Raw genomic sequence first — 57,671 nt, forward strand, 5'->3', positions numbered from 1 at the left:
TATCGGCATCTGAGGATTGGTGGTTCTTTTCTCACAATGCCAGGAGCAGTCAGTTTCTTTCTATGGCTGCTCTTTTTTAGTTCCTCACTGCTGCGCTTAGTCTAAACTCCAGTTACAAGAAATGGGAGTTGGAACACCCCTACGGTTCCAACTCCCGTCAAAGACACTATGAACTTCCAGCCATCTCTTGACTCTCTAGCCCCGGAGTGCGATTCGTCACACTCTGCTATTTCCAATCAGGAAGCTCACACAATTTTTTAACTAGCCCAAATAATTCAAGCTATTGGGTCAAGTGTTGAACTAAGCTGTTTGCCCTGCCTTACGGCGGCGGGAAGCTGCTAGTCCAGCCGCGACTACACCCAATCCAGCCAGAGTTGCTGGTTCTGGTACAGACTTAGCCGTAACAACAAAATCATTTGCATCTCGGTCAACAGGCGAGGAATCATTAATCAGGATTGCCGTCTCGCCATTCTGGAGCGGTAAAGACTTAAAGTTAGCACCGGTAGGTGGTGCATACTTGGTTGGATAAAGAACAGAATCAACATCCGCAACGAATCTAAAGCCACCAGGGGTAGCACCTCCGACAGGATCATCTGAAAAAACGGTTGTGTTAATTCCTAAGGAACTTAAACCCAGATAGTAAGAGGTGTTAGCCAGAAAAGTGTATGTGGTGACGCAAGGCGCAGGATTAACTGTGACTCCACAAGTTCCGCGAGAGTCTACGTTGTTGTATTGATTAGTTTTACCGCCCGAAATTGGGTCACGTGGTAAATCTTCTACGAACAGATTTTGCAGCCGTTGTCTGTTGCTGTTATACACAGCAAGGGTAGATTGGTAAGCACCATGAGAAGCATGAAACTTGAATTCAACTCTGGTGTCTTTGCTGAATGAGATCGGATTACTGTTGTTGAATAAGCTTGCTGCTTGAGCAGGAACGGTTAAACATGCGGCAGTAACGGCGGTAGCTGCGGCAAAAAGATATCCACGAAGCTTCATTGCTATTTTCCTTGATGGGGAGAGATTGGATGATTTTGACTTGTGAGTGTTGAGTAATCCTTCATGGGGCGGATAGGCATTACTCAGACTGTCTCAAAATAGACCGAAGCTTCTCCGTGTTTTGATCGTATCAACAATCGCTTTTATAACTCGGAAGTTAAATCCCTATTATTTAAGGTAGATGCGATGAGATAGATACAGAGTCATCAGATGGGCTGCTATTTAGTACTTCTCGTAAACTTTGGAGGCTAAGTGAATGTACTGGTCTATGTTCTTATCTACTCACACTCTCCGAGAGATTGTCATCGGCGTGGTGCCTTTGTTTACCTATTCTTCAAGTTTGTTGCTTTCAATACAAAACCTTGATGAACTGTGGTTCAGAGCAGGCTTTGTTGCTAGTGATCTGCCGGTACGAAAAGGGATAGGGAAGTTGTGGAGATTAGGTGGGCGATCGCTCTGCTACCTGAACCGTCCTTTCACCTAAATCTCCCTTCACCTGAATCTCTTTTGAGGCAACGAATGGTAGCGCAACTAGCCACGCTACCATTCATTGAGTTATTCAAGGAGCAATGAATTCAGCAACTTAAGCCGTTTTGCGACGACGAGACGCAACAAAGCCAGCCGCTACTGCGCCTAGACCAGCAAGAGTTGCGGGTTCGGGAACAGACTCGCTAGTTTCACTTTCAGCTTGGGCTGTAACGATGAAGTCGTTGAAGTCGCAATCAGCCTTAGGATTGCTGCCCTGAGCTGCACAAGTTGCGCTATTGGCAGTTCCACCAATGTCCTCAAAGGCGATGGTGGCACCGCCACTGAACAGGTCACCGGTAAAAATAGCCTGCTTGGAGTTGTTGCTGTTGAGTGAGTTGGTGGAGAAAACCCGGTTAGCAGATACGCCATTCGTGCCGGAGTTTCTGGTCAAAACGAAGCTATAAGTCTTACCTGCCTCAAACTTGAAGGAGGTGTCGCAGTTTTGTACAGTGTTACCGCAGCTTCCAGCCCAATCATTCGCACTGCTGTCATAGCCAGGGTTTGCTTCGCTAAACAGGGTGGTGAAACTGCCGGGTGCGCCTACTTGCTGGATACCCAGGTCTGACCGAAATCTACCGTGAGATTCCTGGAATGAAAAGTTTACAGTGGTATCTTTGTCAAAGGTGATACCGGTGTTGCCAAAAGTGGCAGCTTGAGCGGGAACTGTTAGTCCTGCTACGGCTGTAGCGGCTGTAGCGGCTGCAAAAAGATATCCACGAAGCTTCATTGCTGTCTTCCTTAAATTCAGTAAATTCAGTAGAAATTCGATAGTTCGTCAAATAGCTGACAGGTAGGTCACATTTCCCTGGTAAGGCCACGTGTGGTGAGTGATGAATGAACCAGACTCCAGTCTTGTTTCTGCATTTAGGGGACGGCACTGGCTTTGAAAGTCAAAAGACAATTTCGCCGTTGGTAGATGTAGTGAGGTAAATGCAGAACCTATTTCAGTAGGGAGACCGAGCTTATAGAAGCTAAATCTGGTTTTTAGGTAAACTTACGCGACCCACGTTTTCATGTACTCACATTTACCGAAAGTTTGTCATCGGCAGAGCAGTACAGTTCACCGTCTCTTCAAGTTTGTTGTTTTGAATACAAACCCTTGGTGAAATAAAGCGTGGCCGATGTGAAAAGAGTGGTGAAAAGCGCTAGTAACTTTAGGGGTACAGCTGTAGTTATAAAGGTTAGGACAAAAGAGAGAGGCGGGGCTTTAGCCCCGCCTCTCTCTTTTGTCCTAACTTAAGTGATCGGCATTATGCTGCCTTGCCTAATAGGTCTAAAGGTGTGTTTTTGCTTCTTGAGCGACAGGCTGCATTTCGTCCTGGGAGAGACTTTGCAAGGCTGCTTTTGCGTCTGGATGATCAAAGTGACTCAGGGCTTGCACGAGCCTGTAGCGAATTTGCCAATCGGGATGAGAGACGAAGGGAATCAGCAGAGGCAGCGCACGGCTGTCTCCCAATTCGCCCAAGGAACCGATCGCCGCTGTTTTAACGAGTTCGTTATCTGCGTTCAGCGCAGCTTCTAAAAGTTCAAAGGAGCGGCTGTCTCCTAACTCTCCCAAAGCTGCAATGATGCTGAATTTGACTAGCCATTCAGAGGTGCTGTGATAAAGCTGCTGCAAGTCTTCAAACGCATCAGTGAGCTTTAGCGCTCCTAAAGAGTCAGCGGCAGCAGCTTGGACATCTGGCTCGCTGTCGTTGAGCAATCGATCGCGCAAAAGGGGCAGAGCGGTTTCTAAATCCTGTTTACCCAAGCTAGAAATTTGGCTGATAGCGGCATAGCGCACCCGGGCGCTCTTGTCTTGGGCAGCGACCTGGATGAGATCAAAGGCGATCGCTGGGTCAAGCTGTCGCATCTGATTAACTGCGCTCAACCGCTCTCCAAAATCTTCGGAATCCAAGAGTTGTTTAACCGACTCAGGGGTAATGCTCATTAAATTCTCCACTAATCCTGATTTGCTGCCATAAAGCGCACGATGTCGCCACGAGTCAAAACTCCAACGACCTTACCAGCGGGGTCAACTACGGGCAGCCGACGCACATCACGGTCGTGCATCAACTGGGCTGCCTCACGCAAAGGTTGGTCAGGCTTGGTCGTGATCGCTTCCTTGGTCATGACTTCGCCAACGGTTTGCCCCAGTGCTTTGTGCAGTTCTTGCTCGTAGCGGGCCGGGTTTTCTAGATAAATCACGCTGTCTAAAACCATGATGTAGGGAGGGGGAGTGGCTCCCGTTTCTTGCCACATCAGGTCAGTTTCTGAGATTACCCCAACCAACTTGCCCTGTTCATCGATAACTGGCAGTCCACTGACTCGTTTTTCAGCAATTAGGTGGATGGCTTCTTTCAGTGGTGTTTCGGGCTTGACCACGATGGGGTCGTGGCTCATGACATCAGCAACAGTTGTGGGCATATTTCGCCGGAACTACTCAACGGAACCTTTACTTTCATTGTAGGGAATCGCGGGGATCGTCCGGTTATGGTTCACAGGTCGTTACATCACTGCAATAGGCTTTGAGAATGTCTATACAGTTGGCGATCGCTCCCAGGTCTGCAATTTCGTACCCGTGGGTGTTTTGGGTGGGAAAGCCAAGGCAAGCAGCACGGGCAACGTGACCATTTTTCATGGCGATCGAGCCATCGCTACCAAAGCCGCTGATAGTAGCAAACTGAAGCGGAATGCCAATCTGCACAGATGCCTCTCGAATCTGAGCATTCAGGGTTTCATCGTAAAGTCCATAAGCATCTTGAGAGAGCAAAACGGGAATGTCTCCGTCTTGAATCGGATACTCAGTGGAAAGCGGACAAATTTCCAGCGCAATCAAGGCATCTAACCGCTGATTGCGGGAAAAATAGAGCGCTCCTACGGCTCCTACTTCTTCTTTGGAGGAGGCAACTAAATAGATGTCGATCGCGGGTTCTTTTAGAACTTCGGCTAGCCCTAGCAGAATGGCGATCGAGGCTTTGTTATCGAGCGTGTAGCTAGCGATGTAATGTTTGAGCCTGAAGGGGCGCTTGCGGTGTTTGCCAATGACGACGCGAGTGCCAGGACGAACGCCCGCTGCCTCTAGTTCTGCGGCTGTGCATTTGGTTTCGACCCAGGCATCTTCCCAGCGCAACACTTTGTCTTCTTGCAGCGCTTTTTGGGGCGATTCGTGGGAAACGTGACGCGAGCCGAAGCTAAGAATGCCGCTGAGCGTCTGGCGATCGCCCAACAAATCGACAACGCCTTCCCCATAAACCCAGGGAAAGGAGCCGCCCAATTTCCGCACTTCTACCCGACCGTGTTTGCCAATGAATTTGACGATGCCGCCGATTTCATCTTTGTGGGCGGTGATTGCGAGAGATTTGGTCGAATCGCGACCAGGGATTTTGGCGATCGCATTTCCAGCCTCGTCTAACCAGGCTTCGACTCCCAGTGCTTTGAACTGGTCGAGCAAAAAACCGTCAATTTCTGCCTCTGCGCCGCTGGGAGAATGATGGAGAACGAGCGTTTCGATCAGGTCAAACAGGCGATCGGGGTCAGATAGAGGCATGATTTGAAGGAGGAATGGAATGGGGCGATCGCCCTACTTTACGTCGTAGCCGTAGTGTAATCCCCAGAATAGTAATTGTGAGCAGCCCTGCAACCGAAGTCGGTTCAGGAACACTGGCTGACGTGGCTTGACTAGCAGGTTGAGGTGTTTGTGCTTCAGAGCGAGCTTCTGCAACGGCAAGGCCAAATTGAGGCTGCACTTCACGAGCAGGTTCAGCTAGTAGATCCAGCGCGAGTTGGGCAATCTGTCGATGTCCAGCGGTTGTGGGGTGAATGTCATCCCAAAATAGATAGCGATTCTGCAAACTCGGAGTTGAGCGGCAAGATGGCACTGAGAGACAAGAGCGAGTAACATTCCTGAACTCATACGCGGTGGGATTAGCTTGTGCTTGGTCAAACAAAGTATCTACATCAAGCGTCAGCAAATTCACTTGCGGATTGAGGGTGCGATCTAACCGCCGTAGCTGTCTCGCCAAATTAACATTATGCTGACTGCTCAAGCGGTTTAACCTGCCAGACTCCGCTGTTTGGCGGGTAGAAGGCAATCGTCCCAAGTCAGGCAGGTTGCCCACCATGATTGTTCGCGCTCCTGCTTGGGCAAGAGTTGTGATTGCTGTGGATAAGTTAGCCGGGGGAATGGCAGGGTTTGTGACGTTGCCGCCAAGATAGTCATTTGCGCTTGACCAGACGAGATACAGCGCATTGGGATCGGCAACAGGGTTGTCTTCAACAAAACTTCTCACCTGCTTCTGTAATCCAGGAAATTCCAGTAGCGGGAGGGAGACTGCGTCATCCTCTCCGGTCGTGGTGCCACCGTAAGCATAGTTGTTATCGCGATCGGCTTCGAGTCTCAGTCCTTGAGTGACGTACTCATTCCAAACTAGCCCGTTAGAAAATCGCCCTTTGAAGTAGGGCGGACGGGGATAGAGTCGGAGTGTTCGTCTATATACATTACCTGTGTCTGAGAGGCTATCACCAAACACATAGGCCTGGCTGAAGGTTGCTGCCTTTGCTGCGATCGGAAACAGAAATGGCAGAAGCGCCACTCCCGCTGCTAGACAATGTTTTTGTAGCCTGTGCATAAGAATCAGCGGGTAAATTACCTGGACTGTGAGCCAGATGGCTGGTTGGGCTGCTGGTTAGACTGCTGGCTGGCGGGCTGTTGCTGGGGTGGTCGTTCGGTCTGCTGCTCGGTTCGCTGCTCAGTTTGAAGTGCATCTTTTGCGGATAGCCCTTCACCTTGAATGCCGAAATACCAGAGGACGGCAGTGGCTTCGGCACGAGTCACGGTTTTCTTCGGCTGAAACAGGGTGGTATAGCCAAAGGCACGACGAATATTAGACAGTTCGCCATTTTGGAAGTCTGCCAAAACTGCCCGTAGCGCCTTGGGGTCAATTCGAGCGGTGTCCTGGAAACCCCAGGTTTGCTGCACTGCCTCTAGTGACGCATTCGGTAAAGTTTGGCGAGTATCGATTGGCATTTTCCAGAGAATCAAGTTTTCGCGAGTCAGAGGTGCATCTGGGCGAAAGGTGACCGTGGTCGAATCGCCGGAAAGAGGGCTGGGAATCAAGCCTGCTTCTGCCAATCCTTGAATTGCGGCAAAGTCGGGATCGTTGCGCGGCACGTCCTGAAAGGCAGGCTGGGAACTGCCGTTGCCTAAACGGATGCGACTGGCAGGGCGATCGCCATAAATCAAATTATTCGCTGCTACTAGCCAGCGCGCATATTCCCGTCGAGTGATTTCCTGGTTGGGCTTAAATTCATTGCTTGCCTGATCACCAAAAACGCCTAATTCCGCTAGATCTGTAACGTATTGGCGCAATTCTTCGGGAGCCTGGTCAAGGTCGCTAAAGCGCTGAGAAGTAGGACGGGCAGTAGCATTGCTGTTTGCATCGGTGCCAAAATCGGCTGGCGGTAAGGGTCCAATAAAGTCAGGATCACCGGGTTGTGGCACAGCCGCCGTTTCGTCAGCATCGTCTGAAGCTGAATTATCTGAAGTTGAATTGTCTGAGGCTGAATTCCTTGGTGAGTTGGTTGGCTCCGACGACGCAGCCGTATCACTGGTGAAAGCGTATTGCAGCGTAAATTCAGTGGGGGTCGCAGCGGTTAAAGTTGCCGCATTAGAGACTGGTGCAACCGTTACCCGTAGTCTGTCTCGTGCTGCGGCGATCGCTTCCTCTACTGACTGATCCAAATTCCAATTGTCTGAGGCAAAGGCTTCCTGGTAAAACCGGCGCACTTGCTCAATCGGGTCAGAAGTCTGCCAGCGCGTTTGCACTTCCGCGTTAGGATTGTCGCCATTCGGCTGAATTACCTCGACTAGCTCCGCTCCCGGATAGCGCGGAATTTCGGCAGGAAAGTTGGCGGGCAGTTCAGCGACTCCGTCCGGAGTCGCCTCTGGGGTAGGCGTACCGCCAAACAAAACCGGATTTTCCTCTAGCTGGGGGTCAGCCGCCAGGGAGCGCTGGAGCGTTTCCCCCAGTGGGCTGTTAGCGCAGGAAGCCAGCGGCAGCAAAGCAACCGCAAAACCTAGAAGAAACAAACGTTTGGGAAGTCGTTTTAGGGGCAACATTTTGGAGGTAGCAGCGTACCATCATGAATCACATCGTAATCCTACGCTAGCGTAGAACGATCGAAAGATTGATCGTCTGCTATTCTGCTGGTGTTTGGCCGCCCATCCATCAATCTTTGAAGAAATCTCTATGGCTGCAAAACCCATCATCATTGATTGCGATCCGGGAGTAGATGATGCGATCGCCCTGCTGCTTGCTTTCGCCTCTCCTGAGCTAAATCTGTTGGGAATCACAACGGTTGCCGGAAATGTGCCGCTTTCCCTGACTGCAAAAAATGCTCGCAAAATCTGTGAACTAGCTGGACGAACGCAGATCCCAGTGTATGCAGGCTGTTCTCGTCCGATGATGCGATCGCTCACCACCGCAGAAGAAGTTCATGGCAAAACAGGACTGGAAGGCGTAGATCTGCCGGAACCGCAGATGCCACTTCAATCCCAACATGGAGTTGACTTTTTAATTGACACGTTAATGAGTTCATCGGGTGAAATTACCGTTGCTACCCTTGGACCGTTGACCAATTTGGCGATCGCCCTGATCAAAGAACCCCGCATCGCTGCCAAGATTCCAGAGGTCGTGCTGATGGGCGGCGCAATTTCTCAGGGCAATGTCACTGCTTCGGCTGAGTTTAACCTTTATGTCGATCCCCACGCAGCGCATGTAATGTTTAGCAGCGGCATCAAGCTAACCATGTTTAGCCTGGATGTGACTCACCAAGTACTCACCACACCAGAACGGTTAGAAAAGATTCGAGCGATCGCTACTCCGGTTGGCACTGCCGCTGCAGACCTATTAGGACACTACAGTAGCCGTGATGCTGAGCGATTTGAGATGACGGGCGGTCCACTTCACGATCCTTGTGTAATTGCGTATCTGTTGCAGCCTGATCTGTTTAATTATTGCGACTGTTATGTAGAAATTGAGACGGCGAGTGAACTCACGCTTGGGCGAACGGTAGTAGATTTGTGGAATAGTAGCGGGCGATCGCCAAACACTAAAGTCTCTCAAACTGCCGATTCTGAAAGATTTTATCAACTGCTAATTGAGCGTTTAGCAGAACTATAAATCTACATTCACCGCTCCGTAAATTTGCTCCTATAGTTTTCAAAATCACGTTAAAAACATCACAAGCTACTTTTAATGACTTGAAACTTAAAGAAATTTTTTGATTTTAGAAGTATTTACTCGGCTTAATTCTGTATCGTGAGATACTAAATTTGTGTTAATGCTACTGCACGATACATCAGTACTCAGCACTAAATTTCGAATTCAAGCATTGTATAGATCTTAGAAATATTGCGGATGAAATTCAATGTTTCACCTAAAAATATTTCTATCGAACGATGCCAAATTCAGCAATAGCAACCGAGCAAATAATCATGATGAAAAGACTCAAGTTTTTGTTTACTGTTCTACTAACTGCAGTTTTGACAATTGCAATTGTCACGGGCTGTAACTCTCAGGGTGAAGCACCCAGTGATCCTGCTGCTTCAGGTGAGTCAGGCGGTAGCGGCGGTGAAACGCTAGTCATGGCAACCTCAGCAGACTATCCTCCTTACGAATTCATTGATACGTCCAGCGGACAGCAAGATATTCAGGGCTTTGATGTAGATATTGCCAACTACATCACGAGTGAATTGGGCTATGAACTGGAAGTCACTAATATTGATTTCAACGGACTGATTCCAGCATTGCAGGCTGATCGGGCTGACTTCGTTATGGCAGGCATGACCCCTACTGAAGAACGCAAGCAAAACGTCGATTTCTCCCAAATCTATTACGAAGCTAAAAATACGATTGTGGCTCCCGAAGGCAGCAATCTAACTGAGCCGACAAGTCTGTCTGGTTTACAGGTTGGCGTTCAGCTTGGCACCATTCAAGAAGAAGCTGCAAAAGAAATTGAAGGGGCAAATGTAGTTCCTTTGAACCGGATTAATGAAATCATTCAAGAACTCAAAGCGGGACGAATTGACGCGGCAATTGTTGAAGATACAGTTGCCAAAGGCTATGTCGAAAACAACCCTGATTTAGAATTCAACACTATTCCAAATGCCGAAGAAGCGGGTTCAGCTATTGCGTTTCCTAAAGGTTCAGAGTTAGTCAGTGAGTTTGACCGGGTGATTGCTGAGATGAAGGAAAACGGAGAGCTAGAAAAGCTGGTTGAGAAGTGGTTTGGTCAACCGATTCCAGAGCAACCAGAAGCTGGCACCGAGGCACCCGCAGAAGGAACTGAGTCTCCAGAAGCAACCGAATCCCCAGAAGCCGCTCCTGCAGAGCCAGAGGCTTCTCCTCCTAGCTGATCTACTGTTTTTTATATCAGGAGAAGGGGCGATCGCAGAAATTTGGCTCTCTACAGATCCGAAGGAATCTTCCGATACCAACTCAACCTTCTCCTGCCCTGTATTCTACTGAGTAGATCAATTTAGGAATCTCGACACAGTGTAGAGAACAGGGTAGAGACGAGCTATTCAAGCAATGGCTCTTGCTGTATTGATGGCGATCGCCATTCAGCTTAAAACAAGAGGTTTATAGGAGATTAAGAATTCAGTTGGGAAGTTCCCATAAGGGGGCAAACGATCGTTCGCCTCCGTAGATTGGTCAAACAATAGCTAAATTCTTTGCTTAACCTACAAAACCCTTTTTATGGATACTTTCATTCCTTTCCAAAGGTTGCGTTGTAACATTTCCCAAAGGCAAGTATTCGGGCATGGATTTAGATTTCACACAGATTTTGCCCTCAATTCCTTACATTTTGCAAGGAATCAGGGTGACGCTCATGTTTACCCTATTGTCAGCCCTATTTGGGTTTACTCTAGGCACACTTTTATCCCTGTTCAAAATTTCAAACATTAAACCGCTTCATTGGTTTGCAGTAGCTTACACGTCTATTTTTAGAGGTACTCCATTAATCTTGCAGCTATCGCTGGTTTATTTTGCAACCCCTCAAATCACAGGGTACGCAATTAAGCCACTTGAAGCAGGTGTCATTACCTTTGCGCTTAACTCCGCTGCCTATAGTTCAGAAACAATCAGGGGCGGCATCATGGCGGTGGATAAGGGGCAGCGAGAAGCTTCTCTATCTTTAGGAGTTCCCTATCGCCAAATGATGTGGGATATCATTTTGCCACAAGCCTTCAAAAACATTTTGCCTGCCCTGGTCAATGAGAGCATTGCCCTCTTAAAAGACTCTGCTCTGGTTTCTACCATTGGCGCGCTGGACTTGATGCGACGCGGTGTAGTCGTGGCAGCCGAAAAGTTTATTTACTTTGAACCATTGCTCTTCGTTGGACTGATCTACTACGTCATGGTGATGGCTTTGACCTGGGCAGCACAGAAACTAGAAGTGAGGATGAGGCGCAGTGATTAGAGTTGAATTTCTTTGTAAATCTTTTGGTGAATTGAATGTCTTAAAAGACATTTCAACTGAAGTTAAAAAAGGCGAAGTTGTTGCTATTATTGGCCCTTCTGGATCAGGTAAATCAACCCTGCTGCGCTGCATGAACCTGCTAGAGGTGCCGACTCGCGGCAGGGTTTATGTAGATGGCAAGGATATTACGCTGCCAAAAACCGACATCCTCAAAGTGCGGCAAAACGTAGGCATGGTATTCCAACACTTTCATCTATTTCCTCACAAGACGGTGTTGCAAAATATTACCTATGCGCCCATGACTGTGAAAAAGATGTCAAAGGAAAACGCTCATAAGGTTGCGATGGATCTGCTGTCAAAGGTAGGACTGTCGGAAAAGGCGAATGTCTATCCGTCGAAGCTGTCTGGCGGTCAAAAGCAGCGGGTCGCGATCGCCCGTGCCTTAGCAATGGAGCCAGAAGTAATGCTGTTTGATGAGCCAACTTCTGCACTTGACCCAGAGATGGTAAAAGAGGTGCTTGAAGTCATCAAATCTCTGGCTAATACGGGCATTACAATGGCGATTGTCACCCATGAAATGGGCTTTGCTCGTGAGGTTGCTAACCGGATTTTATTCCTGGATGAAGGGCGACTGGTGGAAGACTCTCCACCGAGTGAGTTTTTCACCAATCCTAAGAGCGATCGCGCCTGTCAATTCTTAGAAAAGATGCTGTAGCCAGACTCACTTCAACAGCCAGACTCAAGCCAGACTCACTTCAACAGTTTGTGAATGGCAGCGTAGCTTTGTCGCGCTGCCATTTACGCTTTAAATAGTGACTCATGAAACAGTGACTCATCAAGCAGTACTCATGCAGGAGGTCGCATGATGGTTGTTGTATTTGGCAGCGTCAATATGGACCTGGTAACCCGTGTGCCTCGGCTACCCGTTCCAGGAGAAACGCTAACGGGCTACCAGTTTGATACTATTCCCGGAGGCAAAGGCGCAAACCAGGCGGTTGCAGTTGCCCGACTGGGGGTGCCTACCCAGATGGTGGGACGAGTGGGAGGCGATCGCTTTGGGCAAGACCTGATCGCCAGCTTGGAAACGGCGGGTGTGGGGTGCGATCGCCTGCTGCGTGACCAATCCACCACTTCTGGCGTTGCGGTGATTGCAGTCGATGATGCAGGAGAAAACCACATCATCATCATTCCAGGCGCAAATGGACGGGTTGATCAAGCTGATGTAGAACGGTTGCAGCCCATTTTGTCAGCCGCAAAAGTCTTGCTACTTCAGTTAGAAATTCCCCTAGATGCGGTAACTGCTGCTGCCAAAGCCGCCAAAGCCGCAGGTGTGACGGTGATTTTAGATCCGGCTCCTGCACAGGACAATTTGCCCACAGAACTTTATCCTTTGGTGGACGTGATCACGCCTAACCAGGTAGAAGCCAGTCAGCTGGTTGGTTTTGCAGTAGAGGATACGGAAAACGCCACCAAAGCAGCCTCAGTTTTGCGACAGCGGGGAGTGCAGACAGCCATCATCAAACTCGGCAAACAGGGCGCACTCTGCCAAACCGCAGCGGAAACTTTCTCAATTCCGGCTTTTCCAGTGGAAGTGGTGGACACAGTTGCTGCCGGAGATGCCTTTAACGGTGGCTTAGCTGCTGCTCTCGCGCAAGATTTCTCCATCCAAAAGGCTGTAACTTGGGGAGCCGCAGTCGCTGCCCTTTCTGTCACCAAAGCTGGGGCGCAAACTTCGCTCCCTAATTTGCAGGAGCTTGAGAACTTTTTGGCTTCGATGAATCTCTAAGTCAGCTTAAAAAGCATTCTGCAGAAAAAGTTGATTGAGCGGAACTTCTTGATCGGGAAATGCCAGTGGAGCCAGCTTTGTGTTTGCAGAGAGCGTTATTTTTTGCTGATAACCTGCTTGAGTGGGTTCCCGAAAGATATACACTTACCGAGCATTCACGTCCAAAATCCAATAGTCTAAGATTCCGGTTTTGGCGTAATACGAGTACTTTTTGCTGACGGTCACTGAGCAGAGTAGTTTTTACTGAGAATGAGTAGCTAGCTCAAGTAAAAGCTTTTGGGCAAGCTGAATTAGCTTTCTTCTCTTTCTAATACAACCATGGTGTCATTTGACCAGGTAGGGGTGTAAGTATACCCTTGAATATCAGTTTGCTTAATTTCGACCGCTTCATCCTTCGGCTGGACGAAAACAACTGCACAAGGAACAAACTGACTGTAGGGAAGCAGATTAGATTTTTCAGCAGAAATATTTTGAACCTTGACATGCTCTAGGCGAGTCGATCGAGTATTTGTGCTGTTAAAGAGAACCCAAAAAGGATATTCCCAGTAGCGATTTCCCACAGAATCATTGGTTCCTAGCCAAAGCCCAACGCTCTGGCATTGTTGAGCTTTGACAAAATTTACTGCTTCCTCATAGGGAACTTGTAGCTGTTCTCTATTGATAAAGTATTGTTCAATCCTATCCATGTTGAAGATGTTTTGTTCTGCGGCAATAGGACGATACTTATTCTCTAGTGCCCAAGGGGTAGAAGCTATTAGCATAATGACGATTAAAACTGAAACCAAGTAGCGATTTAGTGCTTGAGATAAGACAACTCCTACAAAGGCAGAAAAAAGCACAAATATGGAAAGATGATGGCGACTCTGATAAGGCTGCAATTTTAGTAACAAGCAAATCAAAGCGAACCCGTCTGTAGTTGCTAATAAATACAGTGTTAATGATTTTTGCGATCGCAAACGTCTATAGATTAAAAACAGAGCAATAGATACAAGAATGAAAACCAAATGAAGCGGGTTGCCAGCCGTGTTTTCGTCAAATGAGATTCCGGGAACTTGATACCAACCCGGAGGATGGGTAGTACGTGGGTCATTAATATCTATTCCTAGAATTGAGTGCAAGATACGAATCGCTTTTTCTACTAACCCATTCAGAGGGACAATCAACTTTTCAAGGTTGAGAAATCTAACGATATCAGCATGAAGAGAAGCATTTCTAACTAAGTTAGAAATAAAAGCAGGTAAGATGATCACTTCAATCTTATATTCCTTAGCAAAATCAGCAGGTGCTCCTAAAAAAGAACCAAACAAATCTAGATTTCGCAGATAATGGTTGAAGTTTAGAGTAAGAAAAAGAGTGCTGATTACTAGCAAGGGTTTCCAAATTTTCCATCCTGTTTGTCGTGCTTTGATTAAGAAAAGAAAAGCGATAAATGGAAAAGCTAAGAGATAGGCTGAGCCTTTTGTCAAAATTGCCAAACCAAGACTTGCTCCAATCGCAATGCTATTTGGAAAATTAAGTTTTTGTTGGACAGATTGAATCACGAAGTAAGCCAGACAAACAATCCAGAAGCAAACGACATAATCATTTTGGGTACTTGAAGCCTGTAAAATTCCCATTGGAATCGTGACTGCAAATACTGAGGCGATAACCTGCCCTTGAAGATTTGCTCTCAACTGTTTGGCAATTAGCGATACCCCGATCGCACTACCAACCATGCAAAACCACTGCACCAAATTGGCAAAGCGATCGCTCCTACTCAATATTTGCAGATGTAAGATGGCAAACTCAGCAAAAGGTGGGTGAAAGAGTTGCGGCAGGTTATAAGTGGGGTAATGAGCAACGTTGTGGTTTTGTTCCCAGTGGGCAACACGACTCATGTGATAAGTCATAGAGTCCCAGGTGTTTGGAGGGGCTACTATTGCGATTAGACCTATTGTTGTGATGATGAAAATAGTTCCCGTCAGCCAAACCCAACAGATTGCAGGCATCTTAGAATTCCGAATTAAATCAGAAGTTGAAGCTAAGCCACTGCTCACCTGATGCTGTTTTAACTCTAAAACATATAGCCCTATTAAAGCGATATTAATCGCACTCCAAGATAATGCTAAACCGCTGAAGGATAAAAGGCTGAACCAACTCAGACTTTCAGTAATTGCGGTTAAAGTATATCCCCATGCGATCGCTCCTAACAGAATTGACCTACGCCAATCAAGCACCTTTCTATTAAAAAGCAGAACTAGTAAAACCAAGCTCAAGATTGGAAGTAAGATAAAAGTGTGCATGACTATGAGGGATGGTTTCACCATCCGTTCTAAGGTTTTAATGACTTGTCCTATCTACTTGTCCGATCTAATGGATTGAAACTGAGTCCAAAAGACTATTTAGGCTCGTCTACATCTACGTGTTCTGAAGAATTCTCTGTTCTGTGTAGTGACTGACGAGTATCCTGACGAGAACGGCGGTACCATGTCGCGCCAGCCACTAACATCCCAATTAAAGTTAACGAAGTCACGAGGGGTAGAATGTCGCCCCCTCTCAAAGCCTTTAAGCCGGAACTTCCCAACATAACAAAGGGCAAAACTCCGGGAACGGTTCCTAGCGCTGTACCCAACAAGTAGTCCTTGAACTTGACAGAGGTTAACCCTGCGGCAAAGTTAACTAAACCATAAGGAATGATAGGCAGCAGCCGGATCGAGAACATGTAAAATAACCCGCTATGCTGAATCTCACTGTCAATGGCTTGCCATTTGCCGGACATGCGATTCTCTATAAACTCACGACCAATGGTGCGGGTAAAGCCAAAGGCGACAATTGCGGCGACGATTGCTCCAACGCTCGTCCAGAACGTCCCAACCCAAGGTCCAAAAATCGCTCCACCTGTCAGATTGAGCGCTGTCGAAGGCAAGATCAATAAAGTTGCGACGACATACACCAACACATAAATAACAGGTGCCCAGATCCCTGCTTGCTGTAGCCATGTCTGAATCTGTTCTGGGTCAACCCCACCCAGCAAATGCATTGCTAAAGCGGTTGCTACCAGACAAATTAACGTAAGTAAAACAAGACTGCCTTTAACGTTTGACATGACATCACATTTAACTTCACTAGAGTGTTTGCCGCTTGATTCTTGTTTTGATGGAGATCGAACTACTTTGTGGGAGGCGCATCAATGCCATAGGAGTTGCGAACCAAATAGAGCGGCCGTCCTTTTACTTCCTCATACACCCGTCCGAGATATTCGCCAATGATGCCTAAAGTTAAAAGTTGTACTCCACCGATAAACAGAATTGCGACCATGAGTGATGCGTATCCGGGAACATCAATGCCTGATATTAAAGTGCGAATAATCAGAAACATCGCATAAAGGAATGTTGTGATCGCTAGTGAGAAACCCACATAGCTCCAAACCTTTAGAGGTAGCACACTAAAAGAGGTAATACCATCTACTGCAAGATTCCAAAGCCGCCAGTAATTCCATTTAGTTCTACCTTTATAACGTTCGGCTCGATCGTAGAGAATAAAAGTTTGCCGAAATCCAACCCAGGCAAAAAGACCTTTCATAAACCGGGTTCTTTCTGTCATTTGCTTGAGCACTTCCACAACCCGTCGGTCGAGTAAACGAAAATCTCCTGTGTTCCGAGGAATTTCGACTGTACTCATGCGTCCTATCACTCGATAAAAGACGTTAGCGGTAAAGCGTTTGAGCCAGCTTTCTCCCTGCCGCGATTTACGTGTGGCATAAACAACGTCATATCCTTGTTGCCATTGGGCAATCATATCGGCGATTAGCTCTGGCGGGTCTTGAAGGTCTGCATCAATGGGAATGACTGCTGCACCAATTGCATAGTCGATCGCCGCTGTCAAAGCAATTTCTTTGCCAAAATTTCGAGAGAGACTCACGACTTTTATACTCGGATTTCGGTGGTGATGAGCGACGAGCTGTCTGAGCGTATTGTCTTTGCTGCCATCATCCACACACACGATCTCATAAGCTAGTCCAAGACCCTCCAGGACAGATTCTAGTCTTTCAAAGAAATAGTTGATATTGGGTTCTTCATTATGCAAAGGGACGACTACAGAAATTTGAACCGTATCAGGCGTTGAATCTGAGGACGAAACAGTCTGTGGGAGCGAAGTTAGTAAAGGAAGCAAATCAGGGGGGGACTTGATTTCACTAGCTGCGTTATACATTTTCACATTAGGGTGAAAGAACAGTAAGAAAACTCTGTTATTGAAACTTCTACATTCGCTGAGTCAAAAACCTCTGTTGCCTTATTTTGAGGTAAACAGAATATCGTAGCAATTAATACAATTCCACTGATTGGTAGGATGCTGTGCGCCCAGATTTAGATTCTTCTGGACAGAAGCCTTAGTATACGGGATTTCTACATAGAACCAACGTCTTAGCGTATGCACGTAACGCTATAAACGCTTTAAGATTCTCGTTACTCTATGCGTAGATACTATGAGTGCTAGAAGTATAATTCAATGTTCCAACTTTAAGTTCTTCCAATCTTTATAGTTTCTTGAAGTCAGTAAACTTTGAATAAAATAGTTCCCGTACGAAATTTGCGGACACTAAATGCATAGATCCGAATTAAAAATGTTAAGTAATTGAAATTTTGAGGGCGTAGTATTTTAATCACTAGATTTAAGAGTTTGAGTTACTTTTGCAATGCAGTGAGTGTTTGATCAATCCAGTTGCAGTTGAAAATGATTGTGTAGATGCGATTGTGAACTTCGAGCCTGTTAGCGTGTTTGACAACGAGTCCTGATAGCAAGAGCTCTATCTGGTCCGGGTTGTCAGCCGTCGTGACTTCTTCTTGCTGCCAAACTTTCCGATAGAGCGTTAGCAGTTCAATGGCGCGGAGAGGGTCTTTGAGCAAGCGATCGCGAATCGTCCTTAAATGTTCTGGTTCGTCATTAAATTCCCAGTTTTCAATGATGTGAGTTTGCACCAATTCCTCAATCCAAGCAGTTTCCTGATTAGTCGGAATTTCAGACTGAGCATTGCGAATCAAACGACAGATTTTTTGGGTTAGGAAAGGCTGTCCATTAGTCCAGCTAATTACTTCTCGTAATACGGCCTGTGGGTTTTTTACTTTTTCTGCTAAACCTTGCAGCAAAGGTTGTGCTTCGTGAAGCTGAAAGTCTTTGAGCGGAATGGCTTGCCCAATATTAAATGGAGTACGAATTTTGTCGTGAGTCAGCTGTGAAGGGGTGGCAACGCCAAATAAGGCAAAGGTGAGACGCGCATAATCAGCATGATCAGCGCGTTTGTTGTAGCAGGCACGAAGCAGTACAAAAAAGTCGTCAATCTCAAAGTCGAGATTGATTACGCTGTCAATTTCATCGATGAAAATAACAATTTTTTCGGGAAGGTGAGTCAGTAAGACATCGTGAAGGAAGTCTCCTAAACGCTGTACGGGTGATAGAAAGCTGCGATCGCGCCACCAAGTTCGAATATCAACCCGATCCAGCAAATTAAAGTTGCTGGCAAGAGAATAGATAAATCCTGCATACCACTGCTCATCTGAAAGCCGTCGATTGCCAATTTCAGAAATGTCGATCGCTGCACAGACAAAGCCCTCAGCTTGAAGTCGTCGCATAATCTGTACCCGTAAGCTCGATTTACCCATTTGGCGAGCATTGAATACATAGCAGAACTCACCCCGTTTGAGTCCGGCATAGAGGTAGCGATCGGCTTGTCGAACCACGTAAGTCGGGGCATCCAACGGCAGGCTCCCGCCTACCTGATAATCATAGGTAACTGCGTCTTCTGCACTTCTAAGCAGCGCATTTTCGATCATCAATTCTGCCTGCGTTGCCTTGAGGATTTGCAGCGTTTCGGATAACTCTTGCGTGCGCTCAACGACCTTTTCTTCCAAAATTTCCTTTTGTCGCTTTTGGTCAGTGATATCTTCGATAATGCCTTCGTAATAGAGCAGATGACCATCTTCATTTCGCACTGCCCGTGCATTTTCTTCTACCCAAATGATGCTGCCATCTTTGCGATAGCTTTGATACACCATGTTTTTTACTTCGCCGGTGTCTGACATATATTGGCGAAACGCCTCTCGCCCCACCGGATCGACATACATTTGCTGTTCAATGTTAGTCACGCTAGCGATCATTTCATGTGGAGAAGCGTAGCCATACATCCTTGCCATTGCTGGGTTCACGCGAATAAAGATACCGTGTGGCGTAGATTGGTAAATCCCTTCTAGGGCATTCTCAAAAATGCCTCGATAGTTTTCTTCTGCAATTTGGAGTGCTGCCTCTGCACGTTTTTGCTCCGTAATGTTGCGAATGATCATCAGCACCTCATCCTTACCCGTGACGACCATTCGCACTTCCTCATATTGCAAATGCCCGTCAATCGAAAGCTGCTGTTCGTAGACCTGCATTGCCCCAGTTTGCAGCGTTCTTTGGATGTAGTGCATCCGTCGCTGAGCTTCTACAGGCGGCAAGGATTCATAAACTGTGGTTCCTATCTGAAAATGGTCGCTGCTATGGATAGCCAGCCGATTTCTGCCTTGAATATCTCGATAGGTGCCATCGCGACTGACTCGAATCAGCAAATCTGGCATGGCTGCAATCAAAGCTCGATTGTTTGCCTCACTTTGCTGAAGCGCCTGTTCGGATTGCTTGCGCTGCGTCATGTCTCGGACAATGACTAACACTTCGTCTGGGTTGAGCGGAATCAGTCGCGCCTCTTCGTAGTGATGGTTTCCCTCCAGTTCCAGGTCATATTCATAAACTTGTAGTTCACTGGTGCTGAGTGCTTGTTGGACGTAGTGCATTCGCTCTTGAGCACTGTGGTGGGGCATCAGGTCGTAGATGTTTACACCAACGTGAAAACTGTCTTCCTTCAGCATTCGGGTCGTTCTGCCGGGGATAGCTCCCAAGTAGGTGCCATCACTGCGAATTCGCATGAGTAAGTCAGGAATAGCGCTAACAATTGCCTGGTTGGTGAGTTGCGCCTGACGCAATTCTTCCTGGGCCCGCTGGCGCTCGGTGATGTCAATGCCGACGACGACGATCGCCGCTCCCTGCTGGTATTTTTGAGCCGCAAACAGGTAATAACGCTCCTCACCATTCACCTGAACCGGAATTTCTTCAGAGGCAGAGTTGGTGGAATTGTTGAGGAAGTTTTGGACAAAGGTAATGTATTTGGGGCTATTGCCAACGGTCCCAATCGGGTTGCCCACAATTGCTTCGGGCGTGAGGTGGAGGCTTTGAGCCAGGTAAGAATTGATGCCTAAATAAATGCCGTCCGAAGCAATCCAGGAAATCGCTCCGGGAACCGCATCCAGCACCGCCTCTAACTGTTCGTTTGCATTGGCTAACTCATCTTTGGTTTTCTGTAGGTCTGCGTTGCGCGTTTCCAGGGCAATAAAGGAGTCCTGAAGTTGACTTGCCATCTGGTTAAAGGATTGGGCTAACTCACCTAACTCATCTGTACGATTGGTTTCAACGGGTTTGTTCCACTCACCTTTGGCAATATCTTTGGCGGCAGCGTTGAGGCGCAAGATAGGTTTGGTTACCCAACGGGCTGTGACAATGCCAACACCAATCGCGGTGATGAGGGAAAGGACATAGAGAATAAACGTGGCGCGAGTGTTTTCGCGAATTTCACCCGTGAAGTCAGCTTCGGGGACGACTACCACAATCAGCCAATCGATGCCGCGCCCATCTTGAAAGGGCAAGACCTGCACCAACTGTTGCTGTCCGTCGAGTTTGTAGTTAAGCTGTTCTGCCTGCTGAATGGCGCTGAAGTTTTGGAAATGTTCTTGTAAATAAGTGGCAGTGCCGCGAATTAACAGATCGGTACTTTCTGAGGCAAGGCGATATTTTACGTCGTCTCCCTGTTCTTCGATCAGTTTTTCCTCGGTAGAGGTGGCAACGAGAGTGCCTGAACGCTCCATTATAAAAGTTTCTCCCGATCGCCCCACTTTCAAGGTTTTCAGGAAAGCACTCATTTCAGCCGGTAGGATAAAGTCAGTCGCACAGACCCCAATCAGTTGGTTATTGCGATCGTAAACTGGAGAACTGGCAGTGATAGTGGGAAGTTGGGTATCAAAGTCTAAGTAGATTTCGCTCCAGGAGGCATCCCCACGGGCTTTGGCAGCTCCATACCAGGGACGAACGCGGGCATCAAATTGGTTGCTTCCGACCCCCTGTAAAGTAGTGCGATCGCCCACGCTATTCAAGTTGTAATAATGTCCCAGATGACCCGTCTTCTGGTTATAGGTGATCAGTCGCAGAGAGCGATCGTTCTCGTTGCGACCGACCCCCAGTAATGACCCATCCTGTTCACTAGCGCAATAAATTAAGTTGGTATTAGGATAAATTTTGGCTTGTTCCCACAGTTGGTTAAATCCTTCAGCTTCGAGAATGTTGATATCCCCTTCTACCAGAGCGCTGGCATTCACCCGATTCAGTGAGTGAGGAATATCGACATAAGATTGAAGCTGTTGTTCAATGCGGGCAGTGATTTCATAGCGCAATTGAGAGGACAGATCTTGTACGGTTTCTTGTCCATTGCGGAAGGAGAAATATCCAACGAGTCCAATCGCTCCGGCAAGCTGTAGCACAAAGGGAACGATCAGAATCGCCCGCAATGATGAAGGACGTAATCTGGTCATGTAGGAATTCTCTCTGCGAGGCGATCGCGGAAATATTGAGCATAGAGCGCACAGCTTGGAACAGCCTGATTTCCCTGGAGATGCACTAAACCTAAACTTTGTAGCCGAAATGCTTGAACCAAGCTCAATTCAACGGGCTTTGTCGCCGCAACCACTTGAGCAAAAGCAGTGGCTAACTCTGGGTGCTGTTGGAGATACCAAAGCTGCCGTTGCAGGTGGTCGCTGTAAATTCCAGTGGCGATCGTGGAAGGCTGCAACACCTGCTCTAAAGTGACATCCTGATGCCAGATATGATAGAGCGCCACCTGAATTAAGTAAGGATAACCTCCCACCAAATTCATCAAATGGTCAGTCTGTTCTTCTGCCCAGTTCAGCCCATGCCGCTCCGCCAAATCTTGAACTTGCTTGCTTGTGAAGGCTTTCAGCTCAATGGGTAAACCTACATTAAATGGAGATGAATTTACATTTAGCGGAATGTAGACTTCTGTCGAGTGAGCAACCACCAGTCGCAACTGCTTCCAAATATCGCGATTTTTGGCTTCTTCGTGCCAGGTTCGCAATAGTCCAAAAAACTCATCTGCCAGATCAGGATACTCAAACAGGCGATCGACATCATCTAATGCCAGAACCAACGGCTGTGCGATTTGGGGTAATAAATATTGTTCGAAATAAATCTTGCAGCTAATCTTACTGCCAAACAGATCATCCCAATACTCGTCCAAGCGTTTGGGAATCTGTAACCCTAACCCCACGTTTGCACAAAACCATTGTAGGAACGGATCAAGATCGCGAAAAATATCCTTATCCGCCAGCTGAAAACTCAACGATACCGTTTGACAGCCGCGCTGAGCGGACTGACGCAAAATCCTGCTCATTAGTGAGGTCTTACCCATGCGGCGAGGCGCTTTGATCCGAATTAGCCCACCTGGTTGCAGAACCGTTTTATAGCAGTCCGCTTCGATCGCTGCTCGTTCAACATAAAACGTAGAATCTAAAGGAACTTGACCTCCCGGCAAATCGGGTAACTGTAGTCCTATCTCCTCCGCCTCTGAGCCTTCAGGCTCCTCCTCCTGGGCATCTGGATGATAATAATCACCCTCTTTTAGAGTCAGCTTAAACGCCCTAAAACCGACCTTTAAAGTTTGCTTGTCTACACCTGCCTCACAAGCTAGCATTTTCATCAGCGTATCTACAGCCAAACCCGTACGCTCACTCAGCGCCTCTAATGTGTAGCGATGTCCGGCATTTTCCTCAAATTCTGCGTCCGATTTGGCCTGTTGAAATCGATCTAATCCCTCTGGAGTGAGGATTACACCGCGTCTGCGTCTGCGTTTTGGTTGCCCAGTTTGTACCATAGCTACACATTCAGTCAGACACACTTGCAACAGTATTTACACTATATACCTTGTATCTCTGCTGCTAAACAGTTTTTCTTCAAAATCGCCTATCGTTGTCTACGCGAAGGTGAAAACTAAGCGAATACCAAGGCTGGCGTGGGTTTGCGCGCGTTCTATTAGGATTAAGCAGAACTAAGCGGAGCAGCGCTAGTGCAAATTGAGTCTACGTGAAATCACTCAATTGAGTGAATTTCTTTCTGAGATAAGCTTATCGGCTCCTGACTTAAGTCGCGTTCATCTGCTGACAGTGGTTGTGTTGATGGGTCAATCTCTTGAGAATAGGGCGATCGCCTATCTTTCACTCAAAAACGCTTAAGTTCCTGCTTAAAAGCCTAAACCCCGATTGTTGATAGGGGGCATCAAAGCCAAACTAGATTCAGTTGCAGGAACAGCCGGGTTGCACTCCGCTCCTACTAAGCCTCGCTTATTGAGCAAATGGTTTAGCCCCCGCTAGCTCCTTTGCTTAGCAACGCCCCCTAACTAAGTATCTTCAGGAGAACGACCATGTTACTCACTTACCGTGGCTCAAGCTATGACTCGTCTGATACTCAGGTCAACCTTGATCAGGTCACAACGGGTCATTATCGTGGCAGCGACTATCAGCTTCGTCAATCCGCAGCAATGCCACAAATTACACAGGAATTGAAATATCGCGGTATTTCCTATACTCCTGGTGTAACTCGTCGCAGTGCTACAAGAAATGGCGATACTGGCTGGCAACCTGCAACTGCCTAGTTATACCGTTTCTACATGAAGCTGTATATTTTGGAGCGGGGCCCGCTCCAAAATATACAGCCTTAAAAAGAACTGGTATTAGATCTGAACTAAAAGATAGGGGACATATCTCATTTGCCCCAACGTCCCCTATTTTCTCTAAAATCGATTGCTCTTAAAGCCTCCCCTGAATTAAGGAGCAAAGTACATGCAACGCCCCTCACGCTATCAAGAAGTATCTAGCACTGCTCAACCTAACGTTGTACAAGTTAGTTTTTACGACAGCCTAATCGGAACCTTGATCATCGTCCTGCCGCTTTTGATCGCAGTCGGAGTTATTTTTCGCAAAAGACGTCGAGCTTCTGCCCTGCGAAAGCAGATCGCAGTTCTAGAGCAGCTATGGCAAATCAACTTGACTAGAGATGATTGTCATTAAGAGGTGATTGTCATGAGTCCATCATAAGTTGTGAGTTTGATAACCCGTGATGAATCACAAATGACAATAATCTAGTGTGTCTTCTGAACGGCCCTCACTCTACATCCTTCTCCCACAAGAGAGGGACTTTAATCCGGCTCCCTTTTCTCGTTGGAGAATACAGGTCTCCAAATTCGCCCTTTAAATCGCCCCACTTACTCAGCCGTGTCAACCCATGAATAACTTACTTCGCGCACAATGGTCTGCCTTAATTGCTCGGTTAGAAACTTTGCCTCTTCTCTGGATTGTGCTAACCCTTACTTTGCTTGAAACCGTTGGAGAGGGAGTGTTAGCCGTGCCGGTGGCGATCGCCAAACTCGGTATTGGGGCAGTCGTTGGAACTGTACTGTTATTAAGTGTGATGAATGGGTTGATTGTAATGGCGATCGCCAGAGCGGCTCAAAACAGTTCAGTTCGCTCTGAAGATGCCTATTTAGGAGTTCTAACGATTCCTCTGTTAGCCAGCTTATTTGTGCATGGAGCTGTAATCTGGCAGTATCCTACGAGTTTTTGGGTGGGTGCCCTCGTCAGCATATTGTTGTTAGCAATACCGCTGATGCTGATTCGTCAGGGCATTCTCAGTTCCAGAACTGTATTGGAATTGCGGCAAGATACACGAACAGATCGACAAAGTACTTTTTCTCTTACCTCGAACGGTCAACCTCTCGCTGCTCAGGTTTGTTTAAGTTATGCTAGGGGTGCAATTCATCTACAGACTTCTGCTGGCACGGTTTTTGATGCTCCATTGCTTCACTTCGCCTCTTTTTTGCTGTCCACTCGCTTTACTCGTGAGTTGCGAGTATCTGCCTATCAAATCACCGCAAACGGCAGGTATGAAGGTTTATCTGCATTCCTTGAAGTGAATAACGGTGGTGAAACCAAACAGTATGATTTGAGCCTGACGAATGGACGGTTGCTTCTGCCGCTAACGAATAGAATGTGTAACCTAAAGGTTATCTTTATCCAGGATGTTGATCTTAATGTTGGTCAACACGCTGATAGAAATCTTGCTCAAGCATCAAACTACTAACTCAGTAACAAATTCACGCTGTCAAATGTTGCTTAAGCCTAGACACAAATTAGAACGCAATTGTTTGATGAGCAGTGCCGATTTTCGTATCACTGGGCTGAACGCGATAGAGGGCGATCGCCAGTGTATTGTCCCTAAACTGGTAGATTGGCGTGAGTGCCTTGCCCTGCCGGGTGAGCGTAGACTGAAGGCAATCGCTTGGATTATAGACAAACACATCGCTAAACTCATGTTCAGTCCACTGCAACTCATCAATAGCTTCAGTTAACAGCAACAGTTTTGTGTTGGAGTGAAGCCGATGTCCAACCGGCATAATTCCTCCAAACGGCATGTCAGAGATCACGAGTGGCTGCTGAGATTGATTAATTTGTTCGGCAACTTCCACATCAAACTCTGACCATCCCCACCAGGTATCCGCCTGCATCGTGACTACATTGGAAAGAATGCTGCCGGAGAGCAATATCACTGTGATCACTTGCCACAGTCTCAATCGAACTAGATTTGTGGTGTTGCGGACAAGCTGAGATGCCAGCAGATAAGCAACGGTGAGATGAATTCCTAAGTAGCAGATAAAGAAGTAGCGATCGACCGCAGAACGCCGACCCGCCGTGACTAAGTCAGGCAAGAGAAATGCGGCAGTCGTAACGCCCATTAGCGCAAAAAGCAGTATCCAAACTTGCCTGGTGCGACGTTGAAGGTAGTAGACTGCACCCGCAAGCAACAGCAAAATGGCTGCACTCAGACCAATTAACACGCTATTCAGAGAAGATGATGGAATGGACACGAAAGCGTGACAGAGATTCAGGCTCCAGCTTTTGACAAGTTCCGTAAAAGGCAGCGGCACTTTTGCCCAATTTGTGGTGAGAACCAGCCGTTCTCGGCTCATCCACATCACTCGTAGCCAGGGAAGAAAACTGAGAACGGCAATTGATGCACTCATTAAGTAGGCGATCGCCGCTCCAGTCAGCCGAAAGCGCTGTACCACCAACACATACATTCCGTGACTCACCAATACCAGTACAGAAAATACGTGACAGTAAAGAGCCGCGATCATGGCGATCGCATAAATTCCCCAACTTACTGCTGTCTTCTGCCGTATTGCCTTCAACAGGAAAGTAGAAGTAATCAGGATGAGCAAAATCCACATACTGTAAGGTCTTGCCTCCTGTGCATAGCGAATATAAATCGGCGCGGTTGCCATCAGTGCGGTTGCCATCCAGCCAACTAGCGGGAGGGCAAATAACTCCACACAAAGCCAATACATGAACGGCAATGCCAGAATGCTGAACAGGACAGACAAACTTCGCAGCGACACAATGGAACTGCCGAATAGTTTTGCCCAGGCTCTCACAATGACAAAGTACAGGGGAGTATGCTGTGAATCTTCTTCAGCGATACGTTGAATGGTGGCGATCGCCCCATGTTCAGGAGAAACCTGCTGGTAGGGGCGTAATGCCTCCACATCAATAATTTGTCCGTTAAAAAGCTGCATCACCTCCTCAATTTTGAACCCCGAAATTCGCAAAGAGGTGTAAGTTTCGTCGTGCCAGTAGGGCTTTTGGTCTAGATTAACTAGGCGAAAGAGAACACCAAAAACTATTACAATTGCCAGTGCCATCTTCAACCCCTGTATCCAGGGTTGTTCGTATTTCATCATTGGAGTATCTTCTCGGGGGTGGTAAAAGAGAGTTTGTTCGCTGAGTTACATTGATGTATTAGCTGCTGTAACGCTTTTCCAGCCAAATCCGAGCTTCTTGTTCAGAATCAAAATAATGACGTTTTTCTGTCGTCACATCGTAAATTTGCAGGTAACGCTCGCCCTGACGGTTATTCTTCCAGACAACTTTAAGGTCGGTTGAACCGGGTGACTTGGTAGTGAACAGTTGCCAAATTCTGTCGAATTGGCTGTCTTTAACGAAAATCCAACAGGTCTTGATTGCAGTAGTCAACATAATAAGCCTCTTTGTTTTGTCTAATATTGCAGTGGGGCAATGTGTAGTAAGTTACGTTGAGATTTTGTTGTGGATGTAGTTGGGCGATCGCCCCGGTCAGCCTTGGGGTTGAAGTGTTTCTGACTTTGGCTTAACCCGCTTGGGTAATGTCCTCAGGAGAGGCGATCGCCATATTGGTGAGAAATGGCCGCAATGCTTGAGGATGCATAAATGAGAGATATCGAGAGGCGATCGCAGGTGGCAACAGTTCGATCAGCAAGTGGTTTTCGACCCAAAACTCAATCACCTCAAAATAGTCGTCACGATTGCAACGAATCATGTGCCAGTCTTCACGTTGGGCGATCGCTCGAATCTCCTCCTCACTCACTGGAACAGAAATTGCAGCGTGAGTTGCCGTGTAGGCAGAGGAATTGAGGTTTTGTGCAAACTGAGCTTCCCTCTCTTCCGTTCTAGGAATCAGTTCAGTTCCTCGTGGCAAAAGTTCAATTAGCGTTCCGTTGATGTCTAACGGGAGCACCATATAGGCACCGTCACAAGGTGGAAAAGGAGCAAATTCCCCTTGCCATAGTTCTGCTAAAACTTGAGCAACATGGCGCGGATTGTCAACTGCAAGTGAAATGTGATGAATCATGATATAACCTGTTTCCTGTAGCTCTACACAAGCGAAAGTGATTGAAGGTGGGCTATTTGTAAACCCAGCAATTCCCAGTTGATCAATGATTAATGACTAATGGCTATTAACTAGTAACTCGTGATCAACATTCACTTAGCATAAAAAAACTCACTCCCTCTGTCGGTCAGAGAAAGTGAGATCAAAGGTCAGAAAAAGTCTGCTAAGAAAGTGGAGGTAGAGTCTCTTATTGTTGAGAGTGTTGGTGCGGTTGCTCTTCGGCTACAGCGGGAAGTCCATCGGCGATCGCCTCTTCCATATTGGCTCCTTCCAGATTGGTATTGCTCAATCTAGCTCCAACCAACACGGTTTCTCGCAATTTTGCTTGGCTGAGGTTAGCCTCAGTGATGTATGCCTCTGTCAGATCAGTCTGTTCAAGATTCGCTTGACTTAAGTTTGCGCCAACTAAATCAACGCCCTGAAAGTTTGCTCCTTGTAGGTTAGCGCTGGTGAAGTCAGCTCCGGTCAGCGTGGCTCGTTTTACATTAGCTTCCTGAAGCAAAGCGCCGTTCAAGTTTGCCCCGATCAGAATTGCAGCACTCAAGTCTGCCTTTGTCAGAGTGGCATTGCTTAAATCTGCGCCACTTAACTCTGCAGCATGTAAATAGGTGCTTTGCATATTTGCGCCACTTAAGTTAGCCCCAGTTAGAATAGCTACGGCAAAGTTAGTGCCCTCTAAATTGGCGTTACTCAAGTTTGCTTCACCAAGCTTTGCCCAAAATAAGTTTGCGCTACTCAAGTCAGCCCCAGTTAGGACAGCTCGACTAAAATCTGCTCCTTGCAGCACAACCCCGCTGAGATTAGCTTCAGTTAAGTCGGCTTCTTGCATTTTCACCCCAAACAGATCGGCCCGATCAAAGTTGGCTTGGGTGAGAATTGCCTGACTTAAATCTGCGGCGTGGAGAAATGCGCCAGTGAGGTTTGCCTCAGTCAGATCTGCGCCTCGGATGTAGGAAGTGATCAGATCAGCGCCGCTCAGGTCAGCCTGCTGAAGATTGGTTCTGCCGTAGCCTTCAGCCTCTTTACTGTTGCCTGACCAACTCATTTGTGCGGCTGTCAGTCTCGCCTGGGTGAGATTTGCCTGAACCAAGTTTGCAGCCCTAAGATCTGCCTGAACCAAGTTTGCGCCACTTAGATTCGCTTGACTCAGGTTAGCACCTCGCAAATCTGCGCCTTGAAGATTTGCATTCTGTAAATCTGCGCTGCTCAAGTCTGCACTGCTCAAGTTACAACCTTGACATTCCTTAGTACTCAACAGTTGTTGGACATCTTCCTCATCTGGTGCAGGAATGGAGACTCCTTGTGATTCGGCTGGAACACCATCTGCGCTCTGATTTGAAGCTTGGTTTGGGGTTTGTACTGCTACCTGAGATGAACAGGAGGAGAGAAAGGTGAGCAGTATTGCTCCAGTGGCGATCGCTCTTAATTGCATAATCTTTTGTTTCCAAAGGTGAATGAGTCAATTTTTCCAAAAACAATTTTCAATTCAGCCCCACAACTGAACTGAAAAGATGACTTGGAGATAGAAACGGATAAGTTTAAGCAAACATTTTTATCCTAAAATTCTGCTTTAAGCGTTATGTCAGCAGGAATTTTTAGGAGAAAGGTTCTCTTGCTAGCGGGTACAAAGTGATAACTACTACAGACTCATGAATGTCCCTAACAGCAGAAACAACGGCTTTGTTTCTGCATCAAACCTGGTTGACTGACAAATCTTCTGATGTAGGTTGGATGAAACAACGTGAAACTCAACACCCACCTGAGTTCTGTTGGGTTATGCATTCGCTTCACCCAACCTACGAGATACCCACAGTTCTGGGAGATTTGTCAGTCAACTAGGCATCAACCTCAGTAGAAGAGATAGCACCGATTGTTTGCCAAGGGTTGTGAAACATAGCAGACTTATGGGCAGTATTTTGGGGCTTTACTTGGAGATGCCTCTAAAGCTTCAGAACAAGTGGGTTTTAGAAGGCACTAACAACTCTGCGTTCCAGTTGGAGCCTTAGAACGAACTGTATTCAGTCAGATTTATTCAATCTTGCAGGGCAATGTAAAGAAATTGAGTCTTGTAAGGTAGAGCTTTTCGATCCCTGTTATTTCTAATACCCTGTGTATCCTAATCTAATGGGTTCATCCCAAATTTTGCGGTAACTTTACGTAAGCTTTAAACCAGAAGATTGAGAATTTACCCATAATTGGGTTGGAGGATTAAAGTCGGTTAAAACGGTGAAAAGCTTGTGTCTTATACCTTTTATCCCGCTGAGCTAAGGATAGAACTGACTGTTGGGTTATTCTACCTGGAGAAAGAATCAAAAGAGCCAGACTAGCAGCGGATTTCAGTGTTCTTCAGTAAATTTGCGGATACATTAGGGTGCGCTCATAAAGAAAGCATGAAGTTGCTAGGTTGCTACAATCAGGCAGACTGATAGATTTTTCTGAAGTGCATAGAAGATCATAATCAGTCTCTAAAAGACACGGATTCTGCTTTTTTTGTCTGAATAAGCTAACAAAATGGAAAGCCAATCTAGCTCGTTTTGGAGTCAACTTTTTGTGTCTAGACTAAAAGCCGTGTTGAGCTTCAATTCTTGAATGTGGCTCTGAAAATCCTACACTCCGGCTCTCCAAAATGGGTTGAACTGTTAAGCTTCTTCAACCTACATTTCCTCTTAATTGAGCTGTTGCTTTCGTTATTTATTTCTAATAGTTTAGATTCCTAAAGCTTAGATAGAGTTCCCGGAATGCCCCCTTCTCAACCGCTTGACACTCGACTTGGTCGCCCAGTTGGCGATCGCCAGCGTTATCTTCTTACCGACCTAATTAGCAATGGGGGTATGGGTGATGTGTTTTTGGCGACCGATTCGCTGTTGGGTCAGCACGTTGCGCTGAAAGTCTTAAATGAGCGCCTTGTGGTTGGAGAGTTGAGAAAGCGGTTTGAGCGAGAGGTGGCAGTGATTGCAGCGTTGCAAAGCGATCACATTGTTCAGGTGATGGATTATGGGGTAACGGCTGAAGGCAATCCGTTTTATGTGATGGAGTATTTACACGGGCAGACGTTGGGGCAGCTTTTGCGTCAAGAAAAGCGCCTGTCCGTTCCCAGAACCGTGAGCATCATTCATCAGGTTTGTTCTGGATTGTTTCTGGCTCATCAAGGCGTTCAGCTTCGTCAGGAGGTAGGGGTTGAGCGGGTCAAAGTTGTGCATCGTGACCTGAAACCAGACAACATCTTTTTGGTGACTACCACACTGGGAGAATGGGTCAAAATCCTGGATTTTGGGATCGCCAAGATTCGCAGCGATCGCTCTGAGCAAACTCACGTTACAGAGATGTTTTTGGGCACGTTTCGCTATGCGGCTCCAGAGCAGCACGGCATGGAGGAAAATCTAGATGAGCGGGCAGATATTTATAGCCTGGGCATCATTCTCTACGAAATGCTTTCTGGATCTGACCCCTACAGCTTTGACCCCGAAAGTAAGACGCAGCATCGGTTAACTGGGGTAGAGTGGGCAGTGGCTCATTTGACTAAATCGCCATTGCCGCTGCGACAACAGGTTGGCTGCGACGACATTTCACCCGCAGTTGAAGCGGTGGTAATGAAATGTTTAGAAAAAGCTCCGGCAGATCGCTTTGCCTCGGTTATGGAGCTAAACCAGGCGCTTCGTGCGGCCTTCCAAAATGGCGATCGCATTCCCACGGCAGCTAGAAAACCCATCAAACCACGCAAGCCAGCAGAGGCAGAGCCAACGATGGCGGTGAGCCCTCCTCTACCTACGCCCGTCCCTAATGCTGCTGCAAAAGTTAGTTTGATGACTCGGTTTGCCCTGTTGCTAGCCGGATCGGGCATCACAGCGGTGCTGCTCCTTGCAGCAGGAAGTTATGCTGGGTGGTCGCCGTTCCTGGGCACCAGCAAATTCGATGCGCTTGAAGAAGTTTCTAACTCGTCGCTAACCCCGGCGAGTGTCGTCGTCCAGGAGCCTCAATCTGAGGCAGCACAATCATTGTCTGGACACATGGATACCGTTTGGGCAGTTGCCATTAGCCCCAATGGGCAAACTCTCGCCAGTGCCAGCTTTGACCGCACCGTTAAATTTTGGAATCCGTTAACTGGAGAATTGCTGCAAACGGTGAATGCTCACTCGGATGCGGTCCGGGCGATTGCCTACAGCCCGGATGGCAAAACCCTTGCCAGTGGCAGCGGCGACAAAACGATTCGGATTTGGGATCTGCAAACTCAAAAGTTAATCCGTACCCTCTCTGGACATTCTGGACCCATCTGGTCGATCGCCATCAGCCCTGATGGACAAACCCTTGCCAGCGGTAGCTACGACGGCACCATCAAACTGTGGAATCCGCAAACGGGAGAACTCCGGCAAACCCTGACTGACCACTATGACTCGATCTGGTCGGTCGCCATCAGCCCCGATGGCAAAACTCTAGCGAGCTGTAGCTATGACGGCACTATCAAGCTGTGGAACCTCCAGGATGGGAAGTTGCTCCGTACCCTTTCTGGACACAGCGATGCAGTCCGGGCGATCGCCATTAGCCCTGATGGTAAATATCTGGTGAGCGGCAGTTGGGACAAGACCGCTAGAGTTTGGGATCTGCAAACTGGACAGGTGCTTCACGTCCTGGAAGGTCATGAAGACCGGGTGTTGGCAGTCGCCATTAGCCCTGATGGAAATACGATCGCCACAGGCAGCACCGACCACACTCTCAAAACCTGGAATTTGCAAACTGGAAGGCTGTTGCGATCGCTTAACGCACACGCAGACTGGGTGCTGGCACTCACTTTTAGCCCTGATGGAAGAACTCTTGTGAGTGGCAGTAAGGATAGAACTATTAAAATCTGGGACTGGCGCTAGGGATAATTCAAAACTTAAACCTGGCAAACAGGCGTCCATCAATTGCTGCAAGCCCTACAAAGATTAGCGCCATACCTGCGAAAGCATTCCACTCCAGACTTTCACCCAGCACAAATACACCCAGCAATAGCGCACTCAGGGGAATCAAAAAAGTCACTAACAACAGGTTTGTTGCACCTGCGATCGCCAGAATATGAAAGTAAAGCAGATAGGCGATCGCGGTACTAAACAGACCTAATGCCAACAGTGCGCTCATGCTCATCCAATCAGGGTTTGCTGTCCAGGGACGCTCCAGCACCAGTGTGAGTGGAGCCATCATGATTGCGGTTCCACTCACCATTCCAGCAGCGGCGACGGTAGCCGGAAGTTGCCGAAACCGTCGTCCATAAATGCCTGCACAAGCGTAGGAAAAGGCAGCCAGCAATACGGCAAATTGCCCAAGCCCTCTGAGCTGCAATCCGCTAAGAACTTCTGTGCCCACTAAAACTGCTACGCCGAAGAAACCACAAATGACCCCCAACAGTCGATTGACGCTCAGCCGTTCGTCAGCCGTGAGAAGATGCGCTAACACTACGCCAAATACCGGTGTGGTGGCATTGAGAATTGCGGCAAGGCTACTATCAATATGCAGTTGCCCCCAGCTAATCAAGCTAAAAGGAATCAGATTATTCAAAGTGCCCATGACTAAAAATTCACGCCAAAGTTTGGCTGAAGTAGGCATTTGATGTCCCTGGAAATAGGCGAACGTGGTGAGGGCGATCGCTGCTAACACCACTCGTCCCAACACCACCGTGAGAGGTCGCAAATCCTGAAGCGTGAGTTCTATAAAAAAGAAAGAACCTCCCCACAGCACAGATAAGAGAATCAGCAAAAGCCACGCTGTGGTCGTCATCGTAGGAGTCTTAGCAGGTTGTTTCATGGCGACGCCTCTTTTGGCACGACCACAGCATAAAACTCCTGTCAGCAGAAAGTCTGGCTATTTTCGGACTTGGGTATTGCTCAACCTTTTGATGGGAAAAACCTTGTGCTCCAAAAAATAACCCCGATCGCCTGACCGGGGTTAAAAAGAAGTTTCTAATTCCATACTTCTATCTTCTCTCGAAATGTTTCTCACGGCATTTCCAAATTGCTGAGCGAATCTCCGTCATATTGCGTATTTTTAAGAGTGTTACGTCCTACAAAGGGCGTTTATTACTTTTCAAACTCTGCTATTTCCTCTGAGGAGCCGCTGCAAAAACAAACTTTAACAATCAATTAAGAGTCTTACGAAATGTGTGCAGGGAAAACAATTTTTTCTGTGAATTTGTTGCATTGTGGAATAGCTAAAATGCTTTTGAACCAAGGGCTCCAAACTTCAAAGCCACATTTGTTTGTAGAAAATAACCCAATGTGTTGAGAATGATTTCTAACAGCAGAAAGAGGCAATGTTGACTCCCTAGATGAACCTCGATACATTGAGGGGTAGAGAGATAAAACAGCATCAACTAGCTGATAGGGGGAAAGAGGTATGTCTACAGTTGAAGGAGTCTTACAGTCCTTTGAGCAAATGCGTGGAAATCCCATCGCATTAGAGCTCCATGTAACGACGGCTGTTTGCGAAGGGCTCAACATTGTTCTGGCAAGTTTTCAGGCACTATATCTGCAATATCAAAAGCACCATTTTGTCGTTGAAGGGGCTGAGTTCTATTCGCTCCATGAGTTCTTTCAAGATAGCTATGGTGAAGTAGAAGGTCACGTTCACGAAATTGGCGAGCGGCTGAATGGGCTAGGTGGCGTTCCGGCTGCTAGCTTCACCAAATTGGCGGAGCTATGCTGCTTTACTCCCGAATCGGATGGGGTATTTTCTTGCCGGCAAATGGTTGAGCATGATTTAGCGGCTGAGCAGTCCGTTATTCAGGTGATTCGTCGTCAGGCTGGGCAAGCTGAGAGCTTGGGCGATCGCGCTACCCGCTACCTCTACGAAAAAATCTTGATGGAGACAGAAGATCGAGCTTTCCATCTCGATCATTTCCTGGCTCACGATAGCCTCACTCCAGCGTTTGCGCTAGCTAACGGTAGCAACTAGATGCAGCGATTGAGTCGTGATAGAAGCTGAAAGCAGAAACGTGACTGCGGACTGTACTAGAAATAGGGTTGAAGTTAGGGTTGAGTTAATGTCATAACGCCCCTATCTTTGGTAAGAATTTGAGCGTGAAGGTGTCGCCTTCGCGCTCAAGTTTATTTTGGGATTGCGGCAGTTTGGCAGAAGTTTAGAAACGGCTGATACAGAAGTTGCTGTTGCTGGCGATACAGTATGATCAATCAGACATTTTTCGTAACAAAGCCCTGTTACGGTTCTATGTCGAGTTGAACAGTTAGTTTGGAACAGTTAAACGGTTGAATTTCTCTACTGCCTACTTATTGGTTTCTCACGGAAGCCGTGATCCTCGCCCTCAAGTTGCTATAGAAGAATTGGCACGCTTGATTCGCGATCGTCTGGCTGCCGAAATTCCTGTCCCAGAGGAGCTACAAACAACTCCCCTCCGGTTGCCCTTTGGTAAAGCTAGACTACAGGCTCCCCGCCGCCCAGCGCAGCGGGTCATGGAATCATCGCCGCTTGTAGGTACTGCCGTTCTAGAGCTAGCTCCTTTGCCGCTGCACCAGCAAATCCAGCGGTTTGGCGATCGCGCCCGGGCCGCAGGTTACGGTCAGGTAAAAATTCTACCCCTGTTTTTGCTGCCCGGTGTGCATGTGATGGAAGACGTTCCGGCTGAACTGGCGATCGCCCAGGCTGCTCTAGGGGAGAGTATTCGCCTTAGCTTGTGTACCCATCTGGGCAGCCATCCTCGGCTCAGAACTTTGCTCACCCTCTCCGCTGACACGCCACCAGAAGTTGCCAAAGTGATAATTTCTCATGGCAGTCGCCGACCCGGAGGAAACCAGCCTGTAGAGGCGATCGCTCAACACATGGGAGCAGCCCCCGCTTACTGGTCAGTCTCTCCCAGCCTAGATTCTCAGGTCGCAGCACTCGTAGAAACTGGCAACCAGGCGATCGCCATCTTGCCCTACTTTTTGTTTGCCGGAGGCATCACGGATGCGATCGCTCAACACTTGCCCCACCTCGCCCAGCGGTTTCCTCACATTCACCTGTATTTAGAAGACCCGATTGGAGCCAACGCCGAATTAGCTGACATCGCTATAGAACTGCTGCTTGCCTAAAGCTGCTTGCCTAAAAGTTATAGCTCCTTTCCCTTTTTTTACTGTGTACACGCTCTAACCTTCACTTACCCAACCCTCCCACTTCCATGCATCAAACTCCAGGCAAAGTCTACCTAGTTGGAGCCGGACCAGGCGATCCCGGACTATTTACCCTGAAAGGAAAAACCTTGCTGGAGTGTGCCGATGTCGTTGTTTATGATGCGCTGGTGAGTCCGCAAATTTTGGCGATGATCGGGTCGCAAGCAGAGCAAATCAGCGCAGGCAAAAGGCGCGGGCGACATTCGCTCATTCAAGAGGAAATTACTCAGCTTTTAATCGAAAAGGCACAAACTCACGCAATTGTAGTGCGGCTGAAAGGTGGTGACCCGTTTGTGTTTGGGCGGGGTGGCGAAGAGATGGAAGATCTGATCAAGGCAGGTGTGTCTGTCGAAGTAGTACCGGGAGTGACTTCTGGAATTGCCGCTCCTGCTTACGCTGGAATTCCCCTAACGCATCGGTTACACAGTTCTTCAGTAACGTTTGTGACAGGTCATGAGTCCGCCGGGAAGTATCGTCCGGCAGTCAATTGGGGGGCGATCGCCCACGGCTCTGAAACGATTGTGATCTACATGGGTATTCACAACCTTTCCTACATTGTCGAGCAACTCCACACAGCGGGTTTATCACTCACTACGCCGATCGCTCTAGTGCGCTGGGGTACCCGTCCTGAGCAAGAAGAATTAATTGGCACACTAGAAACTATCGTGCAGCAAATTGAGGAAACGGGCTTTGAGGCTCCGGCGATCGCCGTTATCGGCTCAGTCGTTAATTTACACGCTGTGCTCTCCAAAGTTGAAATTCAAACAGTGGAATCGTGACGCGAAATTTACGCACCTATCTTTCAACTCACCACATCATCAAAAATTTCGTAGCATACAGGTGAGGATCGCGTTGCCTAACGTATCCTACGAAACTCTGAAGCTGCCTACGGGTGATATGGCAAAACGACGAACTTTTCTCTATGGAGCAGCAGGAGCATTAGGCTTTGGTGGCTCTTGGCTTGCTGCTCAACAAGGCTTTAGCTCCACTTCCCAACAGACGTATGGTTCGGATCAAGGATTGGTAGCTAGCAAGAATCACCTATCCAATGATGACAATAGGCGAGCTTCTCTAAGCGATCGCGCTGCCTCAAAAGGGTTACTCTACGGAGCAACCGTTACCGCACATAGAATATCCTCAGATGCAAGCTTTGCAGCTTGCGTTGCACGAGAATGTAATATCTTGGTTGCAGAAATTGATTTGAAATGGAAAGCTCTGCGCCCTGCCCCTGACCAGTTTGATTTTAGTCGGAGCGATCGCCTGCTTGACTTCACTCAGCGTCACAATATGCAGTTTCGCGGACATACATTAGTTTGGCATAACGGTTTACCCGACTGGTTTGAAAGCACCGTTACAGCCGACAATGCAGAACAGTTTTTGCGAACTCACATTCAAACCGTAGTGAGTCAGTATGCAGGCAAAATGCACTCCTGGGACGTAGTGAATGAGGCAATTTTGCCTGCTCACGGACGGCAAAACGGATTACGAGGAACGCCCTGGTTAAGCCTACTTGGAGAAAGTTACATCGAGATTGCCTTTGAAACTGCGGCTCAAGCTGACCCAGACGCAATGTTGGTTTACAACGACTTTGGGCTGGATTATGACATCTCTGAAGAAGAACGCAAACGTACAGCTGTTTTGGAACTCCTTTCAAGGTTACAATCTCGTGGCATTCCTACTCATGCACTAGGCATACAGGCACATCTACATGGTGACTTGACTCACTTTAATCCAGATAAACTTAGGAGTTTTATTCAGGATGTTGCCAGCATGGGTCTAAAGGTTTTAATTACAGAACTGGATGTATCCGATCGCCGCTTACCTCGTGACATTGATACTCGCGATCGCCAAGTCGCCGAAGTGTATGAAGCTTACCTTACTGCCGCCCTCGCAGAACCGTCTGTGATTGCCGTTCTCACTTGGGGACTGAGCGATCGCTACACCTGGCTTACTCACTTCCAACCCCGTTCTGATGGTGCCGCTGTGCGTCCCCTACCACTGGATGATCGGCTTCAACCTAAACGGGCATGGAGGGCGATTGCTGATGCTTTTGATGAAATGTCTGAGCGTGATGGATGAGGGCGATCGCTAATTCTACCGATGAAGCAAAAGAGTTGATCACAGTGGAATAACCTGTGGAGTGGGACACCTACTCCCTTGGATGGGCAAGATGCCTGCTTCAGTAGTAACGGTAGAATTGTTCACAGATATGCTTATAGTCAACTTGCTTGGAGAAGCACATATGACTTTATCTGAGGTTCTTCCGTCTATCCGCCAACTATCTACCCTTGAGAAACTAAAGCTAATTCGGATTTTGGCAGAAGATTTAGAAGCAGCAGAGGACATTGCACCTCTAGAACCCTTTAAGACCTACGATTTGCCAACACCTTATGACAGCTTCAGTGCTGGTTCAGTGTTGATGCAAGCGGCAGAGTCAGCCCCCCAAACTTGACTGTCATGCGTTTTCGCTACTCCACCTCCGACCTTTTGCAAAATGAGTTTGACAGTTTGCCACGGGTGCCGATAATTCTTCGTCGAGAAGGGTTTACAGTTGAAGCACTCGGTTTGGTTGACAGTGGTGCAACGGTCAATGTGATGCCCTACGAGCTAGGGCTACGACTAGGTGCTACTTGGAATGATAGTAAAGCGATCATCTAACTTGCAGGTAATTTAGGCAGTCAATCAGCGATACCCTTCTTTGCAATGGTTCAAGTTGGAGATATTGCACCGCTTCAGCTAGCTTTTGCTTGGACTAAGATCCCGAACGCACCTTTGATTCTAGGGCAGGTGAACTTTTTCATGGAGTTTGACGTGTGTTTTTACCGTTCTCAGATGGAATTTGAGATTAAACCTAAATCACAGTGAGAGGTCTGATACCTCCCATATGAAAGGATCTGTAAATCTTCAGGATCTTCTATGGTGAGTAATTGGAATTGATTGCATAGAGGGCGATCGCTCCCTATAATCCCTCAGTTACAACTCCCAGCGATAATGAAAGGGTTGAGTATAGGCACAAACTTTGTCCCCAAAACTCCCCGAATTTGACTTAGAGGTTGAAGCAACCACAGAACGGCTCGATCGCTACCTGGCTGAGCAGTTGCCCGATTTATCGCGATCGCGCCTGCAAAAGCTGATTGAGCAGGGACAGGTCTGGGTGAATGGGCAGGTTTGTACGTCTAAGAAGGCAGTGGTGAAAAGGGGCGATCGCATCTCACTCACCATTCCTGAGGCTCAGCCGCTGGACTTGCAGGCCGAGGACATTCCACTGGATATTCTCTACGAAGATGAGCATTTGCTGATTTTGAATAAACCCTCTGGACTGGTGGTGCATCCTGCACCTGGTCATGAAGCGGGGACGCTAGTCAATGCTTTGCTGGCGCATTGTGGGGAGCTACCGGGAATTGGCGGCGTGCAGCGACCAGGCATTGTGCATCGGTTGGATAAAGACACAAGTGGGGCGATCGCCATTGCCAAGACCGATCAGGCACACCAACATCTTCAGGCGCAATTTAAGGCGAAGACGGCTCGACGAGAGTATCTGGCGATTGTCTTTGGCGCACCTGCGGCTGAGAGCGGCACGGTTGACTTACCGATTGGGCGGCATCCGGTCGACCGCAAAAAGATGGCTATCGTGCCTGAAGAGAAAGGAGGACGGCGAGCCGTCACTCACTGGATTGTTAAAGATCGGCTGGGAAATTACACATTGATGCAGTTTCAGCTTGAAACGGGGCGGACACACCAGATCCGGGTACATACGGCGCAAATGGGGCATCCGATTGTGGGCGACCCGGTTTATGGGTCTGGGCGATCGGTCGGGGTGAACCTGGAGGGACAGGCACTTCATGCCTGGAAGCTGAGATTGCAGCATCCGGTATCAGGAGAATGGATCGAGGCGATCGCCCCTCCACCTGAAACATTTACCGTGCTCTTGAGGGTGCTAAAACGGCGGTTTGATTCACAAATCTAACTTCATCAAATGAAAAGTGTCACAATGTCGCTTTGTCTTTCTTAACAATTGCCTCATCTTGCTTCTACCTTTGGGTAGACCTTAACTGGCTTAAATAAAAGCTTTCTGCAAATCTTAAATAAAAATAAAAATTTTTGAAAAACACTTGATAAGTATAATTACCCCTATCAATTGTAAACAAATATGTCGAAAATTTCCTTTAAATGAAGGTGAAATGCCTGTCTTTTATGGGTTCACGCCGTTCTTCTGCACAGGGTTATACAATTTCACAACTTGTAACAAATAATGGCTTTACCGCATTGTATAAAGATTACCGGAAGGGTACAAATGACAGGAAAAAGTTAATCAAATCACTAGTTCATCAGTTTTTCCGTTTCTCATAAAAGTTGTGAAATTTTCTCAGATTCAAAACGTTTACGTTAACATTCTCATCAATGGGGAATTGAGTCTGAGGTCACTGCGAATTCAGTGATTTGAGCAGTATACCTGCTTTACCTTCCACGGGCTGCGCTTTGCAGCTTGAACTGGCTGAACTTAATCCCAGTTTTAATCAAAACCGAACTCAACCAAAAAAGTAGGAGATTGAGTCCATGTTAGATGCATTCGCTAAGGTCGTTTCTCAAGCTGATGCCAAAGGTGAATTCCTGAGCAGCTCTCAGTTTGACGCTCTGTCAAACATGGTGAAAGAGGGCAACAAGCGTTTGGATACCGTTAACCGCATCACCGGTAACGCTTCCACCATCGTTGCAAATGCTGCACGCGCTCTGTTTGAGGAGCAGCCTCAGCTCATCCAGCCCGGCGGAAATGCCTACACCAACCGTCGCATGGCAGCTTGCTTGCGCGACATGGAAATCATCTTGCGCTATGTCACCTACGCTGCTCTGGCTGGAGACGCTAGTGTTCTAGATGATCGCTGCCTCAACGGTTTGCGTGAAACTTATCAAGCACTGGGTGTACCCGGTGGTTCCGTTGCTGCTGGCGTCAGCAAGATGAAGGAAGCTGCTATCGCTATCGTGAACGACCCCAACGGTATCACCAAGGGTGATTGCAGCGCTCTCGTATCTGAGTTGGCAAGCTACTTCGATCGCGCTGCTTCTGCTGTTGGTTAATTCCACCAGTGCTCTCCTTTAAGGAAACGGCTACGGCTTGAGCTTGAGTCTGGAACAACGGGCAACAAGCTAACGCTATAGCTGAATCTAAATAGCCATTTCATCGAAAACTTTGAAGGAACATATCTTAGGGAGATATCTCAACTATGAAGACCCCCATTACCGAAGCGATCGCTGCTGCTGATACTCAGGGACGTTTCCTGAGCAACACTGAGCTGAACCAAGTATACGGTCGCTATGAGCGCGCCGCTGCTTCTATGGAAGCTGCTCGTGCATTGACCAACAATGCTCAGAAGCTAGTTGATGGTGCTGCTAACGCGGTTTACCAGAAATTCCCCTACACCACCCAACAGCAAGGTGCTAACTTCGCCGCTGACTCTCGCGGTAAGTCCAAGTGCGCTCGTGACATCGGTTACTACGTTCGCATCATCAGCTACGCACTCGTTGCTGGTGGTACCGGACCTATCGATGAGTTCCTGTTGGCTGGATTGGATGAGATGCACCGCACCTTTGACCTATCCAACAGCTGGTACGTTGAAGCGCTGAAGTGGATCAAGGCAAACCATGGTGTTACCGGTCAGCCCGCTGTCGAAGCAAATGGTTATATCGACTACGTGATTAACGCCCTGAGCTAGTCTCCAGGTCTATTGCCCGGAAGAATAAGCGAGTGTTGGCAAGTTGGCTGGCAGTTGTTAATTTTTCCGGGCATTGTTTTTCTCATTTTGATGATAAAAATCTTCAAACACGTTGTTCAAATTGTTGCTTCGGGAGAATAGGCATGAGCGGTTTAGTTGCGTCTAATTTGTCAGCCGCAGGAAGACTTGGTCTTTCTGCATTTGATGCTTCCAGGGTAGAACTGCGCCCCGATCGGACAGAGGATGATGTGCGCTCAGTGATCAATGCAGCGTATCGTCAGGTCCTTGGCAATGACTATATTATGGCGTCAGAACGTCTGACCAACGCAGAGTCTCAGCTTCGTCAAGGCAATATCACCGTTCGGGAATTTGTCCGGGCGATTGCCAAGTCAGATTTATACAAAAACAAGTTTCTTTTCCGCAATTCCAATACTCGTTTCATCGAGCTGAATTACAAGCATTTGTTGGGTCGTGCGCCTTACACCGAAGATGAGGTGAATTTCCATCTCAATCTTTACAACACCAAAGGCTATGACGCTGAAATCGATTCCTATATTGATAGTGTTGAATATGAGAACAGCTTTGGTAACAACGTTGTTCCCTACTACACTGGCTTTTCAGTCGATGCAGGCGTGAGAACCACTGGTTTTACTCGCATGTTCCGTCTCTATCGGGGATATGCAAATAGCGATCGCTCTCAGGTAAGTGGCAGAAGCCCTCATGTCTTCCGTGAACTTGCTCAAAATCGGGCCTCTAACATCGTCAAGCCTACCGCTAGCGATCATAGCGGCGGATACCATGGTGCTGGCTCGACCGACACTCCCTCCAAGGCGCTGGGCGGCTCTTTTGGTGAAAGCGGCAAAATTTATCGTTTGGAAGTTGCTGGCATTGTTCAGCCTGGTTATCCCAGAGTGCGTCGCAGCAATGTTGCTTACCTGGTGCCCGTTGAGCAAATGTTGCCCAGAATGCAGCAAATCCACCGTATGGGCGGCAAGATTGTCAGCGTTACGCCTGCCTAAACCGTGCTACCCATCCTGACGGTAATGTGAGGGTGGGTTCTGCTTATCTTATTCCAAGCAATTCAGACGGACTTCGCTCAACAGCGTATTCCCCGTAGTCATTTGGAGGTATTTCACACGATGTCTAGTAATGCTAGTTTTAGCGCCATTTCTAAGGACGCAACTCCAACCGCGTGTCTGGGTGGTTCCTGGGATGAAAGTGGTCGCATTTATCGGCTTGAAGTGACTAACATTCTTCAGCCTGGATATCCCAGTGTGCGTTATAGCACGACAGCTTTTCTAGTGCCTTTTGAGCAAATGCTACCGAGAATGCAGCAGATCCACCGCATGGGCGGCAAGATCGTCAGCGTTACACCTGCCTAGTTTGCTGCAACTCGTCTGCATACTTCCCAATAGCACTCAGTTCTTAGTAGAGATACGGCAACGAATAATCTGCGAAGCTGAGTGTTATTGGTATGTGTGGTGAAAGGTATTACATAGAGCCTTTTAGTTCTGGATGTGAGACAAATTTATTGTCTCTTGAACACTTAACATCAGGAGTTTCGCCCGTTATGTTTGGTCAAGCAATCCAGGGAAGTAACAGTTTTACAGATAGCGCAGCCCGCATGTTTTTGTTTGAAGTTAAGGGCTTGCGTCAAACCTATCAGTCTGACAAGTTGAGCTATCCGATTCGTCGCAGTGGTAATGCGGTTGTTGCGGTTCCTTATACCCGCATGAACGAAGAGATGCAGCGGATTAATCGGTTGGGTGGCACGATTGTCAGCATCAAACCGTTGACTCATGACGCTGAAAATAGTCATGGAGCAAAGCAGCAAGCTACTGCTGCTCATGCTGATGCAAAAGTTGCTCACACCGAGAAGTCATCGGAGGGTTAAGCAACCTTCGATTAGGGAGTGATCCCGCCTCTGTCTCTGCCCCTTCGTTTAGATCAATGTCAGAGTTAACTCAATCACACTTTGAATCTGAATTAGAGCCGCCTCATGGTGAACCGTTAACGGTAGAAACGGCACTTGCCAACCTAACTCACGTAGATGTGAGCCTGCGATATTATGCTGCCTGGTGGTTGGGCAAATTTGGGGCGGGAAGTCCGGGCGTAGTGGAGGCGCTGATCGCGGCTCTTCATGATGAGGACGATCGCACTGAGCTAGGAGGTTATCCTTTGCGGCGCAATGCGGCTCGTGCCTTGGGCAAATTGGGCGATCGCCGCGCAGTTCCAGAACTCCTTCAAGCTTTAGAGTGTTCTGACTACTATGTTCAAGCGGCAGCGGCCCAATCTTTGGGAATGTTGGGTGACCCAGCCTGCATTTCAGCGATGATGAGTGTGCTGTCTGGGGGAGTAGAATCGGCTCAATTAATGCCTGGACGACCTCATTTAGCCAAGCCAGTTGAAGCTGCCATGGAAGCTCTAGAAGCTCTACGAGCAACTGAGGCAGCTGCTTTGATTGAGCCGTTTTTGCAACACCCCGTTCCACGGGTGCAATATGCTGCGGCACGGTCATTGTACGTGCTGACGCAACACCCCGCTTACGGAGAAAGGTTGGTGCGATCGCTATCCGAAGCAGATCTAAAGCTGCGTCGTAAGCTATTGCTCGACTTAGGTGCAAGTGGTTATCTACCGGGTGCTGAGGCGATCGCCCATGCCAGCGTTGAGAATAGCTTCAAAATGATTGCTTTGAAAAGCCTGCTAGAGAGCAATCTCAAGCAAACAAACCCCGTCGCCTTGTCTCCTGCGGCTACCCAGGTGATGACGCTGATGGATGCGTTGCTATAGACGAGTAAACCGTTGTTTTGACTGGCTGTCTTAATTTCCTGCTTCGACTCTTTCTGTGAAGTTACGGGTGATCTGATGATCGTGACCAAGGCTGTTGATGCTTCTGAACTAATTCGAGCCGTTGAGCAAGCCGATTCTCCCAATCGGTTGGTGGCGGCTGTGAACACATTGGCAACTTCAGGTCTAGAAGCAGGCATTCCAACCCTAATTGCCGTGTTGGGATACAACAACCCCGAAGCCGCCAGCGTTGCCGTTGAGGGGCTAATTCGACTGGGCGATGTTGCGGTTCCGCCGCTGATTGAGCAGTTGGATGAGTACAACTATGGGGCACGAGCCTATTCTTTTCGGGCGTTGGCGGCGATCGCCGATCCCCGCGCTCTGGAGGTGTTGCTCAGTACGGCGGAAACCGATTTTGCCCCCAGCGTTCGTCGGGCAGCAGCTAAGGGACTGGGAAGCCTGCGGTGGGAGAAGCTGCCAAAGGGCGATCGGGCGATCGCTCAAGACAGAGCATTGCAGACGTTGCTGACGATCTCTCACGACCCGGACTGGGCAATTCGCTATGCCGCGATTGTGGGTTTACAGGCGTTGGCGATCGCCAGTAGCAACCCATCTCAGTCGTCCCAGTCTCAGCTCAGTTCAGCGATTCTAGAGCGGATTCTAGAGCGATTAACTGCAATGGCAGACGATCCAGATTTAGCAGTTCAAGCGCGAGCTTGGATGGCTCAACAACAGTTAGAACATCTGACTGCACCTTGATGGCTGTCCGTGTTGCTCTACGGCAGTCTCGCTTTTTATGTATGCATTTTAGTTAAAGGTACTTAACCTTATGCCTCTTCCCCTCCTCGAAATTACCCCCAAAACTCAAAACCAGCGCGTTAATGGCTACGACATCCCCGATGAAGATGATTCACCTGTTTATCAGTTAACGGGCACCACCCCGGATACAGGCGTGGATGCCATCATCTGGGCATCATATCGACAAATTTTTAGCGAACATTTGATCCTCGAACAATATCGTCAACCCGCGTTGGAATCGCAATTCAGAAATCGAGTGATTTCAGTGCGAGAGTTTGTTCGTGCTTTGGGTAAAACCGATGTCTATCGGGAATTAGTTGCCGATACCAACAGCAACTATCGCCTAGTCGATATTACCTTCAAACGGTTTTTAGGTCGGGCAAGCTACGGCAAAGATGAGCAAATTGCCTGGTCGATTGTGATTGCTACTCGCGGGCTACACGGATTTATTGATGCCGTGGTCGAGAGCGACGAGTACCTGCAAAACTTTGGAGAATATACGGTTCCCTATCAGCGTCGTCGTATGGAAGGACGTCCCTTCAACCTGGTGACTCCTCGCTATGAGGATTACTGGCGTGGTCGCCTGTTGGATATGGAACTGGCAAGTCGTTCTTACTTCCAGGCGCGGAGTTATGGTGCTGGTGCATTAGATAAGAAAATCATTCGGCAGGCTATTCCGGCTGGCTTCTTAAACATGGCTCAAAGCCTTTTGCCACCTCAACTCGACAGCCAGCGGCACGTTGCCAGAGCATCATCGGTCAAGGTTCCTGATTCAACTCGTGAAGCTGCTCCTTCACAAGTTAGCGTGAGGCGAACCAGTGTTGCTCTACCTTACCGCTACATCCCCACAAATCCAAGGGTCTAGTTAGGAGTTAATTGTTCGTGCATGCCCATGAACAATTAACTCCTAAAACTCGTTTCCTGCACAGTTTTCTAGAGGATCTTTCCATGCCAATTCCCTTGCTTGAGTACAAACCTTCTTCTCAAAATCAGCGTGTAGCTGGCTTTGAGGTACCCAACGAAGATACCCCACGCATCTACCGGTTAGACAATGCAACCTCCGATGGTGAGTTTCAAGATCTAATCTGGGCAGGTTATCGTCAAGTGTTTAGCGAACACGAAACGCTGCAAAGCTACCGCCAGAAAACGCTAGAAACTCAGCTTAAAAATCGCTCGATCTCTGTGCGAGACTTTATTCGAGGTCTGGCAAAATCTGACGTATATCGCCGCCTGGTAGTTGAAACCAACTCAAACTACCGCGTTGTAGAACTCACCCTGAAGCGCTTACTGGGTCGGGCACCCTACAACAACGATGAAAAAATTGCCTGGTCAATCAAGATTGCGACGACCGGATTTGAAGGTTTTGTGGATGCCCTCGTTGACAGCGAAGAATACACGACTTCCTTCGGTGAGAGCATTATTCCCTATCAGCGTCGGCGCTACAAAGATCGTCCGTTTAACCTGGTGACTCCTCGTTACAGCAACTACTGGCGAGATAAGCAAGAGGAGGAACGCTACAAGTGGGGAGATGTTAGGAACTTCCTGGATTTGGCGCGATCGCTCCAAATCAAACCCGTTAACTTTGTCCAGGTAAAAACTGACAACATTAGCATCCCCGATACGACTCGCAAGGATACTTCTCCCGTGCCCGCTTCGATTAACTCTGCCGCAGGTTTCCCCTGCCGCTAGAGTGCCGTGAGTACTTCGTGTATCAGCATGAGCCAGATCCTCTAGGCTTTAATGGTTGATTTTTCGGGTACAAAAAACCGAAAAATCAACCCTTTCAATCCGCTTTAAAACACATCCTAGATTAGGTTTGGCAGATATCAGAATCCTATTACAGGAGGTTGAAAATGTCTTTACCGCTACTTGAATATAAACCAACGACACAAAACCAACGAGTTTCTAACTTTGGTGTTGTCGATCGGAACGAAGAAACTCCCCATGTTTATCAGCTTGGAGAAACTCAATCTCCCACTGATGTTGAAGCGTTGATTTGGGCTGCTTATCGCCAAGTCTTTAATGAACAGGAAACGCTGTCGTTTAATCGGCAAACTGTTTTAGAAACGCGGCTTAAAAATCGTTCGATCACGGTGCGAGACTTCATTCGCGGATTAGCAAAATCAGAGCGTTTCTACAGGCTGGTGGTTGAGCCAAACAACAATTACCGTTTGGTAGAACTGGCGTTAAAGCGGCTATTGGGTCGTGCCCCCTACAGCAAAGAAGAGGAAATTACGCTGTCTATTCAAATTGCTACCCAAGGGTGGAATCAATTTGTAGACCTGTTGCTGGATGGTGAAGAGTATACTAAAGCCTTTGGCGACAACATTGTGCCCTATCAGCGCAAGCGGATGGGAGAGCGTCCCTTTAGCTTTACCCCGCGCTATGGCGCTGACTATCGCGACCAGCTACCTCCAGCTAGACCCTACACGCCTGCAAATCAATTCAGTCTTGACTTTGACCGTCCGTTCAACCTTCAGACATTCCTCAAGTCCACCAACTGGGGTCGGGTTTCTGGCGTGTTGATCGTTCTGACGCTAGGATGTGCATTCTTGCTGGCACTGAGTGCATTCTCAGGTTCGGCAGGTTAGGGATTTCCTGGATTGAGACTGATTGAAGCTGAGCAAAACTGAGCGAAATGTTGAGAATTGCACCATTGGGTTGAAATTTGCTTACAAAAAATGCAGTTCATCACATAACCAGTCAACAAAACACGGGATAATAAGCCCAAAGAAGTGTTGGTCTGAATCAATCCCTAGCCCAGACTGTCTATCGTAAGTGCTGCTCCGCAGTTGATATTTCAGACAACTTTTACACCGCACAATACAGAAGGGAGACATTAGCATGGCATTGCCGTTGCTCGACTATAAACCATCGAGTCAGAACCAAAGGGTTCGCAGCTTTGGCATATCCGATCAGAACGAAGATACCCCCTACGTTTACCGAATTGAGGACGTGAATTCTCCATCAGAGTTGCAAGCTTTGGTTCGAGAAGCGTATCGGCAAGTGTTTAATGAACAGCTTTTGCTCAGATTTAACCGCCAGATTACGCTAGAAACCCGCTTGGCAAACGGCTCCATTACCGTTCGTGATTTCATTCGTGAGTTGGTGAAGTCAGAGCGGTTCTATACCCTGGTAGTTGGCGTTAATGATAACTACCGCTTGGTGGAAATTTGCGTCAAGCGGTTGTTGGGTCGTGCTCCTTACAATCAGGAAGAGAAGATTGCCTGGTCAATCAAGATTGGAACTTTGGGCTTCCACGGGTTTGTTGATGCGCTTCTCGATAGTGAGGAGTACATCCAAGCCTTTGGTGATTCGATTGTTCCTTATCAGCGCAAGCGGATGGAGAAGCGTCCCTTCACCTTTGTGCCTCGCTACGGTGAAGACTATCGCGAAGTTGCAGGAACTGCTAAAACCGACTGGCGGATCACCCTGGAGAAGTTCTACACGCTCAAATTCCAGGAGCGCAGTCTTCCCGAAGGCGATCCTCGCAAGTTCCGCGCTGTGGCGGCAGCGATCGCACCCAAAATCAACTACGCTCAGCGCACCTCTGCGTTTGACATCGACTATCTCAACAAAGTCCCAGTTCGCGGTCGCCGTTAGACCCTCAGCAGCCTAGCTGCAATTTCTGTAATTTCAAAGTAGGGGCAAAGCGTTTGTGTCGAAGATGGGTGGTGATAGCCATTCATCCTCATCACAAATGTTTTGCCCCTACTGTGTGTTTATAGTGCTGTGTTACTTGCTTCTACCGAAACTGGTGGCGTAGTAGCCATTGCAGACAAATTCCAGTAACGATGCCATAGGTCAACCAACCCGATCCATAGGACAGTGCAGTTACGAATGTTCCTGACAATACTCCTGGCTGTATGACATATGCGACAGCCGAACCGCTCGCGCCTTGTAACGCACCACCCAAAGCGCTAACAGGAAGCCACCAGTACGCTTTGCGAACAGCTCGCCACAAAATTGGTAACTGGGCGGCTCCCAAAATTGCCAGCACAACGAATTCACCAACCAAATTCATCCAAAAAACTTGCCACGCGCCCAGCCTGGTTAAGAATTGAATGATCGGATCAAGGACTACATCCAAACTCACCATCAGCATCAGTCCAAAAAACCACCCTAACGTACTAACCGCTATCCACCAGAAGGATTTGGGAATGTAGTGGCGCAAGATCAACCATTGAGCTATGCCAATAAACAAACCTGTAAAGAACACAGTCGCCAGGAATTGAAATCCTGACGCTTCCAATGCTCCAACGAGCGCCCCGGCAATTCCAGTTGCCACCGCCCACCAGAGCCAAAAGCGAGGAATCGCCAACTGTGGTGTTTTACCCTGCTGTTCATACTGCCCCATAATGCTTCCCTCAGAGTTGCAACTTCAACTCCACGACTGTATTGTTTAGCCCAATCCAGTTTGAAGGCAGCTTTTCTTAGCAGAAGTCTGAATAGAATGCTTCAGCCTTTCAAACTGGTCGGTCTATTAGCATTTAGGGATCAGAACGAAGCAATCGGTGAGCTAAAAAAACAGTTTGTGGTTAGGCACACTTGTCCGTCTAGGTGTGCAAATTGTGTGTCACCCACCAACAGAGAACACCGCCATCACCAAAATCGACAGCAGTAAGCCGGGGGTCAGCAGCATAATCAATGTCAACAGTTCACCTTGTTCCATAATTAACTCCTCTTTCAGTGTGCAGTTTGAGCAGTGGCTGTTTGAGTTTCCCTCAATTTTGGCTTACCCAAGCGAGCGCCACACTATCCCAACTACCCTGATCATGCCTGATGATTCTGCTAATAACAGGGGCTAATGCTTAAACAAATCAGAATTCTTAAGGACAATACGGAGACTATTCTGAGTAAAGGTAGCTTGTCCTCCGTAAATTCCGGCTTAATATCTTTTGCCGTAAAGAATTTCCTGATTGCTTCGCAAACTGATAGAAGATTCGAGTAAATTGTCTCGATCACCAGAACGGATATCTGCATTCTGACGGTTGAGTCGCATTCACTCTTATTCTTCAGGTCAGGGCATCCTTGAAAAAACGTCACTGGTTAGAACTAGTTGAGTCGTTATCGCTGGTCGGCTTAGGGGTTGGATCGGTTGTCTCCCTCATGTCCAAGCAGGTTTTGTTTGCATCCACGCCGCTGTCTGTGCTGGTGCTGCTAAACCTGATTAACCGTCGGCGGTTTGAAGACCAGAGCGAACAGAATACGGCGATCGCCCTCTCCAAACTCGATCGCCGTGTGTCAAAGCACATTGAGTTGCTCAACCAGCAGATGATGTCGCTGCCCACCCCAGAAGCGATTGGCAGCCTGAAGAAAACAGTTACTCGCAACAACCGCGAAATTTTAGACAAGCTGGCTAGCGAAGTTGCAGAAATTCGGCAAGAGATTCAGGATCGGCTTGACCCCATTGAGCAGCAGGGCATTCAACCGCTGCGGCAAGAAATTTACCAGATTCATGAGCAGTACGCTCAGCTTTCAGATACCTTGGCGGGGGTTACTAACTACCTGCAAAAGGCTTCTCCTGCCAATCGGATGGAGGAAGTAGAAGGGGCGATCGCCCAATTTAAAACAGAACTGGTGCAAATTCGGGTGAATTTGCAAAACCTGACCAATTTGACCAAACCCAGCATTGTTTCCCTGCGGGATCAGGTGTCTCACCTCAATCGGCAGTTTCAAAAACTACCGCCACCTGTTGACTCCACCTCTCTAAAGCAGGAAGTCGCAGAACTGATCAAAATGGTTTCTACCCTGGTGCCCAAACGGGATTGGTCAGTACTCATGGCTGAAATGAAAGAGATGCAGCAGCAGCAAGAAGCGCTCAAGCAATCTCTCTCTGCGGTGGAAGCCACTGCGCTTAACCTGAGACGGCAAGTTGAGAAACCCATCCAGATTGCCGACCCAACCGCAACGCTTGAGCTAAGATATCCGCCGCCCTTTACCCCACCTGCCCAGGCAGAAGATCCGGCCGCGACCCTGGAGCTGAGCTACAATCCCCTGTTTGACAGCTTGCCCCGATTTGACCAAACGGTCTACAACAATTCGGTTGATGACCCCGCAGCAACTCTGGAGTTGGGTTACATTCCCCCAGATCCGACGAGCGACCTGGAGGAAAGTCTGGCTCGCATCGGGCCGTCGATGAATGGGCTGATGCCCTCTTTAACCTTTTCTGATTTGTTTTCAGAGGCTCAGGTGGCAATGACTGCCTATCTAAATGGCTTACAGAATTCTGATCTAGCCTCTTCAGAACTCTACATGCAAGCTGAAGGCGCAATGACTGCTTACTTGAGCAGCATCCAAGAACAGTTTGCCTCGCTGCAACAGTTTACGCAAACCCTAGCAGAACAGCACAAACAGCTTCAGGAACAGGTGAGTCATTTGCCTCCCTCTGAAGATGCGGAGATGATGCGTCATCATTTGGAAGATCTGACGGTTGGCTTGGCGGCGCTTAAAAACAACTCAAAAAGTTTTCAGACGCGAGTGGAAGCTACATTGCATCAGGAGTTGGAGGGGGTGAATCGTCACCTTCAGGCTTTGCCAACGGGGCTTCAGTATGAGTTGATTTTTGATCTAAAGTCTCACCAGTCCAGCATGAATGGAAAGAGTGTTTCTAAGAGCCGTGCCATTCTGGAAGAGGCGCTGACTCAGACTCAAGAGCGACTGATTTTAGTCTGGCAATGGTTGGCGCAGTCGGGTTTGGATGACGGGCTGATGCAAAAGTTAGAAACCTTGCTCAGTCAGAAGCGCCAGCTTGATGTGGGCTGGTGTCACGTGGCTGACCGCAACGAAGTCCAGTTTCTCAGCAGCATTAATCAGCAGTGGTCGATCGACCCAATTCAGCGAGGGGCAATTCAGGAAACGCTGCACAAGCTCTTGCAGCTTAAGCGCAACTACCCAGATTACTTTCGCTTTAAGGTTTTGGGAGCGCGGGAGAATTTTTTGGTTTCAGATCAATCGTTTGCTTTGTTGGGAGTAGATGAGGTGCTGACGACGACAACGGTGTTGTCAAATCTGGAGCTAAAGCTGCGAACGACTGACCCTGAGGTGATCCAGAAGCTGACTGAAAGTTTCGATAGTCCAACACTTGACCCTGAAGATGTCGCAGCTCACTGGAATCGAGCGGTAACGCGCTATAGGCTGGGTGACAAGGCTGGGGCGATCGCCGACTTCGACAGTTTGATTGCCCTTACCCCACGCGATGCAGCAGCCTACAATGGTCGGGCGTTGGTGCGCTATGACCAGGGCAACAAGTCGGGCGCGCTGGCTGACCTGAGCGAAGCAATTGTGCTAGATCCTCGTTACCTTGCTGCCTACTGCAATCGTGGCTTTATTCGGGTGGAAATGGGCGATCCCTATGGGGCGATCGCGGATTATAGTTTGGCGATCCAGATTCAACCCAACCCAATCGTCTACTTTTATCGCGGCATGGCTTGCCAGAAGTTGGGCAATCCTCAAGCGGCTGTTGCAGACTACTCAGAGGCGATCGCTCTGTCACCCAACACTGCGATTGTTCACTATTATCGGGGCATTGCCTATCAGCGATTGGGAAATCGAGGAGGGGCGATCGCTGACCTAGAAATTGCCGCCAAGCTATTTACCGAACGGGGCAGCAAAGCCAATGCCCAAAAAGCACTCAGCAACATTGCCAAACTGCGCCAAGCTCCAACTTCCAGTCCTGTCCGTACCACCGCTATCAATCACAGCATGGTGCCAGAAGCGTTGAAGCGTTAGATCAGTAACTTTAAACGTAGAACGAGTAATCATCATTACTCAAAGCAAGTTTTCAGGCTTTGCTCTAAACGAGATCAAACACTCGATTGATACTTAGAGAAACGTTGCGATGCTGACATCTGAAAAATTGAAAGTAATTGACCTTAAACTTGAAGGAATTAATGAAAAGATGCGGCAGCTTGAAGAGGTAAAGAATTACCTATTTGCTAAACGTAATCGTGTTACTCAAACAACTTCAAGCTGAACGCTATCCTTACAGCAAAATCAAGAGCAGCAAAAAGCCTAAAATGGGCAAACCAGATTCAACAAAAACTTCAGTTGTGAAATTCTCTGTAGCGGAAGTTTGCGATTTCATTAGTCAGTTCTCCTTCCATTCCCGTAAAATTTGACGGATAGCTATGCCGTTTAGGGCATTAACTTGGAAAGCAAGAGAACAATTAATTTATGAACCTTCTCTTTGAGCTTTCCTGCTTATCTGGAACTGACTACATCACCAATTTTGCTAGCTCCGGATCGTACATAAATTGCAATACAAATAGCCTCATTGCCCCATAACAAAATCCGTTCCTGCTAAAGGCAATTTGGACATTGCCGAAGCCTCTAAAGTGAGTGCAACTAAATCTTCTCGCTCCAAATTGTGAACGTCAGACTTGCCGCAGGAACGCGCCAGACTTTGAGCCTCCATCACCATTGCCTGAAGGTAATTTGCAACGTGAGTTGCGGCTTCTTCAACGGGTAGACGCGCCATCAGGTCTTCATCCTGGGTAGTAATGCCGACCGGACACAATCCTGTGTGACAGTGGTGACAGTGATAAGGTTCTGTGCCGAGTTTGTGATAGCTTTCCACGTAAATGGGTTTGTTGCAGCCCATTGCGATCAGGCTGGCTGTGCCAATGCTGACGGCATCTGCTCCTAAAGCCAAGGCTTTGGCGACATCGGGACCAGAACGAATGCCGCCCGAGATCACAAGCTGAACTTCTCCATACATACCGCTTTCCTTCAGCGCCTCGACTGCCTGCACCAGAGCAGGAAGCGTAGGAATTCCAGAGTGTTCCTGAAAAATGCTTTGGGTGGCTGCCGTGCCGCCTTCCATGCCGTCTAGTACGATTACGTCTGCGCCAGATTTGATTGCCAGTTTGACATCATCTTTGACGCGGGTTGCGCCAATTTTGACGTAAATGGGAATCTCCCAGTCGGTGGCTTCGCGCAGTTCTTCGATTTTGATTCGCAGGTCGTCGGGACCGATCCAGTCGGGGTGGCGAGAGGGCGATCGCTGATCCACTCCTTCCGGCAACGTCCGCATTCCGGCCACAACCTGATTCACCTTTTGCCCCAGCAACAAGCCGCCACCACCCGGTTTAGCGCCCTGCCCTACCACAATTTCGATCGCATCTGCTTTCTTCAAATCCTTAGGGTTGAAGCCATAGCGCGACGGTAAACACTGATAGACCAGCTTAGATGAGGCTTCTCGCTCGTCGGGCAACATGCCGCCATCGCCTGTGGTGGTAGAAGTTCCCAGCCAGGTTGCAGCCCGACCGAGGGCAACTTTGGCGTTGCGGGACAGTGCTCCAAAGCTCATTCCGGCGATCGTAATCGGAATTTCTAACTCCATCGGGCGCTTGGCGTGACGAGTTCCCAACACCGTTTTAGTGCTGCACTTCTCCCGATATCCTTCTAGTGGCAGGCGAGTCAGAGAGGCAGTGAGAAAAACCAGATCGTCTAACCGGGGCACATTACGGAATGCACCAAATCCGCGAATCATATAGCGTCCCAGTTCTGCTCGTTCCTGGATGGCTTGAATCACTTCAGGGTTAAAAGTACTGCTGGTGTTGAGAACAGGTTCCATTAGAAGTTCTAAGTTAAAAATTCAAAAGGATTAACGAGAGGTCACGTAAGTTGGGTGAAGCAAGGCGAAACCCAACAGCAATGTTTGGCAAGTGTAAGGTTCATCGATTTGCTTAAGCCGGTAGGGGCTGACCATCGCGAAGATTTAAATTTGTTGGTTTCGCTGCGTTCCACCCAACCTACAGAATGCGATCGCTTTAATATGCGTCTTTCCACTTGCTGAAATCTTTGGCTTTGAAGTGATATAGCTCCTGAGCGCAAACTATCTTTTTGAACTCATAAGCTTTGGCATCCAGACCCAGAGGGTGAAGTTCTTGGGTGAGCAGTTCCCAGTCCTGAGCGGTCATGGGTTCAAGTCGAGCATCCGCACCTAGGGATTTGATTGTGCCGCCGACAAAGATTTGACCGTCATAAATAGAGTCACCCAGATTTTCGCCTGCATCACCGCAAATGATAAATCGTCCCTGCTGCATCATGAAGGCGCTGCTATGTCCGACATTGCCGCTGACGATCAGGGTGGCTCCTTTGAGTGAGATGGCGGCGCGAGGTCCAGCATTTCCCAGGATGCAAATTTTGCCACCGTGCGCCGAGGCTCCAGCGTTGGCGGAGGCATTTCCCTGGACGGTAATTTGCCCAGACATCAAATTTTCACCGACTGACCAGCCACAGGAACCGTTGATTTCAATCGTTGCTCTATCACACAAGCCGCCGCAGTAGTAGCCGACCGAACCTTGAAAACTAATAGTGATCGGATGTTCCAGGGCGATCGCCAGATTATGTCGTCCTGCCGGATTCACCACTTCCACCTGCTCAATTCCCTCAGATGCCAGCGCTTTTAGCTGCTGGTTAATTTCACGGGTGGTTAACTTTGCACAATCCAAAACTGTCTTAGAAAGAATCGTCTCAGGCATCTCAGCAAAAGAATGAAGATAAAACAACCTAATCCCTAATCCTTAATCCCCCAGCCCTTCCTAGCTCCTAGCCTCTAAAAGCTCACGAGTCACTGCAACAGTTGACCAGATGTTAATTTCACCTGCATCTGGTTCACGGAGGGGCACGGTTGGGTCAAAGTGGGGCAATGTGAGCAGGGCGCGATATTCGGAGGCGATCGCCACCATCTCAGCTGTTTCGTAAACTACGGCAGGTTTGGCGGCGTACTTATCGCGCACTAGTGCAACTTTGTTGGGTGTTGCAACTAAAAAAGTGTAGGTTCCATCGATGTCACGCAGAAGCTTTTCCAAAGCAGCTTCTAGCGGTTCGCCTAGGGAAAGCTGGTGGTGAATGTAGTGGGCGATCGCTTCTGAGTCATTGTGGGTTTCAAATACTACGCCTGCCTGCTCTAACTTAAACCGCAGCTTGTAGTAGTTAGAAATTTGACCGTTATGGACAATCGATAGCCCAGAGCCAGGGGTAAAGGGGTGGCAATGATTGGTATCTACGACAGATTCTGTTGCCATGCGCGTATGTCCGATACCATGACTGCCGCTGACATCGTAAAGTCCATACTTTTTCGCCAGATTATTAACCGCACCTACTTCCTTGTAAATTCCTGGTTCCTGGGTGTCCGTGTCACTGTATAGGGCAACCCCACAGGAATCTGGGCCTCGGCTCTCTAAGGGTTGAATCAGGGACAGCAAATCCCGTCCAAGGTTTTGGTAAGAAGCTGGATTATGGTAGATGATGCCTGCAATGCCGCACAAAGCTGCCTCCCGATTGGTTTTTGCTGCAATCTATTTGAGTAATGGGCAACGATGGAAAAACGAGGCGGACAAGCTTCAGTAAAGGGCACATATCTAAATGAACCGATTACTTGAATGCCCGCCTCGCAATGACCAACATGTTATGAGAATGAGGAACGTCTCAACTCGTTATAACAAGTACGGTGGGGGAGGAATTGTGTAGTCTGTGACTGTTTTTATCTTTTAGTTTTTTGGGGAAATATTTCTCAATCCAAATCCCTTTTGGGGGCTAGCCCCCAAACCCCCACCAATGCGAAGCGCCACGTCCCCCATCCACCATCCGCAAGGGATGGTGGATGGGGGACGTGGCGCTTCGCATTGGTGGGTGGCAGGTTTTTTTTAAGTGCTGGGCAGTGCAAATCGTGGCTCAAATTTCTTTGAGGGATGCGCCGAGCCAGCCGGAGAAGTTTTTCTGCTGTGTTTTTGAGGGATTTTCGCTCGCCTTGATCTGATAGCGCGAGGGGCGCGGGGCTACAAGCTGAATGGGGTGTGTGAGCAGTTGGTCCTGGTGGAAGAAGGTGAGGTGAATTACCTGGTTGGGCTGATAGTCTTTGAGGCGATCGCTCAGTTGCTCTGCTGTGACCCGCAGTCCATCGATCGCTAACAGTTCGTCACCGGGGTCGATACCTACCTGATGGGCTGGGGAGCCAGCTTCGACGAATTTGATCATTTCCCGTCCGGCTTCTGTCTTTACGGTGATTCCCAGGAAGGGGGGCTGTTCGTCTTCGCCTTCGGACTGAAGCTGGAGTCCAAAGGGTTCTAGATACTGGTTGAACGGTAGCTCTTCGGTGGTGTTGAGGAAGCGATGGAAGAAGTCTGACAGGTCGGTTTCGGCGACTGATTCGATCACAGATTGAAGCTGTTCAGGGGTGAAGCCGGTCTCGGATTTGCCGAACTGATTCCACATTTGGCGCATCACTTGGTCGAGCGATCGCCCATTCCCATGCTTTGCCCGAATCAGCAAATCTAGCAGCAGCGATACCATCTCACCTTTGAGGTAATAGGAAATTTGTACGTTGTCGCTGTTGGCATCGCGGCGGTAGAGTTTGATCCAGGCATCAAAGCTCGATTCGCCAAGCGGCTGCACCAAACGACCGGGAGTTTGCAGGAAGCGGGTAATGCCTTTGCTCAGTTCTTTGATGAAGAATGAGATATCGTAAATGCCAGCTCGTAATGGGATGAGGCGATCGTAGTAGCTGGTGGTGCCTTCGCTAAACCAGAGGGAAGGCGTGTAGTTTTCTGCTTCGTAGTCAAACACTTCTAG

Annotated in this window: 52 protein-coding genes (1 of these 52 running past the window's edge); 30 read left to right on the top strand and 22 right to left on the bottom strand. The window is 48.2% G+C overall.

The annotated features are described in order from the left end of the window. Positions 1-300 precede the first annotated feature (300 nt). Complete coding sequence (locus H6F93_RS35985; RefSeq protein WP_190643969.1) at positions 301-996, bottom strand: PEP-CTERM sorting domain-containing protein; 696 nt, start codon at positions 994-996, stop codon at positions 301-303. A gap of 256 nt (positions 997-1,252) precedes the next feature. Between H6F93_RS35985 and H6F93_RS29685 the strand changes: the two genes are divergently transcribed. Then, positions 1,253-1,480, top strand: a complete 228-nt coding sequence (locus H6F93_RS29685) for a hypothetical protein (protein WP_190689018.1) — start codon at positions 1,253-1,255, stop codon at positions 1,478-1,480. 99 nt (positions 1,481-1,579) lie between these two features. On the opposite strand, the gene H6F93_RS29690 is transcribed toward H6F93_RS29685, so the two are convergent. From H6F93_RS29690 to H6F93_RS29715, 6 genes are all read right to left on the bottom strand, one after another. Beyond that, positions 1,580-2,251: a PEP-CTERM sorting domain-containing protein gene (locus tag H6F93_RS29690; protein ID WP_190689021.1), complete on the bottom strand. Its 672-nt coding sequence runs from the start codon at positions 2,249-2,251 to the stop codon at positions 1,580-1,582. Positions 2,252-2,797: 546 nt separating this feature from the next. Further along, positions 2,798-3,454, bottom strand: a complete 657-nt coding sequence (gene nblB, locus H6F93_RS29695; protein ID WP_190689022.1) for a phycobilisome degradation protein NblB — start codon at positions 3,452-3,454, stop codon at positions 2,798-2,800. A gap of 11 nt (positions 3,455-3,465) precedes the next feature. Next, a complete protein-coding gene (locus H6F93_RS29700; RefSeq protein ID WP_190689024.1) occupies positions 3,466-3,930 on the bottom strand; it encodes a CBS domain-containing protein in 465 nt (154 codons plus the stop codon). Positions 3,931-3,994: 64 nt separating this feature from the next. Then, on the bottom strand, positions 3,995-5,053 hold the full coding sequence (locus H6F93_RS29705; protein ID WP_190689025.1) for a M42 family metallopeptidase: 1,059 nt from the start codon (positions 5,051-5,053) through the stop codon (positions 3,995-3,997). Beyond that, positions 5,040-6,134 carry an SGNH/GDSL hydrolase family protein gene (locus H6F93_RS29710; RefSeq protein ID WP_190689028.1) on the bottom strand — a complete coding sequence of 365 codons (1,095 nt, stop codon included), beginning with the start codon at positions 6,132-6,134 and terminating at the stop codon, positions 5,040-5,042. The genes H6F93_RS29705 and H6F93_RS29710 overlap by 14 nt, the downstream gene beginning before the upstream one ends. Before the next feature lie 17 nt (positions 6,135-6,151). Beyond that, positions 6,152-7,624: an S-layer homology domain-containing protein gene (locus H6F93_RS29715; RefSeq protein WP_190689031.1), complete on the bottom strand. Its 1,473-nt coding sequence runs from the start codon at positions 7,622-7,624 to the stop codon at positions 6,152-6,154. Positions 7,625-7,754: 130 nt separating this feature from the next. Between H6F93_RS29715 and H6F93_RS29720 the strand changes: the two genes are divergently transcribed. The 5 genes from H6F93_RS29720 to rbsK all read left to right on the top strand — a co-directional run bounded on the left by H6F93_RS29720 (position 7,755) and on the right by rbsK (position 12,775). Further along, positions 7,755-8,687, top strand: coding sequence for a nucleoside hydrolase (locus tag H6F93_RS29720; protein ID WP_190689034.1), 933 nt, complete (start codon positions 7,755-7,757; stop codon positions 8,685-8,687). A gap of 362 nt (positions 8,688-9,049) precedes the next feature. Then, the gene (locus tag H6F93_RS29725; RefSeq protein WP_242043692.1) at positions 9,050-9,922 is read left to right on the top strand and encodes a transporter substrate-binding domain-containing protein; all 873 of its coding nucleotides are present in this window, start codon (positions 9,050-9,052) and stop codon (positions 9,920-9,922) included. Between the two features lie 407 nt (positions 9,923-10,329). Continuing rightward, positions 10,330-10,989 (top strand): amino acid ABC transporter permease, encoded by a 660-nt coding sequence (locus H6F93_RS29730; protein WP_190689037.1) that lies wholly within the window; start codon positions 10,330-10,332, stop codon positions 10,987-10,989. Then, positions 10,982-11,704: an ATP-binding cassette domain-containing protein gene (locus H6F93_RS29735; RefSeq protein WP_190689041.1), complete on the top strand. Its 723-nt coding sequence runs from the start codon at positions 10,982-10,984 to the stop codon at positions 11,702-11,704. The genes H6F93_RS29730 and H6F93_RS29735 overlap by 8 nt, the downstream gene beginning before the upstream one ends. Positions 11,705-11,851: 147 nt before the next feature. Next, complete coding sequence (gene rbsK, locus H6F93_RS29740; protein WP_190689044.1) at positions 11,852-12,775, top strand: ribokinase; 924 nt, start codon at positions 11,852-11,854, stop codon at positions 12,773-12,775. Positions 12,776-13,065: 290 nt separating this feature from the next. Here rbsK and H6F93_RS29745 read toward each other — a convergent pair whose 3' ends face one another. The 5 genes from H6F93_RS29745 to H6F93_RS29765 all read right to left on the bottom strand — a co-directional run bounded on the left by H6F93_RS29745 (position 13,066) and on the right by H6F93_RS29765 (position 22,778). Beyond that, positions 13,066-15,081 carry an ArnT family glycosyltransferase gene (locus H6F93_RS29745; RefSeq protein ID WP_347277379.1) on the bottom strand — a complete coding sequence of 672 codons (2,016 nt, stop codon included), beginning with the start codon at positions 15,079-15,081 and terminating at the stop codon, positions 13,066-13,068. A 71-nt stretch (positions 15,082-15,152) separates the two neighbouring features. Further along, on the bottom strand, positions 15,153-15,860 hold the full coding sequence (locus H6F93_RS29750; RefSeq protein ID WP_190689049.1) for a TVP38/TMEM64 family protein: 708 nt from the start codon (positions 15,858-15,860) through the stop codon (positions 15,153-15,155). Between the two features lie 62 nt (positions 15,861-15,922). Further along, entirely contained in the window at positions 15,923-16,966 is a 1,044-nt protein-coding gene (locus H6F93_RS29755; RefSeq protein WP_190689052.1) for a glycosyltransferase family 2 protein, read from the bottom strand. 473 nt (positions 16,967-17,439) lie between these two features. Beyond that, positions 17,440-21,423 carry an AAA-like domain-containing protein gene (locus H6F93_RS29760; protein ID WP_190689055.1) on the bottom strand — a complete coding sequence of 1,328 codons (3,984 nt, stop codon included), beginning with the start codon at positions 21,421-21,423 and terminating at the stop codon, positions 17,440-17,442. Beyond that, the gene (locus tag H6F93_RS29765; protein WP_190689057.1) at positions 21,420-22,778 is read right to left on the bottom strand and encodes an AAA-like domain-containing protein; all 1,359 of its coding nucleotides are present in this window, start codon (positions 22,776-22,778) and stop codon (positions 21,420-21,422) included. Before H6F93_RS29765 ends, H6F93_RS29760 begins: the two co-directional genes overlap by 4 nt. 223 nt (positions 22,779-23,001) lie before the next feature. On the opposite strand from H6F93_RS29765, the gene H6F93_RS34880 reads away from it, so the two are divergent. The 4 genes from H6F93_RS34880 to H6F93_RS29780 all read left to right on the top strand — a co-directional run bounded on the left by H6F93_RS34880 (position 23,002) and on the right by H6F93_RS29780 (position 25,039). Beyond that, a complete protein-coding gene (locus H6F93_RS34880; protein ID WP_277882189.1) occupies positions 23,002-23,136 on the top strand; it encodes a hypothetical protein in 135 nt (44 codons plus the stop codon). 188 nt (positions 23,137-23,324) lie between these two features. Next, a complete protein-coding gene (locus H6F93_RS29770; protein WP_190689060.1) occupies positions 23,325-23,555 on the top strand; it encodes a DUF4278 domain-containing protein in 231 nt (76 codons plus the stop codon). 187 nt (positions 23,556-23,742) lie between these two features. After that, positions 23,743-23,970, top strand: a complete 228-nt coding sequence (locus H6F93_RS29775; RefSeq protein WP_190689063.1) for a hypothetical protein — start codon at positions 23,743-23,745, stop codon at positions 23,968-23,970. Positions 23,971-24,184: 214 nt separating this feature from the next. Then, positions 24,185-25,039 (top strand): hypothetical protein, encoded by an 855-nt coding sequence (locus H6F93_RS29780; RefSeq protein ID WP_190689066.1) that lies wholly within the window; start codon positions 24,185-24,187, stop codon positions 25,037-25,039. A gap of 49 nt (positions 25,040-25,088) precedes the next feature. On the opposite strand, the gene H6F93_RS29785 is transcribed toward H6F93_RS29780, so the two are convergent. The 4 genes from H6F93_RS29785 to H6F93_RS29800 all read right to left on the bottom strand — a co-directional run bounded on the left by H6F93_RS29785 (position 25,089) and on the right by H6F93_RS29800 (position 29,093). After that, on the bottom strand, positions 25,089-26,696 hold the full coding sequence (locus H6F93_RS29785; RefSeq protein ID WP_190689069.1) for a glycosyltransferase family 39 protein: 1,608 nt from the start codon (positions 26,694-26,696) through the stop codon (positions 25,089-25,091). A gap of 58 nt (positions 26,697-26,754) precedes the next feature. Further along, the gene (locus H6F93_RS29790; protein ID WP_190689073.1) at positions 26,755-26,991 is read right to left on the bottom strand and encodes a hypothetical protein; all 237 of its coding nucleotides are present in this window, start codon (positions 26,989-26,991) and stop codon (positions 26,755-26,757) included. Positions 26,992-27,121: 130 nt separating this feature from the next. Continuing rightward, positions 27,122-27,622, bottom strand: a complete 501-nt coding sequence (locus tag H6F93_RS29795) for a hypothetical protein (RefSeq protein WP_190689080.1) — start codon at positions 27,620-27,622, stop codon at positions 27,122-27,124. Positions 27,623-27,848: 226 nt separating this feature from the next. Then, a complete protein-coding gene (locus tag H6F93_RS29800; protein WP_190689084.1) occupies positions 27,849-29,093 on the bottom strand; it encodes a pentapeptide repeat-containing protein in 1,245 nt (414 codons plus the stop codon). A 1,306-nt stretch (positions 29,094-30,399) separates the two neighbouring features. Between H6F93_RS29800 and H6F93_RS29805 the strand changes: the two genes are divergently transcribed. Further along, entirely contained in the window at positions 30,400-32,520 is a 2,121-nt protein-coding gene (locus H6F93_RS29805) for a WD40 repeat domain-containing serine/threonine protein kinase (protein ID WP_190689087.1), read from the top strand. A gap of 7 nt (positions 32,521-32,527) precedes the next feature. On the opposite strand, the gene H6F93_RS29810 is transcribed toward H6F93_RS29805, so the two are convergent. After that, positions 32,528-33,439 carry a DMT family transporter gene (locus H6F93_RS29810; protein WP_199314194.1) on the bottom strand — a complete coding sequence of 304 codons (912 nt, stop codon included), beginning with the start codon at positions 33,437-33,439 and terminating at the stop codon, positions 32,528-32,530. Between the two features lie 588 nt (positions 33,440-34,027). On the opposite strand from H6F93_RS29810, the gene dpsA reads away from it, so the two are divergent. The 18 genes from dpsA (at position 34,028) to cpcG4 (ending at position 48,695) form a co-directional block, all read left to right on the top strand. Beyond that, a complete protein-coding gene (dpsA, locus tag H6F93_RS29815) occupies positions 34,028-34,585 on the top strand; it encodes a DNA starvation/stress protection protein DpsA (protein ID WP_190643947.1) in 558 nt (185 codons plus the stop codon). 311 nt (positions 34,586-34,896) lie between these two features. Continuing rightward, on the top strand, positions 34,897-35,718 hold the full coding sequence (locus H6F93_RS29820) for a sirohydrochlorin chelatase (RefSeq protein WP_190689091.1): 822 nt from the start codon (positions 34,897-34,899) through the stop codon (positions 35,716-35,718). Positions 35,719-35,804: 86 nt separating this feature from the next. Further along, positions 35,805-36,575, top strand: coding sequence for a uroporphyrinogen-III C-methyltransferase (gene cobA / locus H6F93_RS29825; protein WP_190643945.1), 771 nt, complete (start codon positions 35,805-35,807; stop codon positions 36,573-36,575). A 73-nt stretch (positions 36,576-36,648) separates the two neighbouring features. Beyond that, positions 36,649-37,875, top strand: a complete 1,227-nt coding sequence (locus H6F93_RS29830; protein WP_242043693.1) for an endo-1,4-beta-xylanase — start codon at positions 36,649-36,651, stop codon at positions 37,873-37,875. 163 nt (positions 37,876-38,038) lie between these two features. Beyond that, entirely contained in the window at positions 38,039-38,248 is a 210-nt protein-coding gene (locus tag H6F93_RS29835) for a hypothetical protein (RefSeq protein ID WP_190643944.1), read from the top strand. Positions 38,249-38,253: 5 nt separating this feature from the next. Further along, positions 38,254-38,454 (top strand): hypothetical protein, encoded by a 201-nt coding sequence (locus H6F93_RS34370; protein ID WP_190689094.1) that lies wholly within the window; start codon positions 38,254-38,256, stop codon positions 38,452-38,454. Between the two features lie 361 nt (positions 38,455-38,815). After that, positions 38,816-39,763: an RluA family pseudouridine synthase gene (locus H6F93_RS29845; RefSeq protein ID WP_190689098.1), complete on the top strand. Its 948-nt coding sequence runs from the start codon at positions 38,816-38,818 to the stop codon at positions 39,761-39,763. A gap of 590 nt (positions 39,764-40,353) precedes the next feature. Beyond that, positions 40,354-40,872, top strand: a complete 519-nt coding sequence (gene cpcB, locus H6F93_RS29850) for a C-phycocyanin subunit beta (RefSeq protein WP_190643941.1) — start codon at positions 40,354-40,356, stop codon at positions 40,870-40,872. A 146-nt stretch (positions 40,873-41,018) separates the two neighbouring features. Continuing rightward, positions 41,019-41,507, top strand: coding sequence for a C-phycocyanin subunit alpha (gene cpcA, locus H6F93_RS29855; RefSeq protein ID WP_190689100.1), 489 nt, complete (start codon positions 41,019-41,021; stop codon positions 41,505-41,507). Between the two features lie 143 nt (positions 41,508-41,650). Then, on the top strand, positions 41,651-42,526 hold the full coding sequence (locus H6F93_RS29860) for a phycobilisome linker polypeptide (RefSeq protein ID WP_190689104.1): 876 nt from the start codon (positions 41,651-41,653) through the stop codon (positions 42,524-42,526). A 120-nt stretch (positions 42,527-42,646) separates the two neighbouring features. Continuing rightward, the gene (locus tag H6F93_RS29865) at positions 42,647-42,889 is read left to right on the top strand and encodes a phycobilisome linker polypeptide (protein ID WP_190643938.1); all 243 of its coding nucleotides are present in this window, start codon (positions 42,647-42,649) and stop codon (positions 42,887-42,889) included. Between the two features lie 188 nt (positions 42,890-43,077). Beyond that, a complete protein-coding gene (gene cpcD, locus H6F93_RS29870) occupies positions 43,078-43,401 on the top strand; it encodes a rod-capping linker protein CpcD (RefSeq protein ID WP_190689106.1) in 324 nt (107 codons plus the stop codon). Positions 43,402-43,457: 56 nt separating this feature from the next. After that, the gene (gene cpcE, locus H6F93_RS29875; RefSeq protein ID WP_190689108.1) at positions 43,458-44,297 is read left to right on the top strand and encodes a C-phycocyanin alpha-cysteine-84 phycocyanobilin lyase subunit CpcE; all 840 of its coding nucleotides are present in this window, start codon (positions 43,458-43,460) and stop codon (positions 44,295-44,297) included. Between the two features lie 75 nt (positions 44,298-44,372). After that, a complete protein-coding gene (gene cpcF / locus H6F93_RS29880; protein ID WP_190689110.1) occupies positions 44,373-45,053 on the top strand; it encodes a C-phycocyanin alpha-cysteine-84 phycocyanobilin lyase subunit CpcF in 681 nt (226 codons plus the stop codon). Positions 45,054-45,123: 70 nt separating this feature from the next. Beyond that, positions 45,124-45,957 carry a phycobilisome rod-core linker protein CpcG1 gene (cpcG1, locus tag H6F93_RS29885; RefSeq protein ID WP_190643934.1) on the top strand — a complete coding sequence of 278 codons (834 nt, stop codon included), beginning with the start codon at positions 45,124-45,126 and terminating at the stop codon, positions 45,955-45,957. A gap of 83 nt (positions 45,958-46,040) precedes the next feature. Continuing rightward, complete coding sequence (cpcG2, locus tag H6F93_RS29890) at positions 46,041-46,781, top strand: phycobilisome rod-core linker protein CpcG2 (protein WP_190689113.1); 741 nt, start codon at positions 46,041-46,043, stop codon at positions 46,779-46,781. 164 nt (positions 46,782-46,945) lie between these two features. Continuing rightward, complete coding sequence (locus H6F93_RS29895) at positions 46,946-47,683, top strand: phycobilisome rod-core linker polypeptide (RefSeq protein ID WP_190643932.1); 738 nt, start codon at positions 46,946-46,948, stop codon at positions 47,681-47,683. A 253-nt stretch (positions 47,684-47,936) separates the two neighbouring features. Next, entirely contained in the window at positions 47,937-48,695 is a 759-nt protein-coding gene (cpcG4, locus tag H6F93_RS29900) for a phycobilisome rod-core linker protein CpcG4 (protein ID WP_190643931.1), read from the top strand. A gap of 142 nt (positions 48,696-48,837) precedes the next feature. Here cpcG4 and H6F93_RS29905 read toward each other — a convergent pair whose 3' ends face one another. Further along, the gene (locus H6F93_RS29905; protein WP_190689116.1) at positions 48,838-49,449 is read right to left on the bottom strand and encodes a hypothetical protein; all 612 of its coding nucleotides are present in this window, start codon (positions 49,447-49,449) and stop codon (positions 48,838-48,840) included. A gap of 674 nt (positions 49,450-50,123) precedes the next feature. On the opposite strand from H6F93_RS29905, the gene H6F93_RS29910 reads away from it, so the two are divergent. Next, positions 50,124-52,823, top strand: coding sequence for a tetratricopeptide repeat protein (locus tag H6F93_RS29910; protein WP_190689120.1), 2,700 nt, complete (start codon positions 50,124-50,126; stop codon positions 52,821-52,823). A 541-nt stretch (positions 52,824-53,364) separates the two neighbouring features. Here H6F93_RS29910 and H6F93_RS29915 read toward each other — a convergent pair. From H6F93_RS29915 to H6F93_RS29930, 4 genes are all read right to left on the bottom strand, one after another. Continuing rightward, positions 53,365-54,669, bottom strand: coding sequence for an FMN-binding glutamate synthase family protein (locus H6F93_RS29915; protein WP_190689123.1), 1,305 nt, complete (start codon positions 54,667-54,669; stop codon positions 53,365-53,367). Positions 54,670-54,865: 196 nt separating this feature from the next. Then, positions 54,866-55,579: a GltB/FmdC/FwdC-like GXGXG domain-containing protein gene (locus H6F93_RS29920; protein WP_190689126.1), complete on the bottom strand. Its 714-nt coding sequence runs from the start codon at positions 55,577-55,579 to the stop codon at positions 54,866-54,868. A 60-nt stretch (positions 55,580-55,639) separates the two neighbouring features. Next, positions 55,640-56,368 (bottom strand): class II glutamine amidotransferase domain-containing protein, encoded by a 729-nt coding sequence (locus H6F93_RS29925; RefSeq protein ID WP_190689129.1) that lies wholly within the window; start codon positions 56,366-56,368, stop codon positions 55,640-55,642. Positions 56,369-56,774: 406 nt separating this feature from the next. After that, a protein-coding gene (locus tag H6F93_RS29930; protein WP_190689132.1) for a M61 family metallopeptidase crosses the window boundary here: on the bottom strand, positions 56,775-57,671 show its 3' portion. Its footprint extends 891 nt past the window's final position; the window shows 897 of its 1,788 coding nt (coding positions 892-1,788); its start codon lies beyond the right edge, outside the window — the gene reads right to left on this strand; the stop codon is at positions 56,775-56,777.

The sequence above is a fragment of the Leptolyngbya sp. FACHB-671 genome, assembly GCF_014695745.1.
GTDB lineage: Bacteria > Cyanobacteriota > Cyanobacteriia > Elainellales > Elainellaceae > JAAUTN01.

Excerpts from the sequence above, each read along its gene's own strand:
- H6F93_RS29780 (WP_190689066.1), top strand. The coding sequence starts at position 24,185 with ATGAATAACTTACTTCGCGCACAATGGTCTGCCTTAATTGCTCGGTTA.
- H6F93_RS29895 (WP_190643932.1), top strand. The coding sequence starts at position 46,946 with ATGTCTTTACCGCTACTTGAATATAAACCAACGACACAAAACCAACGA.
- cpcA (WP_190689100.1), top strand. The coding sequence starts at position 41,019 with ATGAAGACCCCCATTACCGAAGCGATCGCTGCTGCTGATACTCAGGGA.
- cpcG4 (WP_190643931.1), top strand. The coding sequence starts at position 47,937 with ATGGCATTGCCGTTGCTCGACTATAAACCATCGAGTCAGAACCAAAGG.
- H6F93_RS29790 (WP_190689073.1), bottom strand. The coding sequence starts at position 26,991 with ATGTTGACTACTGCAATCAAGACCTGTTGGATTTTCGTTAAAGACAGC.
- cpcB (WP_190643941.1), top strand. The coding sequence starts at position 40,354 with ATGTTAGATGCATTCGCTAAGGTCGTTTCTCAAGCTGATGCCAAAGGT.
- H6F93_RS29775 (WP_190689063.1), top strand. The coding sequence starts at position 23,743 with ATGCAACGCCCCTCACGCTATCAAGAAGTATCTAGCACTGCTCAACCT.
- H6F93_RS35985 (WP_190643969.1), bottom strand. The coding sequence starts at position 996 with ATGAAGCTTCGTGGATATCTTTTTGCCGCAGCTACCGCCGTTACTGCC.
- H6F93_RS29795 (WP_190689080.1), bottom strand. The coding sequence starts at position 27,622 with ATGATTCATCACATTTCACTTGCAGTTGACAATCCGCGCCATGTTGCT.
- rbsK (WP_190689044.1), top strand. The coding sequence starts at position 11,852 with ATGATGGTTGTTGTATTTGGCAGCGTCAATATGGACCTGGTAACCCGT.
- H6F93_RS29770 (WP_190689060.1), top strand. The coding sequence starts at position 23,325 with ATGTTACTCACTTACCGTGGCTCAAGCTATGACTCGTCTGATACTCAG.
- H6F93_RS29805 (WP_190689087.1), top strand. The coding sequence starts at position 30,400 with ATGCCCCCTTCTCAACCGCTTGACACTCGACTTGGTCGCCCAGTTGGC.
- H6F93_RS29800 (WP_190689084.1), bottom strand. The coding sequence starts at position 29,093 with ATGCAATTAAGAGCGATCGCCACTGGAGCAATACTGCTCACCTTTCTC.
- H6F93_RS29860 (WP_190689104.1), top strand. The coding sequence starts at position 41,651 with ATGAGCGGTTTAGTTGCGTCTAATTTGTCAGCCGCAGGAAGACTTGGT.
- H6F93_RS29760 (WP_190689055.1), bottom strand. The coding sequence starts at position 21,423 with ATGACCAGATTACGTCCTTCATCATTGCGGGCGATTCTGATCGTTCCC.
- nblB (WP_190689022.1), bottom strand. The coding sequence starts at position 3,454 with ATGAGCATTACCCCTGAGTCGGTTAAACAACTCTTGGATTCCGAAGAT.
- H6F93_RS29730 (WP_190689037.1), top strand. The coding sequence starts at position 10,330 with ATGGATTTAGATTTCACACAGATTTTGCCCTCAATTCCTTACATTTTG.
- cpcE (WP_190689108.1), top strand. The coding sequence starts at position 43,458 with ATGTCAGAGTTAACTCAATCACACTTTGAATCTGAATTAGAGCCGCCT.
- cpcG1 (WP_190643934.1), top strand. The coding sequence starts at position 45,124 with ATGCCTCTTCCCCTCCTCGAAATTACCCCCAAAACTCAAAACCAGCGC.
- H6F93_RS29765 (WP_190689057.1), bottom strand. The coding sequence starts at position 22,778 with ATGGTACAAACTGGGCAACCAAAACGCAGACGCAGACGCGGTGTAATC.
- dpsA (WP_190643947.1), top strand. The coding sequence starts at position 34,028 with ATGTCTACAGTTGAAGGAGTCTTACAGTCCTTTGAGCAAATGCGTGGA.
- cpcG2 (WP_190689113.1), top strand. The coding sequence starts at position 46,041 with ATGCCAATTCCCTTGCTTGAGTACAAACCTTCTTCTCAAAATCAGCGT.
- H6F93_RS29690 (WP_190689021.1), bottom strand. The coding sequence starts at position 2,251 with ATGAAGCTTCGTGGATATCTTTTTGCAGCCGCTACAGCCGCTACAGCC.
- H6F93_RS34370 (WP_190689094.1), top strand. The coding sequence starts at position 38,254 with ATGCGTTTTCGCTACTCCACCTCCGACCTTTTGCAAAATGAGTTTGAC.
- cpcD (WP_190689106.1), top strand. The coding sequence starts at position 43,078 with ATGTTTGGTCAAGCAATCCAGGGAAGTAACAGTTTTACAGATAGCGCA.
- H6F93_RS29810 (WP_199314194.1), bottom strand. The coding sequence starts at position 33,439 with ATGAAACAACCTGCTAAGACTCCTACGATGACGACCACAGCGTGGCTT.
- H6F93_RS29865 (WP_190643938.1), top strand. The coding sequence starts at position 42,647 with ATGTCTAGTAATGCTAGTTTTAGCGCCATTTCTAAGGACGCAACTCCA.
- H6F93_RS29915 (WP_190689123.1), bottom strand. The coding sequence starts at position 54,669 with ATGGAACCTGTTCTCAACACCAGCAGTACTTTTAACCCTGAAGTGATT.
- H6F93_RS29755 (WP_190689052.1), bottom strand. The coding sequence starts at position 16,966 with ATGTATAACGCAGCTAGTGAAATCAAGTCCCCCCCTGATTTGCTTCCT.
- H6F93_RS29745 (WP_347277379.1), bottom strand. The coding sequence starts at position 15,081 with ATGGTGAAACCATCCCTCATAGTCATGCACACTTTTATCTTACTTCCA.
- cpcF (WP_190689110.1), top strand. The coding sequence starts at position 44,373 with ATGATCGTGACCAAGGCTGTTGATGCTTCTGAACTAATTCGAGCCGTT.
- H6F93_RS29785 (WP_190689069.1), bottom strand. The coding sequence starts at position 26,696 with ATGATGAAATACGAACAACCCTGGATACAGGGGTTGAAGATGGCACTG.
- H6F93_RS29835 (WP_190643944.1), top strand. The coding sequence starts at position 38,039 with ATGACTTTATCTGAGGTTCTTCCGTCTATCCGCCAACTATCTACCCTT.
- H6F93_RS29750 (WP_190689049.1), bottom strand. The coding sequence starts at position 15,860 with ATGTCAAACGTTAAAGGCAGTCTTGTTTTACTTACGTTAATTTGTCTG.
- H6F93_RS29705 (WP_190689025.1), bottom strand. The coding sequence starts at position 5,053 with ATGCCTCTATCTGACCCCGATCGCCTGTTTGACCTGATCGAAACGCTC.
- H6F93_RS29905 (WP_190689116.1), bottom strand. The coding sequence starts at position 49,449 with ATGGGGCAGTATGAACAGCAGGGTAAAACACCACAGTTGGCGATTCCT.
- H6F93_RS29920 (WP_190689126.1), bottom strand. The coding sequence starts at position 55,579 with ATGCCTGAGACGATTCTTTCTAAGACAGTTTTGGATTGTGCAAAGTTA.
- H6F93_RS29715 (WP_190689031.1), bottom strand. The coding sequence starts at position 7,624 with ATGTTGCCCCTAAAACGACTTCCCAAACGTTTGTTTCTTCTAGGTTTT.
- H6F93_RS29685 (WP_190689018.1), top strand. The coding sequence starts at position 1,253 with ATGTACTGGTCTATGTTCTTATCTACTCACACTCTCCGAGAGATTGTC.
- cobA (WP_190643945.1), top strand. The coding sequence starts at position 35,805 with ATGCATCAAACTCCAGGCAAAGTCTACCTAGTTGGAGCCGGACCAGGC.
- H6F93_RS29700 (WP_190689024.1), bottom strand. The coding sequence starts at position 3,930 with ATGCCCACAACTGTTGCTGATGTCATGAGCCACGACCCCATCGTGGTC.
- H6F93_RS29720 (WP_190689034.1), top strand. The coding sequence starts at position 7,755 with ATGGCTGCAAAACCCATCATCATTGATTGCGATCCGGGAGTAGATGAT.
- H6F93_RS29710 (WP_190689028.1), bottom strand. The coding sequence starts at position 6,134 with ATGCACAGGCTACAAAAACATTGTCTAGCAGCGGGAGTGGCGCTTCTG.